At 59.3% G+C, this 57,671-nt stretch carries 51 protein-coding genes (2 of these 51 running past the window's edge); 25 read left to right on the top strand and 26 right to left on the bottom strand.

Annotated features, from left to right (window positions below; all coding sequences use genetic code 11):
• Positions 1-609 carry the 5' portion of a LysR family transcriptional regulator gene (locus I9H07_RS23720; protein ID WP_236425479.1) on the bottom strand. Its footprint begins 327 nt before the window's first position, so 609 of the gene's 936 nt are visible here — the first part of the coding sequence; the start codon lies at positions 607-609; its stop codon lies beyond the left edge, outside the window.
• 221 nt (positions 610-830) lie between these two features.
• Between I9H07_RS23720 and I9H07_RS23715 the strand changes: the two genes are divergently transcribed.
• Both I9H07_RS23715 and oadA read left to right on the top strand, forming a co-directional pair.
• Positions 831-2,246: an acetyl-CoA carboxylase biotin carboxylase subunit gene (locus I9H07_RS23715; protein WP_024672601.1), complete on the top strand. Its 1,416-nt coding sequence runs from the start codon at positions 831-833 to the stop codon at positions 2,244-2,246.
• A 99-nt stretch (positions 2,247-2,345) separates the two neighbouring features.
• Positions 2,346-4,154, top strand: coding sequence for a sodium-extruding oxaloacetate decarboxylase subunit alpha (oadA, locus tag I9H07_RS23710; RefSeq protein WP_058823661.1), 1,809 nt, complete (start codon positions 2,346-2,348; stop codon positions 4,152-4,154).
• A gap of 473 nt (positions 4,155-4,627) precedes the next feature.
• Here the strand turns inward: oadA and I9H07_RS23705 are convergent, their stop codons facing one another.
• Genes I9H07_RS23705 through I9H07_RS23695 form a run of 3 tightly spaced genes read right to left on the bottom strand, consistent with a single transcriptional unit; the run spans position 4,628 to position 6,397 of the window.
• Complete coding sequence (locus tag I9H07_RS23705; protein ID WP_058823660.1) at positions 4,628-5,299, bottom strand: GNAT family N-acetyltransferase; 672 nt, start codon at positions 5,297-5,299, stop codon at positions 4,628-4,630.
• A 15-nt stretch (positions 5,300-5,314) separates the two neighbouring features.
• Complete coding sequence (locus I9H07_RS23700) at positions 5,315-5,761, bottom strand: GNAT family N-acetyltransferase (RefSeq protein WP_236425676.1); 447 nt, start codon at positions 5,759-5,761, stop codon at positions 5,315-5,317.
• Between the two features lie 12 nt (positions 5,762-5,773).
• Complete coding sequence (locus I9H07_RS23695; protein WP_236425677.1) at positions 5,774-6,397, bottom strand: FMN-binding negative transcriptional regulator; 624 nt, start codon at positions 6,395-6,397, stop codon at positions 5,774-5,776.
• A 90-nt stretch (positions 6,398-6,487) separates the two neighbouring features.
• Between I9H07_RS23695 and I9H07_RS23690 the strand changes: the two genes are divergently transcribed.
• From I9H07_RS23690 to I9H07_RS23680, 3 genes are all read left to right on the top strand, one after another.
• The gene (locus I9H07_RS23690) at positions 6,488-8,050 is read left to right on the top strand and encodes a PLP-dependent aminotransferase family protein (RefSeq protein ID WP_236425678.1); all 1,563 of its coding nucleotides are present in this window, start codon (positions 6,488-6,490) and stop codon (positions 8,048-8,050) included.
• 52 nt (positions 8,051-8,102) lie between these two features.
• On the top strand, positions 8,103-9,314 hold the full coding sequence (locus I9H07_RS23685) for a YeeE/YedE family protein (RefSeq protein ID WP_024671924.1): 1,212 nt from the start codon (positions 8,103-8,105) through the stop codon (positions 9,312-9,314).
• A 120-nt stretch (positions 9,315-9,434) separates the two neighbouring features.
• Positions 9,435-10,322, top strand: coding sequence for a bestrophin family protein (locus I9H07_RS23680; protein ID WP_058392092.1), 888 nt, complete (start codon positions 9,435-9,437; stop codon positions 10,320-10,322).
• A 60-nt stretch (positions 10,323-10,382) separates the two neighbouring features.
• Here I9H07_RS23680 and I9H07_RS23675 read toward each other — a convergent pair whose 3' ends face one another.
• The 3 genes from I9H07_RS23675 to aspA all read right to left on the bottom strand — a co-directional run bounded on the left by I9H07_RS23675 (position 10,383) and on the right by aspA (position 14,570).
• Entirely contained in the window at positions 10,383-11,387 is a 1,005-nt protein-coding gene (locus I9H07_RS23675) for an asparaginase (protein ID WP_024671922.1), read from the bottom strand.
• A 24-nt stretch (positions 11,388-11,411) separates the two neighbouring features.
• Positions 11,412-12,863: an alanine/glycine:cation symporter family protein gene (locus tag I9H07_RS23670; RefSeq protein ID WP_024671921.1), complete on the bottom strand. Its 1,452-nt coding sequence runs from the start codon at positions 12,861-12,863 to the stop codon at positions 11,412-11,414.
• A 282-nt stretch (positions 12,864-13,145) separates the two neighbouring features.
• Positions 13,146-14,570, bottom strand: coding sequence for an aspartate ammonia-lyase (gene aspA, locus I9H07_RS23665; RefSeq protein WP_024671920.1), 1,425 nt, complete (start codon positions 14,568-14,570; stop codon positions 13,146-13,148).
• 295 nt (positions 14,571-14,865) lie between these two features.
• Between aspA and I9H07_RS23660 the strand changes: the two genes are divergently transcribed.
• Complete coding sequence (locus I9H07_RS23660) at positions 14,866-15,777, top strand: LysR substrate-binding domain-containing protein (protein ID WP_024671919.1); 912 nt, start codon at positions 14,866-14,868, stop codon at positions 15,775-15,777.
• Positions 15,778-15,812: 35 nt separating this feature from the next.
• Here the strand turns inward: I9H07_RS23660 and I9H07_RS23655 are convergent, their stop codons facing one another.
• Both I9H07_RS23655 and I9H07_RS23650 read right to left on the bottom strand, forming a co-directional pair.
• On the bottom strand, positions 15,813-16,445 hold the full coding sequence (locus I9H07_RS23655; protein ID WP_024671918.1) for a hypothetical protein: 633 nt from the start codon (positions 16,443-16,445) through the stop codon (positions 15,813-15,815).
• Between the two features lie 151 nt (positions 16,446-16,596).
• Positions 16,597-17,229: a reprolysin-like metallopeptidase gene (locus I9H07_RS23650; protein ID WP_024671917.1), complete on the bottom strand. Its 633-nt coding sequence runs from the start codon at positions 17,227-17,229 to the stop codon at positions 16,597-16,599.
• A 402-nt stretch (positions 17,230-17,631) separates the two neighbouring features.
• On the opposite strand from I9H07_RS23650, the gene purE reads away from it, so the two are divergent.
• The 4 genes from purE (at position 17,632) to I9H07_RS23630 (ending at position 20,470) form a co-directional block, all read left to right on the top strand.
• The gene (gene purE, locus I9H07_RS23645; RefSeq protein ID WP_003340324.1) at positions 17,632-18,123 is read left to right on the top strand and encodes a 5-(carboxyamino)imidazole ribonucleotide mutase; all 492 of its coding nucleotides are present in this window, start codon (positions 17,632-17,634) and stop codon (positions 18,121-18,123) included.
• 9 nt (positions 18,124-18,132) lie between these two features.
• A complete protein-coding gene (locus tag I9H07_RS23640; RefSeq protein WP_058392094.1) occupies positions 18,133-19,215 on the top strand; it encodes a 5-(carboxyamino)imidazole ribonucleotide synthase in 1,083 nt (360 codons plus the stop codon).
• A gap of 392 nt (positions 19,216-19,607) precedes the next feature.
• The gene (locus I9H07_RS23635) at positions 19,608-19,853 is read left to right on the top strand and encodes a GlsB/YeaQ/YmgE family stress response membrane protein (RefSeq protein ID WP_007252259.1); all 246 of its coding nucleotides are present in this window, start codon (positions 19,608-19,610) and stop codon (positions 19,851-19,853) included.
• A gap of 83 nt (positions 19,854-19,936) precedes the next feature.
• Positions 19,937-20,470 carry a DUF3299 domain-containing protein gene (locus tag I9H07_RS23630; protein WP_024644654.1) on the top strand — a complete coding sequence of 178 codons (534 nt, stop codon included), beginning with the start codon at positions 19,937-19,939 and terminating at the stop codon, positions 20,468-20,470.
• A gap of 25 nt (positions 20,471-20,495) precedes the next feature.
• On the opposite strand, the gene I9H07_RS23625 is transcribed toward I9H07_RS23630, so the two are convergent.
• Positions 20,496-21,407, bottom strand: coding sequence for a D-hexose-6-phosphate mutarotase (locus I9H07_RS23625; protein WP_024675869.1), 912 nt, complete (start codon positions 21,405-21,407; stop codon positions 20,496-20,498).
• A 91-nt stretch (positions 21,408-21,498) separates the two neighbouring features.
• Complete coding sequence (locus I9H07_RS23620; RefSeq protein WP_003378389.1) at positions 21,499-21,900, bottom strand: acyl-CoA thioesterase; 402 nt, start codon at positions 21,898-21,900, stop codon at positions 21,499-21,501.
• Positions 21,901-22,330: 430 nt separating this feature from the next.
• On the opposite strand from I9H07_RS23620, the gene I9H07_RS23615 reads away from it, so the two are divergent.
• The 9 genes from I9H07_RS23615 to I9H07_RS23575 all read left to right on the top strand — a co-directional run bounded on the left by I9H07_RS23615 (position 22,331) and on the right by I9H07_RS23575 (position 37,616).
• Positions 22,331-23,620, top strand: coding sequence for an MFS transporter (locus I9H07_RS23615; RefSeq protein ID WP_058392095.1), 1,290 nt, complete (start codon positions 22,331-22,333; stop codon positions 23,618-23,620).
• Positions 23,621-23,786: 166 nt separating this feature from the next.
• Complete coding sequence (locus I9H07_RS23610) at positions 23,787-24,785, top strand: phosphate ABC transporter substrate-binding protein PstS family protein (protein WP_024675871.1); 999 nt, start codon at positions 23,787-23,789, stop codon at positions 24,783-24,785.
• Positions 24,786-24,916: 131 nt separating this feature from the next.
• A complete protein-coding gene (locus I9H07_RS23605) occupies positions 24,917-27,202 on the top strand; it encodes an ABC transporter permease subunit (protein WP_024675872.1) in 2,286 nt (761 codons plus the stop codon).
• 69 nt (positions 27,203-27,271) lie between these two features.
• Complete coding sequence (pstA, locus tag I9H07_RS23600) at positions 27,272-28,888, top strand: phosphate ABC transporter permease PstA (protein WP_200866822.1); 1,617 nt, start codon at positions 27,272-27,274, stop codon at positions 28,886-28,888.
• Between the two features lie 66 nt (positions 28,889-28,954).
• Entirely contained in the window at positions 28,955-29,788 is an 834-nt protein-coding gene (pstB, locus tag I9H07_RS23595; RefSeq protein ID WP_024675874.1) for a phosphate ABC transporter ATP-binding protein PstB, read from the top strand.
• 71 nt (positions 29,789-29,859) lie between these two features.
• Entirely contained in the window at positions 29,860-30,621 is a 762-nt protein-coding gene (phoU, locus tag I9H07_RS23590) for a phosphate signaling complex protein PhoU (protein WP_024644661.1), read from the top strand.
• A gap of 204 nt (positions 30,622-30,825) precedes the next feature.
• A complete protein-coding gene (locus tag I9H07_RS23585; protein ID WP_024675875.1) occupies positions 30,826-31,716 on the top strand; it encodes a response regulator in 891 nt (296 codons plus the stop codon).
• 214 nt (positions 31,717-31,930) lie between these two features.
• A complete protein-coding gene (locus tag I9H07_RS23580) occupies positions 31,931-36,559 on the top strand; it encodes a deaminase domain-containing protein (RefSeq protein ID WP_236461368.1) in 4,629 nt (1,542 codons plus the stop codon).
• Between the two features lie 154 nt (positions 36,560-36,713).
• Complete coding sequence (locus tag I9H07_RS23575) at positions 36,714-37,616, top strand: peptidoglycan DD-metalloendopeptidase family protein (protein ID WP_024675877.1); 903 nt, start codon at positions 36,714-36,716, stop codon at positions 37,614-37,616.
• A gap of 389 nt (positions 37,617-38,005) precedes the next feature.
• Here the strand turns inward: I9H07_RS23575 and I9H07_RS23570 are convergent, their stop codons facing one another.
• The 5 genes from I9H07_RS23570 to I9H07_RS23550 all read right to left on the bottom strand — a co-directional run bounded on the left by I9H07_RS23570 (position 38,006) and on the right by I9H07_RS23550 (position 43,124).
• Positions 38,006-39,346 (bottom strand): hemolysin family protein, encoded by a 1,341-nt coding sequence (locus I9H07_RS23570; protein WP_024675726.1) that lies wholly within the window; start codon positions 39,344-39,346, stop codon positions 38,006-38,008.
• A 99-nt stretch (positions 39,347-39,445) separates the two neighbouring features.
• Positions 39,446-40,768, bottom strand: coding sequence for a phosphate regulon sensor histidine kinase PhoR (gene phoR, locus I9H07_RS23565; RefSeq protein WP_024675725.1), 1,323 nt, complete (start codon positions 40,766-40,768; stop codon positions 39,446-39,448).
• Positions 40,769-40,828: 60 nt separating this feature from the next.
• Positions 40,829-41,518, bottom strand: coding sequence for a phosphate regulon transcriptional regulator PhoB (gene phoB, locus I9H07_RS23560; protein WP_004881608.1), 690 nt, complete (start codon positions 41,516-41,518; stop codon positions 40,829-40,831).
• Positions 41,519-41,661: 143 nt separating this feature from the next.
• The gene (ubiA, locus tag I9H07_RS23555) at positions 41,662-42,552 is read right to left on the bottom strand and encodes a 4-hydroxybenzoate octaprenyltransferase (RefSeq protein WP_058392097.1); all 891 of its coding nucleotides are present in this window, start codon (positions 42,550-42,552) and stop codon (positions 41,662-41,664) included.
• Positions 42,552-43,124, bottom strand: coding sequence for a chorismate--pyruvate lyase family protein (locus I9H07_RS23550; RefSeq protein WP_024675723.1), 573 nt, complete (start codon positions 43,122-43,124; stop codon positions 42,552-42,554). Before I9H07_RS23550 ends, ubiA begins: the two co-directional genes overlap by 1 nt.
• 186 nt (positions 43,125-43,310) lie before the next feature.
• Here I9H07_RS23550 and I9H07_RS23545 point away from each other — a divergent pair, with 186 nt between their 5' ends.
• The 4 genes from I9H07_RS23545 to I9H07_RS23530 all read left to right on the top strand — a co-directional run bounded on the left by I9H07_RS23545 (position 43,311) and on the right by I9H07_RS23530 (position 45,698).
• Complete coding sequence (locus I9H07_RS23545) at positions 43,311-43,478, top strand: rubredoxin (protein WP_024675722.1); 168 nt, start codon at positions 43,311-43,313, stop codon at positions 43,476-43,478.
• 35 nt (positions 43,479-43,513) lie between these two features.
• On the top strand, positions 43,514-44,662 hold the full coding sequence (locus I9H07_RS23540; protein ID WP_236425066.1) for an NAD(P)/FAD-dependent oxidoreductase: 1,149 nt from the start codon (positions 43,514-43,516) through the stop codon (positions 44,660-44,662).
• 188 nt (positions 44,663-44,850) lie between these two features.
• On the top strand, positions 44,851-45,126 hold the full coding sequence (locus I9H07_RS23535) for an HU family DNA-binding protein (RefSeq protein WP_024675720.1): 276 nt from the start codon (positions 44,851-44,853) through the stop codon (positions 45,124-45,126).
• A gap of 194 nt (positions 45,127-45,320) precedes the next feature.
• On the top strand, positions 45,321-45,698 hold the full coding sequence (locus tag I9H07_RS23530) for an SCP2 sterol-binding domain-containing protein (protein ID WP_236425766.1): 378 nt from the start codon (positions 45,321-45,323) through the stop codon (positions 45,696-45,698).
• On the opposite strand, the gene I9H07_RS23525 is transcribed toward I9H07_RS23530, so the two are convergent.
• The 10 genes from I9H07_RS23525 to I9H07_RS23480 form a co-directional block, all read right to left on the bottom strand.
• Positions 45,699-47,660, bottom strand: a complete 1,962-nt coding sequence (locus I9H07_RS23525) for a DUF4105 domain-containing protein (protein WP_236425767.1) — start codon at positions 47,658-47,660, stop codon at positions 45,699-45,701. It abuts the gene before it with no gap.
• Positions 47,657-47,977, bottom strand: a complete 321-nt coding sequence (locus tag I9H07_RS23520) for a DUF2388 domain-containing protein (protein WP_024675717.1) — start codon at positions 47,975-47,977, stop codon at positions 47,657-47,659. The genes I9H07_RS23525 and I9H07_RS23520 overlap by 4 nt, the downstream gene beginning before the upstream one ends.
• Positions 47,978-48,015: 38 nt before the next feature.
• On the bottom strand, positions 48,016-48,321 hold the full coding sequence (locus I9H07_RS23515) for a DUF2388 domain-containing protein (RefSeq protein ID WP_024675716.1): 306 nt from the start codon (positions 48,319-48,321) through the stop codon (positions 48,016-48,018).
• 87 nt (positions 48,322-48,408) lie between these two features.
• Complete coding sequence (locus I9H07_RS23510) at positions 48,409-48,726, bottom strand: DUF2388 domain-containing protein (RefSeq protein WP_024675715.1); 318 nt, start codon at positions 48,724-48,726, stop codon at positions 48,409-48,411.
• Positions 48,727-49,039: 313 nt separating this feature from the next.
• The gene (locus tag I9H07_RS23505) at positions 49,040-49,255 is read right to left on the bottom strand and encodes a DUF1127 domain-containing protein (RefSeq protein WP_024675714.1); all 216 of its coding nucleotides are present in this window, start codon (positions 49,253-49,255) and stop codon (positions 49,040-49,042) included.
• 320 nt (positions 49,256-49,575) lie between these two features.
• On the bottom strand, positions 49,576-51,069 hold the full coding sequence (locus tag I9H07_RS23500; RefSeq protein WP_024675713.1) for an acetyl-CoA hydrolase/transferase family protein: 1,494 nt from the start codon (positions 51,067-51,069) through the stop codon (positions 49,576-49,578).
• 181 nt (positions 51,070-51,250) lie between these two features.
• The gene (locus I9H07_RS23495) at positions 51,251-52,705 is read right to left on the bottom strand and encodes an NAD(P)(+) transhydrogenase (Re/Si-specific) subunit beta (RefSeq protein ID WP_236425635.1); all 1,455 of its coding nucleotides are present in this window, start codon (positions 52,703-52,705) and stop codon (positions 51,251-51,253) included.
• Positions 52,702-53,025 carry an NAD(P) transhydrogenase subunit alpha gene (locus I9H07_RS23490; RefSeq protein ID WP_024675711.1) on the bottom strand — a complete coding sequence of 108 codons (324 nt, stop codon included), beginning with the start codon at positions 53,023-53,025 and terminating at the stop codon, positions 52,702-52,704. The genes I9H07_RS23495 and I9H07_RS23490 overlap by 4 nt, the downstream gene beginning before the upstream one ends.
• An 11-nt stretch (positions 53,026-53,036) precedes the next feature.
• Positions 53,037-54,158, bottom strand: a complete 1,122-nt coding sequence (locus I9H07_RS23485) for a Re/Si-specific NAD(P)(+) transhydrogenase subunit alpha (RefSeq protein ID WP_024675710.1) — start codon at positions 54,156-54,158, stop codon at positions 53,037-53,039.
• A gap of 404 nt (positions 54,159-54,562) precedes the next feature.
• Entirely contained in the window at positions 54,563-55,486 is a 924-nt protein-coding gene (locus I9H07_RS23480; RefSeq protein ID WP_058825104.1) for a LysR family transcriptional regulator, read from the bottom strand.
• Positions 55,487-55,639: 153 nt separating this feature from the next.
• Here I9H07_RS23480 and I9H07_RS23475 point away from each other — a divergent pair, with 153 nt between their 5' ends.
• Entirely contained in the window at positions 55,640-56,821 is a 1,182-nt protein-coding gene (locus I9H07_RS23475; RefSeq protein ID WP_236425634.1) for an acyl-CoA dehydrogenase, read from the top strand.
• A 12-nt stretch (positions 56,822-56,833) separates the two neighbouring features.
• A protein-coding gene (locus I9H07_RS23470) for a CaiB/BaiF CoA transferase family protein (RefSeq protein WP_236425633.1) crosses the window boundary here: on the top strand, positions 56,834-57,671 show its 5' portion. Its footprint extends 383 nt past the window's final position; only the first 838 of its 1,221 coding nucleotides appear in the window; its start codon is at positions 56,834-56,836; the stop codon falls past the right edge of the window.

Raw genomic sequence — 57,671 nt, 5'->3', positions numbered from 1 at the left:
CAGACGTGTGCCTGACCCCGGCTCGCGCGTCAGCAGCGGCCACGGCTCGAGGTCTTTCAGGCTCAACTTTTCGCGGCTGCTCAGCGGGTGATCCGCTGGCGCTACGGCGACAATCGGGTTGTTGAGGAACGGCAGAAACTCCAGGCCCATGTGTTGCGGCACGGCCGACATGATCACCAGATCGTCGCGGTTATCCGACAGTCGTTTGATGACCTGCGCACGATTGACCACCATCAAGCTCAGGCTGACTTCCGGGTATTGGCGTTTGAACGCGGCAAACAGGTGCGGGATGAAGTATTTGCAGCTCGACTCGACCGCCAGTTTCAATTGCCCTTGCAGCGAACCCTGCATGTCTGAGAGCTGCATATCCAGGCTCTCCAGACGGCCGAAAATATCCCGGCTGGCGGATTGCAGCGCTGCAGCCGCCTCGGTCAGGTACAGCTTTTTCCCGACGTACTCGAACAGTGGCTGGCCGATCAGCTCTTCCAACTGACGTATCTGCAAGCTGACCGCGGGCTGGGTCAGAGACATTTCTTCTGCAGCGCGGCTGTATGAGCGCAGGTCACACACCTCGTTGAATATGCGCAGCTGACGCAATGTCATGCGCATCAATGACTTACGCATATCTGAAGCCTCTTTCCGGTTGGCTGATCAACAACTATAAGGTTTTACTTATGCATCACCCAACTTTTACTCATTTTTGTTAATCCTCGATCCGGCATAGGGTGTGCCTGCGACACTGAGTCACATGCCGGGTCGTAAAAAAGCGCGAATGCAGCGCTTACCTGGATGTGCTGACCGGTTGGGTCTTTAGGGGCGAGGAATCACCAGTGATAACAAAAATTCTGATCGCCAACCGTGGAGAGATCGCCGTCCGCATTGTGCGTGCCTGTGCAGAAATGGGCATTCGCTCGGTAGCGATCTTTTCCGACGCAGACCGTCACGCTTTACACGTCAAACGTGCCGACGAGGCCTACAGCATTGGCGCCGAACCGCTGGCGGGTTACCTGAACCCGCGCAAGCTGGTGAATCTGGCGGTGGAAACCGGTTGCGATGCGCTGCATCCCGGTTACGGGTTTCTTTCGGAAAACGCTGAATTGGCTGATATCTGCGCCGAACGTGGTATCAAATTCATCGGCCCGTCGGCAGAAGTGATTCGCCGCATGGGCGACAAGACCGAGGCGCGGCGCAGTATGATCAAGGCCGGCGTGCCGGTGACGCCGGGCACTGAAGGCAATGTGGCGGATATCGATGAGGCGCTGCTTGAAGGCGAGCGCATTGGCTATCCGGTCATGCTCAAGGCCACTTCCGGTGGCGGTGGGCGTGGTATTCGGCGTTGCAACAGTCGTGAAGAGCTGGAGCAGGCCTTTCCCCGGGTCATTTCCGAGGCGACCAAGGCTTTTGGCTCGGCGGAAGTCTTTCTCGAAAAGTGCATCGTCAATCCCAAGCACATCGAAGCGCAGATTCTCGGTGACAGCTTTGGCAATGTGGTGCACCTGTTCGAGCGCGACTGTTCGATCCAGCGCCGCAACCAGAAGCTGATCGAGATCGCGCCCAGCCCGCAACTGACGCCCGAGCAGCGCGCTTACATCGGCGATCTGTCGGTGCGTGCCGCCAAAGCCGTCGGTTACGAGAACGCCGGCACCGTGGAGTTTCTGCTCGCCGAGGGCGAGGTGTACTTCATGGAAATGAACACGCGGGTGCAGGTCGAGCACACCATCACTGAAGAAATCACCGGCATCGACATTGTTCGTGAGCAGATCCGTATCGCGTCTGGCCTGCCGTTGTCGGTCAAGCAGGAGGACATCATCCATCGTGGTTTTGCCCTGCAATTCCGCATCAACGCGGAAGACCCGAAGAACAATTTTCTGCCCAGTTTCGGCAAGATCACCCGTTATTACGCACCCGGCGGACCGGGCGTGCGCACCGACACGGCGATCTACACCGGCTACACGATTCCGCCGTACTACGACTCGATGTGTCTGAAGCTGATCGTCTGGGCGCTGAGCTGGGAAGAGGCGATGGATCGCGGCCTGCGTGCGCTGGATGACATGCGTCTGCAAGGGGTGAAGACCACTGCGGCCTATTACCAGGAAATCCTGCGCAATCCGGAATTCCGTAGCGGCGAGTTCAATACCAGTTTTGTCGAGAGCCATCCCGAGCTGACCAATTACTCGATCAAGCGCAAACCCGAAGAGCTGGCCCTGGCCATCGCTGCCGCCATCGCCGCCCATGCAGGCTTATGAATGAGTCAGCTGCAAGTTGTCAGCAAGCTTCAAGCAAGAGCGACTCGGCTTTTACTTGCGGCTTGTAGCTTGAAACTTGCAGCTTGAAAGGAGCTACCAATGACCAAGAAGATCTTTGTAACCGACACCATCCTGCGTGACGCTCATCAATCGTTGCTGGCGACCCGCATGCGCACTGAAGACATGCTGCCGATCTGCGACAAGCTCGACAAGGTGGGCTACTGGTCGCTGGAAATGTGGGGCGGCGCGACCTTCGACGCGTGCGTGCGGTTTCTCAAGGAAGACCCTTGGGAACGTCTGCGCCAGCTGCGTGCGGCGTTGCCCAATACCCGTTTGCAGATGCTGCTGCGCGGTCAGAACCTGCTGGGCTATCGGCATTACAGCGACGATGTGGTCAAGGCGTTCGTGGCCAAGGCGGCGGTCAACGGCATCGACGTGTTCCGGATTTTCGATGCCATGAACGATGTGCGTAACCTGCGCGTTGCCATCGAAGCGGTGAAGGCGGCAGGCAAGCATGCGCAGGGCACCATCGCGTACACCACCAGCCCGGTTCACACCATTGAAGCGTTCGTTGCGCAGGCGCGGCAGATGGAGGCCATGGGTTGCGACTCGGTGGCGATCAAGGACATGGCCGGTCTGCTGACGCCGTATGCCACCGGCGAGCTGGTCAAGGCGCTGAAAGCCGAGCAGTCGTTGCCGGTGTTCATACACTCCCACGACACGGCGGGTCTGGCTGCGATGTGTCAGCTCAAGGCGATTGAAAGCGGCGCGGACCATATCGACACGGCGATTTCCAGCTTCGCCTGGGGTACCAGCCACCCGGGCACCGAGTCGATGGTTGCGGCGCTCAAGGGCAGTGAATTCGATACCGGTCTGGATCTGGAACTGTTGCAGGAAATCGGTCTGTATTTCTACGCGGTGCGTAAGAAATATCACCAGTTCGAAAGCGAATTTACTGCGGTTGACACCCGCGTGCAGGTCAATCAGGTGCCTGGCGGGATGATCTCCAACCTCGCCAACCAGCTCAAGGAACAGGGTGCGCTCAATCGCATGAGCGAAGTGCTGGCGGAAATCCCTCGCGTCCGCAAAGACCTCGGTTATCCACCGCTGGTGACGCCGACCTCGCAGATCGTCGGCACCCAGGCGTTCTTCAACGTGCTGGCGGGCGAGCGTTACAAGACCATCACCAACGAGGTGAAGCTTTATCTGCAGGGCGGCTATGGCAAGGCGCCGGGGCAGGTCGATGAAAAGCTGCGTCGTCAGGCGATTGGCAACGAGGAGCTGATTGATGTGCGTCCTGCCGACCTGCTGCGGCCGGAGATGACCAAGCTGCGTGCCGACATCGGTGCATTGGCCAGATCCGAAGAAGACGTGCTGACCTTCGCCATGTTCCCGGACATTGGCCGCAAGTTTCTTGAAGAGCGCGCCGCCGGTACGCTCACGCCGGAGGTGTTGCTGCCGATCCCTGAAGCCGGAAGCGTGGCCAGGGCGGGCGGCGAGGGTGTGCCGACCGAGTTTGTCATTGATGTGCACGGCGAGACCTACCGCGTAGACATCACCGGTGTGGGCGTCAAGGCCGAGGGCAAGCGCCATTTCTACCTGACCATCGATGGCATGCCGGAAGAAGTGGTGTTCGAACCGCTCAATGAGTTTGTCAGCGGCGGTGCCAGCAAACGCAAGCAGGCCAGCGCACCGGGCCACGTCAGCACCGCCATGCCGGGCAACATCGTCGATGTACTGGTCAAGGAAGGCGATGCGGTCAAGGCCGGTCAGGCCGTGCTGATCACCGAAGCGATGAAAATGGAAACCGAAGTCCAGGCATCCATTGCCGGGAAGGTCGTGGCCATTCATGTCGCCAAGGGCGACCGCGTCAATCCGGGCGAGATACTGGTCGAAATCGAAGGCTGACTGGACGCTTCAGATCATTCAACCGTTTACCTCAGGGAAGCACTCGTGGCTTCCCTTTTTTTATTCTGCAGGCGTGCAAGAATGCGGTTCTCGACGATCTGCGTCGCAAAGAGGACGCGGAGCGTCCGGAACGGCATGCCGACGCGGAGCGTCGCACGATAGTTGAGATAGTTGAGATTATCGTTCCCTACGCTCCAGCGTGGGAATGCAGTTCTCGACGCTCTGCGTCGCAAGGAGGACGCGGAGCGTCCGGAACGGCATGCCGACGCGGAGCGTCGCACGATAGTTGAGGTAGTTGAGGTAGTTGAGGTTATCGTTCCCTACGCTCCAGCGTGGGAAAGCAGTTCTCGACGCTCTGCGTCGCAAAGAGGACGCGGAGCGTCCGGAACGGCATGCCGACGCGGAGCGTCGCACGATAGTTGAGATTGCTGCTCCTCACGCTCCAGCGGTGTATGCGCCGGGTGAGACGCGAATCACTGGCGGAACGTTTCAAGCCCTTTGATCTGCTGCCCGTCCGCAAAGTTATCCACAGCCAGCCAGCGTTCAAACGCCTTTTGCAGCTCAGGCCATTCACTGTCGAGCATCGAATACCACGCCGTGTCTCGGCTATGGCCTTTGACCACCATGTGCTGGCGGAAGGTGCCTTCGTAGCTGAAACCGAATCGTTCGGCAGCGCGCTTCGAGCGGGCGTTGTTGGCGTTGCATTTCCACTCCAGGCGTCGATAACCCAGCGCAAAGGCTTCCCGGGCCAGCAGGTAAATGGCTTCCGTACCTTTAGGCGTGCGTTGCATGGCAGCGCTGAAGGTCACGTGGCCAATTTCTATCCGGCCATGGGCTGCAACGATCGACATCAGGCTGATGACGCCCTCGGCTTTATCACTCTGCTGATCGACGACCACGTAAAACCATGGATCGGAGGCCGCCTGATGCCCGGTCAGCCAGGCATCAAACGCGCTGCGCTCGCTAAAAGGGCCGTAAGGCAGGTAATCCCAGAGCTTCGGATCTGCGTTCGGTCCCTGAAGCACGGCCCACAAATCTTCGGCGTGACGGGCAGCATCAAGCTTTTCAAGGCGAATGAAGCGGCCTGTGAGGGTTCGGGTGGTGGGCAATGCGGCGGCTTGCCAGTCCAGCAAGGTGTCGGACATGAATCACTTCCTGTTTCAGAGCGCTTTACGAAATTGGATGAGGCCTGGTCGCTCGGCAATCCGCTCGTACAACTGGATCGCCGTAGCGTTGGTTTCATGCGTCAGCCAGTGCACCTTGTCGCAGCCATCGGCCCTGGCTGTGGCGTAGACAAACTCGATCAACTGCCTGCCAATGCCGGTTCCGCGCTGTTCGGGGGCGACGATCAGGTCTTGCAGGTAACAGGCATTGTGGATGCTCCAGTTGGAGCGATGATAGATGAAGTTCACCATGCCGACCGCCTTGCCATTCAGCCAGGCCAGCGCCGAGTGGGTCGGCTCGCCCGGGTCGAGAAAGCGTTGCCAGGTGACCTCGCTCACACCTTCGGGCAGCTCGGTTTTGTAGAAACCAAGGTAGGTCTGCCATAGCGGCAGCCAGGCTTGATAATCGTCGGCAGTGACAGGGCGGATGTCGGCATGGGTCATGAAGCTCTCCATTTAGCTCATCAAGCGAGCGATTCGCTGGTCGTTTGAATCCTCGCTGGCAGCGAGGCTATCGCGCACACCGGCGATGTCCTGAGCATCGCGGTTCTGGCTGAGTTTGCGTTTGCCTTGCAGGCGCTGCACGGGCAGGGCGAAGCCGACAATCGCGCCCAGCATTTTGGCGATGTAGTCCGCCGGTGCATCGTTGATGGACCACGGCTGCGCACGCCCGGCCTCGTGCTTGTCAGTCAGCTCGCCCACCAGCAGGTGCAATCGTTCAAGGTCAGCAAAGCACTCCGCCTTGCCGTAAGCATGCACGGTCAGGTAATTCCAGGTGGGCACGACTTTGCCATGCGCTGCCTTGCTCGGGTAGTAAGCGGGGCTCACGTAAGCGTCGTCGCCGGGAAAAATCACCATGGCTTCGGCGCCGGCCTCCAACTGCTGCACCTGCGGATTGGCCTTGGCCAAGTGGCCGTACAAGGTGCCAAACGCGCCCTGATCGCGGCGCAACAGCAATGGCAGGTGGCTTGCCTGCAAGCCGTTTTCACCGTGGGTGACCAGAATTGCCAGGCGTGTCTGATCGATGTGCTCGTGCAGGCGCGTAGTGTCGTTGTCCTTGAATGCGGAAGGCGTGTACATAACGATTGTCCTGGATGGGTGACGAAATCCTAAGCAGTCCATTGGTCTGTTGTAAGATCCATTTCTGACAGATTTCATAGGACCAATGTGATGTCCACTGACCTCTCTGCGTTTCCGTCCACGCTCACGGGTATTGAACTGGACGCGCGTCAAGGGCTGAGCAAACAGCTTTATCAGATTCTGCGGCAGCAGATTCTCGATGGACGTCTGGGCGGTGGGGTCCGGTTGCCGGCCAGTCGCGATCTGGCGTGTTCCTTGGCGATATCCCGTAACAGTGTGCTGCGGGCATATGATCAGTTGTACGCCGAAGGCTTCGTCGAGGGACGCATTGGCGATGGCACTTATGTCGTGCAGCTTTCCGAAACCGGCGCTGCGCCTCAATCCACACCTCGCAAAAAACTATCCACCAAGTTACCCACAGCTTTGCACACAGGGTTATGCACAGGTTTGTCCACAGCTACGGCAGAAATACCCTTAAATCCGGGCAGTAAAGTTATCCACAGTGCTGCGCTGCAACTCATCGAGCAGCACCATTTGCAGGCACCCCCGAGTGACGCTCCCAAGGCCTTTCGGGTGGGCGTTCCAGCCTTTGATCTCTTTCCCTTCGCCTTGTGGGGCAAGCTGTACGCGGCATTTTGGCGCAAGCCCGACCTTGGCCAGCTGGGCTACGGCTGTGCAGCGGGGGAGTGGCGCTTGCGCGAGTTGATCGCGGTCTACCTTCGCTCCTCACGAGGCCTGCACTGTACGGCTGAGCAAATTGTGATCACCAATGGCGCGCAGCATGCAATAAGCCTTTGTGCACAGTTGCTGTTGACGCCAGGAGAAGGTGTTGCGATCGAGAATCCCGGCTATCGTGCCGCCGGTCATGCGTTCGCGATGGCGGGTGGCCGATTGCGGGGGATTGCGGTGGACGATGAGGGGATGCGCTGTGTCGATCTGGAGCAGGCCGACTGCACACTCGCTTACGTCACACCTTCGCATCAGTACCCTACCGGGGCGGTGATGAGCCTGGCGCGGCGCCTGGAATTGCTGGCCTGGGCGAGAACGAATCAAGGCTGGATAATCGAAGACGATTACGACGGCGAGTACCGCTATAGCGGCTCGCCGCTGGCACCGCTGGCGGCACTCGATCAGGACGGTCGGGTGATTTACATCGGTACGTTCGGCAAGATTGCCTTCCCGGCATTGCGCCTCGGGTATCTGGTGCTCCCCGCAGGCCTGATTCAGCCGTTCAGCCAACGCAAGGCGGTCGATATCCGTCATACGGAAATCGGTGTGCAGGCGGTCATGGCGCAGTTCATCGCGCTGGGGCATTTTCAGCGACATATCAGGCGCATGCGGCGTGCAGCCCAGAGTCGACGCAACGCACTGTTCGCTGGCTGGCCTAAAGATATTGCGGGGTGTGCGGCCATGCCCAAGGGCGTCGCCGGGCTGCATCTGGTGGTCAGGGTCGACAGTCTGGCGCGTGAGCGAGTGCTGATCGAGCAGGCCAGAAGCGTCGGCGTCGAAATGAACGCCCTGAGTGACTACTGGTTGCCTGATTCCAGTGAGCCTGTGGATAACCGAGCCGGGCTGGTGCTGGGTTTTGCCGCCGTACCAGAGTCTGCGATTGCAGATGCGCTGAACAGGCTGCGCGAAGCCTGGTCGGAGTAGTCGCCTGGCGCGCGTATAATCGTCGTTTTTGCTACCTGTCTTCGAGATACCTATGAACAACTCTCTGTCTGTAACACCCGGACGCAAGTTCGGCGCGCCGCTGGCTGCGCTGTTTCTGCTGTTGATGGGCGCGCAGTTTCTGCTGCTCAGCGTCGGCACTCGTCAGGTGCTGTTGTGGATCGTCGGCGCGGCGCTGGGCGTGACGCTGTACCACGCCGCGTTCGGCTTCACATCCGCATGGCGCGTGTTCATCCGTGAACGGCGCGGCGCGGGTCTACGGGCGCAAATGGTTATGCTGGCGGTGGCGGTCGTGCTGTTCTTCCCGGCACTGGGAGCGGGCACGCTGTTTGGTCAGCCGGTTACCGGGCTGGTCGCACCGGTCGGCGTTTCGGTAGTCGTGGGTGCGTTTATTTTCGGCATCGGCATGCAACTGGGCGGTGGCTGTGCATCGGGTACGTTGTTCACCGCTGGTGGCGGTAACGCACGGATGCTGGTCACGCTGCTGTTCTTCATCCTCGGTTCACTGATCGCCACGCACCATGTGGACTGGTGGTTCGCCCTGCCTGCGTTTGCGCCTGTTTCAGTGGTCAAGACCTTCGGCGTGCTGCCTGCGCTGATCGTGAACCTGGTTGTGTTTGCCTTGATCGCGTGGGTTACCGTGACGCTGGAAAAGCGCCGTCATGGTCAGCTTGAAGCGCCGGTGACCACCGAGCATCGTGGCCTGCGCCGGGTGCTGCGCGGGCCGTGGGTTCTGGTCTGGGGCGCGGTGGCGCTGGCGGTGTTGAATTACGCAACGCTGGCGCTGGCTGGCCGCCCGTGGGGCATCACCTCGGCGTTTGCCTTGTGGGGCGCCAAGGCGGCAAGCGGTTTGGGAGTCGACGTCGGCAGTTGGGTGTTCTGGCAAAGCGCCGCGAATGCCAAAGCTTTGGCGGCGCCGGTGTGGCAAGACATCACCAGCGTGATGGACATCGGCATCATGCTCGGTGCCTTGCTGGCAGCCGGGCTGGCCGGGCGCTTTGCGCCAAGTCTGGATATCCCTACGCGTTCGCTGGTGGCGGCGGTGATCGGCGGTCTGCTGTTGGGCTACGGCTCGCGTCTGGCCTACGGCTGCAACATCGGCGCGTACTTCAGCGGGATCGCTTCCGGCAGTCTGCACGGCTGGCTGTGGCTGGTCGCTGCCTATGCCGGTAACGTGGTGGGTGTCAGGTTACGCCCCATATTCTTTACCGGTGAGCGCCCGCAAGTCGGGTTGACTGCCTGCTGAATACGTTGAAAACCCCGAGATAAAGCGGGCCGTTTGCGAACCATCTGCTGGATTGGCATTCAAAGCCCATGCAGTAGCGGTCCGAATGCGCGCTCGCTTATTTCTCGATGGGGTAGTCCTTTGCAGCAAACGATCATTTCTAAATTCCGCTTTCTCGGCAAGACGATTGGTTACGTGGGTTGGTCGCTCTTCTGGCTGCTGATCTGGGACGTGATCGTCACCGTCGATTTCATGCTGTTTCTTGATCGCAAGATCAACCTGCCATCATTACCCCTGACCCTGCTCGGTTCTGCGTTGGTGGTGCTGACCAGCTTTCGTAATTCCAGCGCCTACAACCGCTGGTGGGAAGCGCGGACGCTGTGGGGCGCGATGGTCAACAGTTCGCGCAGCTTTGCTCGTCAGGTCCTGACACTGGTCGAGGATGATGACGGTATCAACCCGGTCAAGGCGACTTTGTTGCGTCGTCACGTGGCCTACGTGAAATGTCTGTCTGCGCATTTGAAGGGTGATGAATGCGGCGACGATATTCAGAGGCTGATTCCTCGTGAGGAATTTGAGCGCCGCCACGATACCAACAATTTTCCTAACGACCTGCTCAATACGTCGGCTGCGCTGTTGGCCAAGGAATACCAGGCGGGACGTCTGGACAGCATCCGGCTTGCGCGTCTGGAGTCGACCATGGTGGACATCTCCAATTGCCAGGGCGGCATGGAACGGATCGCCAACACGCCTTTGCCTTATCCGTATGTAGCCTTCCCGAGGTTGTTCATCACGCTGTTCTGTCTGATCGTGCCGATCGGTCTGGTGGAAACGCTTGGCTGGTTCACGCCACTGGCCTCGACGGTGGTGGGCTTCATGCTGTTGGCTATCGAAAAGATCGGCACCGACCTGCAAAGCCCGTTTCGTGCCAGTGAGCATGTGATTCAGATGAATGCGTTGTGCCAAAACATCGAGCGCAATCTGGATTCGATGCTCAGGGGCGCACAGGAAGAAAGCAAGGCTTCGTAAGGAGGGTGAGGCGTTGCGCGTGTGCGGGACGCCTCGGATAAAGCAGAGAAATACCGCGGCTTAACGCAACTCGCCACACAGGTCCAGCTCGACCAGCCGCCGGACTTCTTCAGTCGTCAGACCGGCACCCAGCAGCGCATGCAATTTACCGAGCGCTGCTTCGCGGGTCATGCCACCACCGGACAGCACGCCTGCACTGCGCAGACGGCTTCCCGCTTCGTAGACATCCAGCTCGACGCCACCTTCATGGCATTGAGTGATCGCGACCACACAAATACCGCGCGCTCTGGCGTTTTCCAGGCTGGCGATAAATTGCGGGTCGTCACTCGGGCCGGTGCCGCTGCCGAAGCACTCCAGCACCAGCCCCTGAATACCGCTGTCGATCAGACCATCGAGCTGAGCCGCCCCGATACCTGGAAACAATGGCAATACAGCGACCTCTGCCAGGCTTTTAGGCTGACGGTAATTCAGCGCATCGGGCAGCGACACGGCCGCATGCCCCCCACGCGAACGTTGCAGTGGCGCAAATGGTTGGCGTCCGAAGCTGCGGATTTTCGCGCAGCGCACGGGCGTCATCAGTTGGCCGTGGAAATACAGCTGAACCCCTGACGCCAGACCGGAGCCCAGCGCGAGCAGCGCCCCGTTGACGTTTTCCCAGGCATCACTGTCTTGCACGCCAGCGGGCAACATCGAACCGGTGAACACCACCGGAGCGCTGAACCCCAGCAACTGGAAACACATGGCGGCAGCGCTATAGGCGAGGGTGTCGGTGCCATGCAGCACCAGCACCGCGTCGCAGCCATCGACATCCACCGCTTCGATCACGGCGTCACGCAGGCGCAGCCAGTAGGCAGGCGTCATGTTGGCGCTGTCGATCAATGGCGACATCTCGCGAAAGCGCCACTCGGGCACTACCAGTTCCGGATGCCCGGCCAGTTGCCCGGCCATGCGCGCCTCGAAACCCGAGGCAGGCGCCAGGCCGTTGGCACTGGCTTGCATGCCGATGGTGCCGCCGGTGTAAAGAACCATCACTCGTCGAGCGGTTTGATGTGAGTCCTGAGTCATGGCTCTTCTCCGGCGTTGCGTTGGTTATCGTGCTTCTGGCGCAGTCTTGGCTGCCATCTCGGCATCCTGTGTCGACTGGCGCTCCGGATTGGCAGGCCAGGCGTTGCGGTCCAGGTCCAGATCAGGGAACTGGCTGGAGTCGAACACGGGCGTCTTGATACCTGCCCTACGCTGCGCATCGTAGTCGTTCAGAATGCGCTTGACGACTTTGAACAGCATCGCCAGGGCGATCAGGTTGACGAACGCCAGCATGGTCATGGTGATGTCGGCGAACGCCAATACATCTTTCAGGTCGACGACAGCACCCCACATGATCAGCACCAGCACCGCGATACGGTAGATGATGATGGTCTTGATCTTCTCGCCAAACAGGAACCGCAGGCTGTTTTCGCCCAGGTAGTAGTTGTAGAGAATCGAGGTGAAGACGAACAGTGCCAAGGCGACGCTGATGAAGACCCGGCCCCAGTCACCGACCACAGCCGCCAGCGAGTTCTGCGCCAGCACGATACCGTTGCCGTCGTAACCGATGTCGTAGATACCGGACAGCAGGATCAGCAAGGCGGTGCAAGTGCAGATGACGAAGGTATCGAGGAACACGCTGAACGCCTGAACCACGCCTTGCGCGACCGGGTGTTCCACATGGGCCACGGCAGCCACGTTGGGCGCGCTGCCCAGACCGGCTTCGTTGGCGAAGACGCCACGCTTGACGCCCATCACGATGGCACTGCCGATCAGGCCGCCAAACACCGGATCAAGGCCGAAGGCGCTGCGCACGATGGTCATCAGCATGCCCGGCACGTGGTCGATCTGCAGCACGATGACGTAAATGGTGACCGCGATGTAGATCAGGGTCTTGACCGGCACCAGCAGGTCGGAAATCGCCGCGATGCGCTTGATGCCGCCGACAAAAGCCAGACCCAGCAACACCACCAGGCAGATGCCGGTGGTCTTGGTGTCGATGTTGAATGCGCTTTTCAGCGAGTCGGTCACGGCGTGGGACTGCAGGCCGTTGAAGGCGAAGCCGAACGTCACCAGCAGCAGGACGGCCATGACCATACCCAGCCAGCGTTTACCCAGACCGTGCTGGATGTAATACGCCGGACCGCCGCGGAACTGGCCTTCGGAGTCCTTGCGTTTGTAGAGCTGCGCAAGCGAGCACTCGATGAAGCTGCTGGACATGCCGACCAGTGCAGTGACCCACATCCAGAACACGGCACCCGGACCGCCGAGCGTCACGGCAATGCCGACGCCTGCGATGTTGCCTGCACCGACGCGGCCCGCAAGGCTGAGCATCAGGGCCTGGAATGAACTCAGCTGACCGGCGCTGCTGCGCAGACTGTCGCGAAAAACCGAGAACATGTGGAAAAAGTGTCGAAACTGAACGAAACGCGAGCGGATCGTGAAGTAACTGCCCAGGCCAACGATAAGTACGATCAGTACCTTACCGGAGAGAAAGTCGTTAATCATTTCCAGCATTTTTGTTATTCCTCGCTACTTTTGAGGGGGCGCACTATACCGGTGCAAAGTTTTTACGTCTGTAGTCGCTTTCTTGTACGGCTGATTCTTCATTCGCGACAATGAATGAATACTCCCTTGGATGGCTCCTCGGAAGTGGGCTGCCGCAGGCTCTGGGTCAAGCATCTGAGCCCTTTGCAGCGGGCAAAAAAAAGGGTCTGGAGAATCACTCCCAGACCCTCAAAAAATTGAGGGGTGTCTAGGCCCTCAATCTGGTGAGCGTGTTGCGCAGGTCATTCCCGGTCAGGCCTTCAAGGGGGCCAGACGTGGAGCGATCATGTTTTCCGGACGCAGGATGTCGTCGAGCATGGCGTCGTCGAGCAGACCTTCTTCGCGGACCAGTTCCAGTACGCCGCGGCCGGTTTCCAGCGCGATGCGGGCGATACGGGTGGAGTTTTCATAGCCGATATACGGGTTCAGTGCGGTGACCAGACCGATCGAATGCTCGACCAGTTCGCGGCAGCGCTGTTCGTTGGCAGTGATGCCGACGATGCAGTGCTCACGCAGCATGTCCATCGCGCGTTGCAGCAGGCGGATCGAGTCGAAAATCTTGTAGGCGATCAGCGGTTCCATCACGTTGAGCTGCAGCTGACCACCTTCGGCCGCCATGGTCAGTGACAGGTCGTTGCCGATGATTTCAAAGGCCACTTGATTGACGGCTTCCGGGATCACTGGGTTGACCTTGCCGGGCATGATCGAGCTGCCTGGCTGGCGCGCCGGCAGGTTGATTTCGTTGATGCCGGTGCGCGGGCCGCTGGACAGCAGGCGCAGGTCGTTGCAGATCTTCGACAGCTTGACTGCGGTGCGCTTGAGCATGCCCGAGAACAGCACGAACGCGCCCATGTCGGAGGTCGCTTCAATCAGGTCGGCGGCCGGAACCAGCGGCTGGCCGCTGATCAGTGCCAGACGGTCGACGGCAAGCTTCTGATAACCAGGGTCGGCGTTGATACCGGTGCCGATGGCAGTGCCGCCCAGGTTCACTTCGGTCAACAGCTCGGGTGCCAGGCTGCGCAGGCGATTGAGGTCTTCTGTCAGGGTCGTGGCGAAGGCGCGGAATTCCTGACCCAGGGTCATCGGAACAGCGTCCTGCAATTGGGTACGGCCCATTTTCAACACGTGGTTGAATTCTTCACCCTTGGCCGCGAAGGCCTGGATCAGGCTGGACAGGCTGGCGAGCAGGGCGTCATGGCCCAGCAGCAGTCCCAGACGAATGGCGGTCGGATAGGCGTCGTTGGTCGACTGCGCCATGTTTACGTCGTTGTTCGGGTGCAGGTGCTTGTAATCGCCTTTTTCGAAGCCCATGGCTTCCAGTGCGATGTTGGCGATGACTTCGTTGGCGTTCATGTTGGTCGACGTACCCGCGCCGCCCTGAATCATGTCGACCACGAACTGATCGTGGAAATCGCCGCGAATCAGTCGGGCACAGGCCTCGCTGATAGCCGCATGCTTGGCCTCATTGAGGTGACCGAGTTGGTGGTTTGCATCAGCGGCCGCCTGCTTGACCATGGCCAGGGCCACAACCAGTTTCGGGTAGTGCGAAAGAGGCACGCCGGACAGGTGAAAATTGTTCACCGCTCGCAGGGTTTGAATGCCGTAATACGCGTTGGCAGGTACTTCGAGAACACCAAGCAGGTCTTTTTCGATGCGCGATGATGCAGACGAGGACATGATAAAAAAGGTCTCAAAAGAGGCACGGACAATGCCGGAACGCCACGAATAGTGGTCTTGCCGGATAAAATTGACCAATGCTGTTAAACGCTGGCCTATGCAATAACGGCATAATGCGGGTGTGACCCGGATCGGGATCGGTTCGTAAAGAGAGCAGGTTGTCGCACCCGGTCTGCGCTTGTCTGCCGGTGAGCGGGGTCGGATCATGTATCTGCATAGCGTTGCCGGTCGTCCCAACGGGACCGTTTGAAACCGATGCCTTGCGAGGCTGCCATCCTTTGTCCGGGAGGACCTGATGAATCTGGAAAGCAAATGGCTGGAGGATTTCAGCGCCCTGGCTGCCACTCGCAGCTTTTCCCAGGCGGCCGAGCGCCGTTTCGTGACTCAACCGGCGTTCAGTCGGCGCATCCGCAGCCTGGAAGCGGCGTTGGGGCTGACCCTGGTCAATCGCTCGCGCACGCCGATTGAACTGACGGCGGCCGGGCAGTTGTTTCTGGTCACTGCGCGCACGGTGGTTGAGCAACTGGGTGAGGTGGTGCGCCATCTGCATCATCTGGAAGGCGGTCAGGGCGAAGTCATGCAGGTGGCTGCGGCGCATTCGCTGGCGCTCGGTTTCTTTCCGCGCTGGATTGCCCAGTTGCGCAACGAGGGGCTGAATATCGCGACCCGTCTGGTCGCCACCAACGTCGGCGACGCGGTGCATGCGCTGCGCGAGGGCGGTTGCGATCTGATGCTGGCGTTCTACGATCCTGATGCTGCGTTGCAGATGGATGCCGAGATTTTTCCTTCGCTGCACCTGGGGCACACCGAAATGTTGCCGGTCTGCGCTGCCGGTGCCGACGGTCAGCCGTTGTTCGATATGGAAGGCGAGGCCAGTGTGCCGTTGCTTGCCTACAGCGCAGGCGCCTTTCTCGGGCGTTCGGTGAATTTACTGCTGCGTCAGCGCAATCTGCGCTTCACCACGGTTTATGAAACAGCGATGGCCGACAGCCTGAAAAGCATGGCGCTCGAAGGATTGGGTATCGCCTGGGTGCCGCATCTGAGTGTGCGCGCCGAACTGGCGCGCGGAGAACTGGTGGTGTGTGGCGGGCCGCAATGGCACGTTCCGCTGGAGATTCGCCTGTACCGCTGCGCACTGGTGCGCAAGGCCAATGTGCGTCTGCTGTGGCGCAAGCTTGAGAGTGCTGCGCCACCGGAGTCATCTTAAAGCGGGCCGCCCGTCGCGAGTGGCCCGCGCTTCACTCAGGGGAACTCGCTCAGGTTTGCGGCGATTTTCTGCTTGTTTTTATCGCTGAAGAAGTAACAGTTGGCTCGTATGGATTTGCGTGTGTCGACCAGATTGGTTTCGCACCACCAGGCCTTTTGGTAGATGACCTCTGCCAGTTCGTGAGTGCCCCCGAGCATATGACCCAGCTCATGTGCAGGTGCTGTAAACGTTTCCAGCGATGCGATGCCAGTATATCCACCGAGCGTGGCAAAGCCGAGTGTGCTCGAATTCATCTTGTCCTGGGTGACCAGCAGGTACTTGGTCGTGCCGTTAAGCGGCAGGTTCTTTTCATTCAAATACTGATCGAGCTTGTTCTTCCAGGTGATGTAGGTCTGGTCCAGATTTTCGCCTTTGTACTGAGCATTGGTCACACCAGGAATGTTGCGTACGAACTGCAGATGGACGCGCCGATCCGTGAAGCTTTCCAGGTCCTTTATGAGCCAGGAAAAGTACTCTTCGGCAAGGCGTGCGTCGCCGGTTTCCTTTACATCGTCATGAATGAACAGAAAGAAAAACAGCGGGCGCTTCGAGGTGCCATCCGCCAGGGCGGCCTGACACAGCGTGAAGGTAGCGATTAACAGCAGTGATCTTGCGATTGTCTTGAACATGTTTTTACTCGTCCGTGAGTAGTGAATAGGGTTTATGGCCCGACACAGGTCATGCCTCTAATTGATAGCAATCGCGGCGCCGGAAGGCTTGGAATTGCGGGGTATCGCAACCGGGTGTGCGCGCCGAACGGGCGTGCAGCGAGCCGCTTTCTCAATTGACGGCAGGTGTGCCGTCAACGTAGTTACGTATCAGCGCCTTGTTGGCTTCGCTGAAGTAATAGCAAGGGATGATCGCGGTCGTGAAGTCTCCCCACATCGTCGTCTGACATGGGAAACCGGTTGCCGCTTCATGCGTGGCGCCAAACAAGTGGCCGACTTCGTGTGCTAGCGTGTGGTATCTCTTCAGCGACGCAATGGCGACGTTGTAGTTCGTTGCCGTAACCCCGTGTCTCATCAGGCTGATTTTATTGGATGTCAGGAACACGTACTTATGCCGTTTCGACGGGAGCGGCAGGTTTTTCGCGTCTGCATATTTTTCGCTGATGAGAGACAGGCTGGTTAACAGCTCGGTCTTTTCCAGCCCTCGATAGTCGAAATCGGTCGTGCCGGGTTCGTTGGTGATCAGGGTCACGGTGAGTCTGCGTCCGGTGATCTCAGTCAACTGCTTGACCAGCGGGCTCAAGTAACTCTCGTTCAGATCGTTGCGTTCCTGCTGGGTAAGCTGGTCATGCATGACCAGAAACAATCCCAGATTGGGTCCGCTTGCCGTTGCAAATGGAAGGTAAAAAAAGACCGCCAGAGACAGCCATGTTTTCAATGTGTTTTTCGCTAGTGCGTTTTTCATAGGTACGTTCTCATCCTTGAGCGTTATGTTCGGGTGGCGACTTCACGGTCGCAGCACCAGTCAAGCAGATACCGATCAGCGCTAACAGACGCACTTTGCGCTTCAAGTAGCAGGTTCAGTGCCTTTGTGGTGTAGGGCGTATCGGTTGAGTGGGAGGAATCCGGTCGCTGTCTCCGCGAGCTCTGATGGGCTCTCGCCGTCACCTGCATTGCTGGCGCAGGGATCGTGTCGCGCCGCTGACAGAAGGTGATCGCAGGTGCTTTAAACATGCAACTTTGCGGTATACTGCGCGGCCTTTGGCCGGCTAAGCCGGTCATTATTCGTACAACAAGCCACGCCGGTCCTCCCGCGTGGCTTGTTGTTTTAAGACGCGCCTGCGGGCGCCCGATGAGAGGCACGACGATGAGCGCACTGGTTGGCGTGATCATGGGCTCCAAGTCCGATTGGTCCACCCTTAGCCACACCGCCGATATGCTGGAAAAGCTCGGCATCCCTTTTGAAGTCAAAGTGGTGTCAGCCCACCGCACGCCGGACCTGCTGTTCCAGTACGCCGACGAAGCAGAAGGCCGAGGCATTGAAGTGATCATCGCCGGTGCCGGTGGTGCTGCTCACTTGCCGGGCATGTGCGCCGCCAAGACTCACCTGCCGGTGTTGGGCGTACCGGTGCAGTCTTCGATGCTGTCGGGCGTCGACTCGCTGTTGTCGATCGTGCAGATGCCGGCCGGTATTCCGGTGGCGACCCTGGCTATCGGCAAAGCGGGCGCGATCAACGCAGCGCTGCTTTCAGCAAGCATCCTCGGCGCCAAGCACCCGCAATTCCACGCAGCGCTGAAGAAATTCCGCACTGAGCAGACAGACAGCGTCCTGGACAATCCAGACCCACGCCACGCCTGAGGTTTTTCCATGAAGATCGGTGTAATCGGTGGCGGCCAGCTCGGCCGCATGTTGGCATTGGCAGGTACGCCACTGGGCATGAACTTCGCCTTTCTCGATCCTGCGCCGGATGCCTGTGCGGCCGCGTTGGGTGAGCATCTGCGTGCCGATTACGGTGATCTCGATCATTTGCGCCAACTGGCGGATGAAGTCGATCTGGTGACGTTCGAGTTCGAAAGCGTGCCGGCTGAAACCGTGGCGTTCCTGTCGCAGTTCGTGCCTGTTTACCCGAGTGCCGAAGCATTGCGCATCGCACGTGATCGCTGGTTCGAAAAGAGCATGTTCAAGGACCTGGGCATTCCGACTCCGGCGTTCGCCGACATCCAGTCGCAAGCCGACCTGGATGCCGCTGTGGCCAGCATCGGTCTGCCCGCCGTCCTGAAAACCCGCACGCTGGGTTATGACGGCAAGGGCCAGAAGGTTCTGCGTTCGGCGGCCGATGTGATCGGTACGTTTGCAGAGCTGGGCAGTGTGCCTTGCCTGCTGGAAGGCTTTGTACCGTTCAGCGGGGAAGTCTCGCTGATCGCTGTGCGTGCGCGTGATGGTGAAACCCGCTTTTACCCGCTGGTCCACAACACGCATGACAGCGGCATTCTGCGGTTGTCCATTGCCAGCACCGATCACCCGTTGCAGGCGCTGGCTGAAGACTATGCCGGTCGCGTCCTCAAGCAGCTGGATTACGTAGGTGTGCTGGCGTTCGAGTTCTTTGAGGTCGACGGTGGCCTGAAAGCCAACGAGATCGCGCCACGTGTGCACAACTCCGGTCACTGGACCACGGAAGGCGCCGAGTGCAGCCAGTTCGAAAATCACCTGCGCGCCGTGGCAGGCCTGCCTCTGGGCTCGACGGCCAAGGTCGGCGAAAGCGCCATGCTCAACTTCATTGGTGAGGTGCCGGCAGTGGACAAGGTCACCGCTGTCGAGGATTGCCACCTGCACCACTACGGCAAGGCATTCAAGGCCGGCCGTAAAGTGGGCCACGCAACCGTTCGCAGCGCCGACCGCGCCACACTGGATCGCCAGGTAAAGTTGGTAGAGGCGCTGATCAAGGGCTGATCAGGCCCGCGGCTATCGTGCCGATGCTCCGCGTCCTTTTCTCGTTCCCACGCTCCGCGTGGTAATGCATTTCGTGACGCTCTGCGTCACATTGCAGCCATGGCGCGTCACCCAAGGCATGCCAACGCGGAGCATTGGCACGATAGTCAGTTGGACTTGTGTATAACCACGAGCGCAGAGCGTGCGGAACGAATGCTTCTGCGTTGAAGCGCCGTTCGAGACGCCTGGCCCTCAGCTCCGGATCGGTCCAGCCCCGTCATTCATGAAGAATTCTCCACCTCGCTTCAAACTCGCCACTTCGCCGGAACCATTCCCTGCTACTGTTCTCAGATAGCAGTAAGTCGGGGCTGCTATTGGCTCAGGCATGTTCACTTAATACAGAGGGAAATGGCATGGGTATCATTGGAACCATCTTTATCGGCCTGATCGTTGGTCTGCTGGCTCGCTTCCTGAAGCCGGGCGACGACAGCATGGGCTGGATCATGACCATCGTGCTGGGTATCGCCGGTTCGCTTGCAGCCACTTATGGCGGTCAGGCTCTGGGTATCTATCAGGCAGGCGAAGGTGCCGGTTTCCTCGGCGCGCTGGTAGGTGCAGTTATCCTGCTGGTCATCTACGGCATGATCAAAAAGAAATAACGCTTATGCGTCAGCCCTCTGTTTTACAGTGCGCAGAGGGCTAGAATGCGCGGCAACTTTTCTCCCCTTTGCCGAGCTCTATCATGCGTCGCTTCCTGTTGATGACTCTTCTGCTGGTGTCCGGGCTTGCACACGCCCAGTTGCCGGAAACCGACTGGCTTGAGCTGATGCCCAAGTCCGATCAAAAAGCCCTCGAAGCCATGCCCGAGATTGATCACAATTCTCCGGAAGCCATGGGTACGTTCGACAGCAAGGGCGGGTTGAAGCAGAGCAAGGGTCTGCCTGCGGTCATGTATTCGACCAAGACCGTCCCGGCCATGAATGGCAAGACCATTCGCCTCGGTGGTTACCCCGTCCCCCTCGAAACCGACGCCAAAGGCCATAGCACGCTGTTCTTTCTCGTGCCTTATCCCGGCGCGTGCATCCACGTTCCGCCTCCGCCGCCCAATCAACTGGTGCTGGTGCGCTACCCCAAAGGGCTGAAACTGGATGATATCTACACACCGCTGTGGGTCGAAGGTACCCTGAAGATCGAGAAGGTCAACAATGACCTGGCCGATGCGGCGTATGCAATGGATGCGTCAAAGGTCCGCGTGGTGGTTGAGTCGGACCTTTGATGGCATGGCTCTGATCAATGGCTGATCAGAGCGCTTCACTCCAGACACTCACCCCCAGCACATGCATCTGGTCCGGCGCCAGCGTGACCACGTCGTCCAGCACGTTGGCGGTTTCGACGCAGACCATGCGCTGCCAGCCGTCGGCGGCCATGTCGGTGAATTTGCCGGTTTTTTCGATCCACGGGTTCCAGAGGATGGCTGATGCCGAGCCGGTGCTGCGGATGTGGATGCGTCGTTGCCACTCGGGGTCGACGATGCTGAGTACCCCAGGCGTGTCCTTGTAGATACGGTCGGTTTCGCCGGTGAAGGTGAGGTCGCCCGCTTGTTCGCGCTGTTCCCAGTTTTCCAGGGTTTCGATGTAGGTCAGGCCGTCGAGCCCTTCGACACTGACCTGGCGCACATCGCTGACGGCGAAGTAGGTATGCAGCGCCTGGCTGAAGGTCACCGGTTCGGTGCCGCAGTTGTAGCTGACCAGACTCACATTCAGTGCATGGTCGAGGCGGATGCTCAGCTTCAGGGCAACGTTGTGTGGCCAGCCGGGCAAATGGCCTTCGGCCTGCGGCAGAACGAACTCCACCAGCAGCGCATCGCCATCTTCACCGATACCCAGCAGCTCCCAGTCCAGCGCCCGGACTTCGCCGTGAGCCTTGGCCGGTTCACTGCTCTGGCGCATGGCCTGCACGCTTTCGGGGTTGCGCTCAAGATTGCCAAACCATGGCCAGCAGATCGGGATGCCGGCACGGATCGGTTTGCCTTTCTTGAATACGGCTTCTTCGTTAAGCCAGACCAGCGGCGGCTGCCCGGCCACTTGATAGCTGAGGATGTGTGCGCCTTGCTGGGCGACCAGCAACTCTGCCTCACCGTGGCGGATACGCCAGCAATTCAGCTCGTCGTACTGGACGGATTCGACGGTGGGTTCAACCGGGGATGTTGGCATGCAAAGTTCTCACTCAAGGACCGTGACGAAAATAGACCGCTTCACGCTCGTTGAGTTTACCCGTGCAGCCAATCCATGGCCGAGCGACAATTTACCGTCGCGCGGGAACCGAGCGTGTCCGGCCGCTGGAATCGATGGCGACGAAGACGAATGCCGCTTCTGTCACCTTGCGCCATTCACTGGTTACCGGGTCATCGCTCCACACTTCGACCATCATCTTGATCGAGGTACGGCCGACTTCCAGTGTGCGGGTATAAAAGGAAAGCTGCTCGCCGACTGCGACCGGCACCAGAAACGCCATGCGATCAATCGCAACGGTCGCCACACGGCCGCCCGCCACTTTACTGGCCATTGCTGTACCGGCCAGGTCCATCTGGGACACCAGCCAGCCACCGAAGATATCGCCGAAGCCATTGGTTTCGCGGGGAAGGGCGGTGATTTGCAGTGCAAGGTCGCCTTGCGGAGTTGGATCTTCTTGTTCGAGCTCGATCATGCCTAGGGTGCCTCTGACCCATGACTCTCATTATTGTGTGTCGCGGTTAACAGGTGCCATTCAAAACCATGAGCATGAACATTACGTGTTCAGCTCTGAAAAGGGCCCAAGGGAAACTCTGCGAAACCCGCTGACTCAGACGTTTTCGCACAGCTTCCCACAGCTGCTGACGACCCGGGAGTATATCGGGCGTTGACCCATAGAACGACCGTCAGGTTCTCATTTCGCGTCAGTGCAGTTCTTGCCATGTGTTTTTTGAAACAATTTGCTATCTTGCTGGACCCTTACAGGTAACAAGACTGCCTGTACACGCAATTTTGGTGCCTATCTGCACAATTGCCCCGGACATTCGCTTCTGCACGCCACCCCGCAGCAGCCAGCGTTGCTGTCGCTCGCCCTTATCGAAGAACAAGCAAAGAGAAGCCTTGTCATGTCATCTGTTCCTTCAAGTTCCACGCAGCCAGCGCGGCCTTTGACCCGCAGCGATTATAAAACCCTGTCGCTGTCTGCCCTGGGTGGCGCACTCGAGTTTTACGACTTCATCATTTTCGTGTTCTTTGCGGCGGTGGTCGGCAAGCTGTTTTTCCCGGTCGACATGCCCGACTGGCTGCGCATGATGCAGACCTTCGGCATTTTTGCCGCCGGTTATCTGGCGAGGCCGTTGGGCGGCATTATCATGGCGCACTTCGGCGATCTGCTGGGGCGCAAGAAGATGTTCACGCTGAGCATTTTCATGATGGCCGTGCCGACCCTGATCATGGGTTTGCTGCCGACCTACGCACAGATCGGCATGTGGGCCCCCATCCTGCTGCTGTTGATGCGGGTGATTCAGGGCGCAGCCATCGGCGGTGAAGTGCCGGGCGCCTGGGTGTTCGTGTCCGAGCATGTGCCTGCACGTCGGGTCGGTTACGCATGCGGCACGCTGACGGCTGGTCTGACCGCGGGCATTTTGCTGGGCTCGCTGGTCGCCACGGCGATCAACAGCATTTATACCCCGGTTGAAGTGTCGGACTACGCATGGCGGATTCCTTTCCTGCTGGGCGGTGTGTTCGGCCTGATGTCGGTGTACTTGCGTCGTATGCTGCACGAGACCCCGGTGTTTGCCGAGTTGCAGCTACGCAAGGCGCTGGCCGAAGAAGTGCCGCTCAAGGCGGTATTGCGTGATCATCGTGGTGCCGTTGCACTGTCGATGCTGATGACCTGGCTGCTGTCGGCGGGCATCATCGTCGTGATTCTGATGACACCGACCATCCTGCAAACCATCTATGGTTTTCCGGCAGCCACGGCACTGAAAGCCAACAGCCTGGCGATTGTGTTCCTGAGTATTGGTTGCATCGCTGCCGGCGCGCTGGCGGATCGTTTCGGTGCAGGCTGGGTGTTTCTGCTGGGCAGCACTGGCCTGCTGGTCAGTTCGTGGACGTTCTATCACATCCTCGGCAGTAATCCCGAGGTGCTGTTCCCGCTGTATGCGCTGACCGGCCTGTTCGTCGGCACCATCGGCGCGGTTCCGTATGTGATGGTCAAGGCCTTCCCGCCGGTGGTGCGCTTTTCCGGGTTGTCGTTTTCCTACAACCTCGCCTATGCCATTTTCGGCGGTCTGACGCCGATGGTCGTGACGTTCATGCTCAAGAGCAGCCCGATGGGGCCGGCGTGGTACGTCGCGATTCTGTGTGGCCTGGGCATGGCAATCGGTGTGTTCCTGCTGGCACAGAAGCGTTGATCGACAAGGCCTGAAAGCGCGTCACGTATCGACACACTAAAAGGCTGTCACCCCGCTCCGGGGCGATGGCCTTTTCATCTTATTGTCATAATCAATTCATAGAGTGGTCACAAGCCTGACCGAGATGGCTCGTGGACACCTACATACCCTGCCGGGAGCGCAAGGAATGACCTTCAAGAGTTTGCTGACTGCACTGACGTTGGTTGCCGCCGGAGTTGCGGCAGCCAATACGCTCGCTGCCGTCGACCCTGCCATCAAGGCCTATACCAAGACCGCCGGTGTGTCGGGCAATCTCTCCAGTGTCGGTTCCGATACCCTGGCCAATCTCATGACGCTGTGGGCCGAGGCCTACAAGAAAGAATACCCGAGCGTGAACATTCAGATTCAGGCGGCCGGGTCGTCTACCGCACCGCCGGCATTAACCGAAGGCACTGCCAATCTGGGGCCGATGAGCCGCAAAATGAAAGACGGCGAGTTGTCCGCTTTCGAGCAGAAGCACGGCTACAAACCGACCGCCATTCCGGTGGCTGTCGATGCGCTGGCGGTCTTCGTTCACAAGGACAACCCCATCAAGGGGCTGACCCTGCAACAAGTCGACGCGATCTTCTCCGCGACCCGGCTGTGCGGTGCCAGGGCTGATGCGAAAACCTGGGGTGATGTGGGCGTGACCGGCGATCTGGCGGGTAAGCCGATTCAACTGTTCGGCCGTAATTCGGTGTCGGGCACTTACGGTTATTTCAAGGAAGAAGCACTGTGCAAAGGCGACTTCAAAGCCAACGTCAACGAACAGCCCGGCTCGGCTTCGGTGGTCAGCGCCATCAGTAATTCGCTCAACAGCATTGGCTACTCGGGTATTGGCTACAAGACTTCAAACGTACGAACTGTCCCACTGGCGAAGAAAGAGGGCGGCGAATTTGTCGAAGACAGCGAAGCCAACACCCTGAATGGCACGTATCCGCTGGCGCGTTACCTGTATGTCTACGTGAACAAGGCACCCAATCAGGCGCTGGCGCCACTGGAGGCAGAGTTCGTGAAGCTGGTGTTGTCCAGACAAGGCCAGGAAGTGGTCATGAAAGATGGTTACATTCCGCTGCCCGCTCGCGTTGTGGAAAAAACCCTGACAGATCTTGGCTTGCAGAGCACCAGCGGTGTAGCGGCCAGATAGCCAGGCGAGGCTCAATGGACTGGCCTTTACACAGTTTGAACAGTCCGCCGCCGGTTTTCATGGGCAGCGGGCTTCTTTGCGTCATTTCTTTGTAATGTTTTTGTCATACAAGGCGGTTACGGTGTTTGCGCATGAATGAATGGGTCAAACCTTCGATGAATCAGAGTTCGCCTCCAGAGCGTATCGACTTCAATACGCCTGCGATGGTGCGCAAGCGTCGTGTTCGTGCGTTCAAGGATCGGCTGACTCACTGGTACGTCGCGGTGGGCGGCCTTGCCGTGCTGGCCGCCATCACGCTGATCTTCTTCTACCTCGCCTACGTCGTCGCGCCGCTGTTCAAGGGCGCAAGCCTTACCGCCGAGCCAGAGCTGAGTGCCGCTTGGATGCAGGGTGCCGGCAAGCCGCTGATGATTACCATTGAAGAACAGAACCTGATCGGGATGCGTATTTCCGACAAGGGCGAAGTGATCTTCTTCAACATCAAGGACGGCGCAGAGCTGCAGCGTATCGCCCTGCCACTCCCGCCGGGCGTGTCAGTTGCCTCTATCGGCAAGGACCAGCCGGGTGCGCCGCTGATTGCACTGGGGCTGTCCAACGGTCAGGTGCTGGTCTTCAGGCACTCTTACCTGACGACCTACCCGAATGATCAGAAAACCATCACCCCGAGTGTCGCCTGGCCGTTCGGCGAAACGCCGCTGGTGCTGGATGAGGGCGGTCGAGCGGTCGAGCATGTGACCGTCAGCTCGGACGGCGAGAGCCTGAAGCTGGCAGGCTCCACGGGCACCCAGTTGCATGTTGTCTCGGTTGAACAGAAAGAAAACCTGATGACCGGCGAGATGACTCGCGAGCAGACCCGCATCGAGCTGCCGCAGACGTCCGCTGCGGTCAAGGCGATCTACATTGATCCACGCCAGCAGTGGCTGTACGTGATCAATGGCCGGGCGCAGGCTGACGTGTTCAGTCTGCGGGATCGCGCCCTCAATGGTCGTTACAAACTGCTGGAAGATGGCAACGCCGAGATCACTGCCAGCGCTCAATTGGTCGGTGGCATTTCGCTGATTATCGGCAACTCCAGGGGCGGCCTGGCGCAGTGGTTCATGGCCCGGGACACCGACGGCGAACAGCGCTTCATGCACATTCGTGATTTCAAAATGGGCAGTGCGCCTATCGATCAGATCAAGGCCGAACAGCGTCGCAAGGGCTTCATCGCGCTGGACACTGCGGGCCGGCTGGGCGTATTCCACAGCACTGCGCACCGAATGTTGCTGGTCGAAAAGGTCGCCGACGGCCCCGGCATTCTGGCGCTGTCACCGCGTGCCAATCAGCTTCTGATCGAAAGTGGCGGCAAGCTGCTGCCGCTGGCGCTGGACAACCCGCACCCGGAAGTGTCCTGGAGCTCGTTGTGGGGCAAGGTCTGGTACGAGAACTACGACGAACCCAAGTACATCTGGCAGTCCACGGCGTCCAACTCCGATTTCGAGCCCAAGCTGAGTCTTGCGCCGTTGACCTACGGCACCTTGAAAGCGGCGTTCTACGCCATGCTGCTGGCCGCGCCGCTGGCTGTTGCTGCGGCGATCTATACCGCCTATTTCATGGCTCCGGGGATGCGTCGCAAGGTCAAGCCGGTGATCGAGTTGATGGAAGCGATGCCCACGGTGATTCTCGGCTTCTTTGCCGGGCTGTTTCTGGCGCCGTATCTGGAAGCTCATCTACCCGGTATTTTCAGCCTGTTGCTGCTGACGCCGATCGGTATTCTGCTGGCAGGGTTCTTCTGGACTCGCTTGCCTGATGCGATTCGCCTGCGGGTGCCGGACGGCTGGGAGGGCGCGATTCTGATCCCGGTCGTGCTGTTGGTGGGCTGGTTCTCGCTGAGCATGAGCCCACACCTGGAGAGCTGGTTCTTCGGCGGCAACATGAGCATGTGGATTCGTGAAGAGCTGGGCATCACTTACGATCAACGTAACGCGCTGGTGGTCGGCATTGCGATGGGCTTTGCGGTCATCCCGAACATTTATTCGATTGCCGAAGACGCCGTGTTCAGCGTGCCGCGCAGCCTGACCCTCGGTTCTCTGGCGCTGGGCGCAACGCCGTGGCAAACCCTGACGCGGGTGGTGATCCTGACCGCCAGCCCGGGCATTTTCTCGGCGTTGATGATCGGGATGGGCCGGGCGGTGGGCGAAACCATGATTGTGCTGATGGCCACCGGCAACACGCCGATCATGGACATGAACCTGTTCGAAGGCATGCGCACGCTGGCGGCGAACGTCGCCGTGGAGATGCCGGAGTCGGAAGTCGGCGGCAGTCACTATCGGGTACTGTTCCTGGCGGCCCTGGTGCTGCTGATGTTCACCTTCGTGATGAACACCTTCGCCGAGCTGATTCGTCAGCGTCTGCGCAAACAATACTCGTCGCTTTAAGGAAGCTGGAAGGCCGTGAAACGGAACTCGTTCAAAAGCTGGCTGAAAAGCGGCGCGCCAGGCGTCTGGATGAGTGCGGGCGCCGTATCCATCGCGGTAATCATGACCATCGGGCTGCTGGCGGTCATCGCCGTGCGCGGTCTTGGGCACTTCTGGCCTGCCGATCTGGTGTCCGCACAGTACGCGGTGCCCAATCAGCAGGCCCATATGCTGATCGGCGAACGGGTCGAGCAGGAGCAAGTGCCTCGTGCGCGTCTTAAAGGCGCAGGCTTCCCGGTGCCTGATCAAGGCCCTGAGTTCATGACCCGCGAGCTGTACAAGGTCGGCAACCGTGAGCTCAACCCCAGCGACTTCACCTGGGTGATCGGCGAGTGGCTGACCGGGCAAAGCAAACCCGCTGATTTGATGACGCTGGAGCGTCGTGAGTGGGGCAACTTCTACGGCTATCTGGTCAATGTGAAAGAAAATGGCAGGGTCGTGGCCGAAGGCGAAGCGGCCTGGGCAACCCTGCAAGCGCGTATCAAGCGCGTCGAAATGCTGGCTGACGACTTGTACAACCTGGAAAAGAAAGACATCGGCGCCATCAACCACGGCATCGAACGTCTGCGTTTACAGGCCCGCAAGCTGGAGCTGGCCGGCAGGCTCGATGCCGCTGCGCAAGCGGACATGGCGGCAGAGCGTGCCGAGCTGGACGCGCGCTACAAGGTCATCGAAGAGCGTCTTGGCGCGCTGCATCAGGCCTTTGATCGCGACAGCCTGACGGCGCGTGACGCTGAAGGCAAAGAGATCGAAATCAGTCTGGGCAAGGTGGTGCACGCTTATCAGCCCAATGCGATGAGCACCTTCACCAAGCTGGGTTTCTACTTTCAGAAGCTGTGGGAGTTTCTCAGCGACGATCCACGTGAAGCCAACACCGAAGGCGGCATCTTCCCGGCGATTTTCGGTACGGTGATGATGACCCTGATCATGGCGGTGATCGTGACGCCGTTTGGCGTGCTGGCGGCGGTTTACCTGCGTGAGTATGCCCGTCAGGGACCGGTTACCCGGTTGATTCGCATCGCCGTGAACAACCTGGCCGGCGTACCGGCGATTGTGTACGGGGTGTTCGGCCTCGGGTTTTTCGTTTACGTGCTGGGCGGCTCGGTGGATCGTCTGTTCTTCCCCGAAGCGCTGCCAGCGCCGACCTTTGGTACGCCGGGCTTGCTCTGGGCATCGCTGACACTGGCGCTGCTCGCGGTTCCGGTGGTGATTGTGGCGACGGAAGAAGGGCTGGCGCGCATTCCGCTGACCCTGCGCGAAGGCTCGCTGGCGCTGGGGGCCACCAAGGCCGAGACGTTGTGGAAGATCGTGCTGCCGATGGCCAGCCCGGCGATGATGACCGGCCTGATTCTGGCGGTGGCCCGTGCAGCCGGTGAAGTTGCACCGTTGATGCTGGTCGGCGTAGTCAAGCTGGCGCCGTCTCTGCCGCTGGATGGCAACTATCCTTACCTGCATCTGGATCAGAAGATCATGCACCTGGGGTTTCATATTTACGACGTGGGCTTCCAGAGCCCCAATGTCGAAGCAGCGCGTCCGCTGGTATACGCCACCGCGTTGCTGCTGGTGCTGGTGATCGCTTTGCTCAACCTGTCGGCGGTCACCATCCGTAATCACCTGCGGGAAAAGTACAAGGCGCTCGACAATTGATTCCGGATTTGCGTTTGAACAAGCAGGGCGGCCCCCTGAAACGAATGGTTCGCACAGGAGCAATCCATGCAGCACGATAGCCCGACACACGGCATGAGGATGTCGGCCCTGAGGCGCCACAAACATGGTCTGGATCTGGCCGACGAGACCGTGGCTATCGAAGTGCCAGGCCTTAATCTGTTTTATGGCGAGAAGCAGGCGCTGTTCGATATCGCCCTGAATATCCCGCAGCAGAAGGTCACCTCGTTCATCGGCCCGTCCGGGTGCGGCAAGTCGACCTTGCTGCGCTGCTTCAACCGGATGAACGAACTGGTCGACGGCTGCCGCATCGACGGCGCGATCAACCTGTACGGGCACAACATCTATACCAAGGGCGAAGAAGTCGCTGAGTTGCGCCGCCGCGTCGGCATGGTGTTCCAGAAACCGAATCCGTTCCCCAAGACGATCTACGAAAACGTGGTCTACGGGCTGCGTATCCAGGGGATCAACAAAAAGCGCGTGCTCGACGAAGCGGTCGAGTGGGCTTTAAAGGCCGCAGCGCTGTGGGATGAGGTCAAGGACCGGCTGCATGAGTCGGCTTTGGGCTTGTCCGGCGGTCAGCAGCAGCGGCTGGTCATTGCCCGAACCATCGCCGTGGAGCCGGAAGTACTGCTGCTCGATGAGCCTTGTTCGGCACTCGACCCGATTTCGACCCTGAAAGTCGAAGAACTGATCTACGAACTGAAATCCAAATACACCATTGTGATCGTTACGCACAACATGCAGCAGGCGGCTCGGGTGTCGGATTACACCGCGTTTATGTACATGGGCAAGCTTGTCGAGTTTGGTGACACAGACACCTTGTTCACCAACCCGGCAAAAAAACAGACTGAAGACTACATCACCGGTCGTTACGGCTAGGACGTGCTTCGTCAGACCTGAACCACCGCTGCGTTTTCGCAATTAAACCGGACGTTCCAAGGACACCCAGCATGATCCACAAAGACAGCCATACGCATCACATCTCCCAACAGTTCAACGCTGAACTCGAAGACGTTCGCAGCCATTTGCTCGAAATGGGTGGCCTGGTCGAGAAACAGGTCAACGATTCGGTCACGGCACTGATCGAGGCCGACTCCGGCCTGGCACAGCGCGTTCGCGAAGTCGACGACCGCATCAACCAGATGGAGCGCAACATCGACGAGGAATGCCTGCGCATTCTGGCTCGTCGTCAGCCTGCGGCGTCCGATCTGCGTCTGATCATCAGCATTTCCAAGTCGGTGATCGATCTGGAGCGCATCGGTGATGAGGCCACCAAGATTGCCCGTCGTGCGATTCAGCTCTGTGAAGAGGGCGAGGCGCCACGCGGTTACGTCGAAGTGCGCCACATCGGCGATCAGGTGCGCAACATGGTGCGTGATGCGCTGGACTCGTTCGCCCGTTTCGACGCCGATCTGGCCTTGTCGGTTGCGCAGTACGACAAGATTATCGACCGCGAATACAAGACCGCCCTGCGCGAGCTGGCGACCTACATGATGGAAGATCCACGCTCGATCTCCCGTGTGCTGAACGTGATCTGGGTGCTGCGCTCGCTGGAGCGCATAGGTGATCACGCCCGCAACATTTCCGAGCTGGTGATCTATCTGGTGCGTGGTACCGACGTGCGGCACATGGGTCTCAAGCGCATGAAAGAAGAAGTGCAGGGTATCTCGAGCGAAACCGCTAATGTTCCGCGTGACGCTGACGATAAGTAAGATTGCCTGCGAGAAAAACGCCCGGCATGCGCTGGGCGTTTTTCATTGTGCAGCGCAGTATTTTTCATCGCCTGCGGATTAAATGTCGCGGCGTAGTCAATCAATATGGCTGTTGGCTACTAGTCAACGCTATGCTTGCCGAAACAAAGGGCGTGTTGGCATACCGCAGTTCGCCTACAGGTGAACACGTCCGCAGGAGCGTCGATGAGTAAAGTCAGTGTATTGGTGGTGGATGACGCGACTTTCATTCGCGACTTGGTCAAGAAAGGGCTGCGTAATTATTTTCCCGGGATCCATACCGAGGATGCAGTCAACGGCCGCAAGGCTCAGGTCCTGTTGAACAAAGAAGAGTTCGATCTGATCCTGTGCGACTGGGAAATGCCCGAGATGTCCGGCCTTGAGCTGCTGGCATGGTGCCGTGAGCAAGATAACTACCTGAAGACCGTTCCGTTCATCATGGTGACCAGCCGTGGTGACAAGGAAAACGTCGTGCAGGCCATTCAGGCTGGCGTGACCGATTTCGTCGGCAAGCCGTTCACCAACGAGCAGCTGTTGACCAAGGTCAAGAAAGCTCTGGCCAAGGTCGGCAAGCTTGATGCGGTCATGTCTACAGCGCCGGCACGCATGAATTCGCCGCTCAATGACTCACTGAGCGCATTGACGGGGGGCAAGGCCGAGGTGGTGCGTTCCGCTTCTTCTGCGGCACCTGCCAGTATCCCCAAGGCTGCGCCTGCTGCGGTCAAATCAGCAGCGCCTGCCGGCCGGGGACAAGGTCAGTTGCGCTTGCCCGGTGGCACGCAGTCTTGCGTGATCAAGGCACTGACCCTCAAGGAAGCGACGCTGGTGGTACGCCACAGCGAGCATGTGCCGCAAGTACTCGAAAGCGCGGTGCTGGACCTTGAGCAGGGCGAAAGCAACGAAGTTGCACGCCTGAACGGCTACCTGCACTCGGTGGCCGCGTTCGAACAGAAGCCCGACAGTGAATGGCTGCAGGTGTCGTTCCGTTTCGTCGACCAGGATGCGCAGAAACTCGACTACCTCTCGCGCCTGATCGCCCGCGGTACGGCGCAGAAGCACTTTATTCCCGGCGCCTGATGCCCACGTCTGTCGCTGCTTGCGCTTCAACGGCGCAGGAGCGATGTGCGCAACCCCGGATTTCATCGTCCCGCTCGACGTCAGTGCAGCCTACGGCCTGCGATGACGTTTCCTGCGCCATGCATGCGTTTCTGTGTATTTCGCGGTGAAGCGTTTCTCTATTTAGTTTTTCCAGTCGCATGGATTCATGCAAACAACTACTGGAAAACTTTCAATGACTTCAACCACGCTTCAATCAAACCCTGTCCCCACGGCCGTCGTGACCAAACGCTCCGGTCTGGGACTGTTCTGCCAGGCGCTGGTAGGGCTTACACCGAGCGCCGAATACCGGGATAAAGCGCTGCTGAGTTCACTCGACCAGCAATTGGCACTGCCTGATGTGCAGGCGTCACTTGCCCGCCAGCTGGTGGCCATACCCAAAGACGAATGGGCCGGCTCTCAGTTCCAGACGGACCCCTCGGTGGCCATGGCGCTCCCGACCCGAGACGAGTATCTGCGACGGATGGCGGCCTATGTCGTTAATCCACGCAATGAGGGCTGGCTGGACGCCGCCATTCAGGACGCAACCGGCGCACCGGGCATGCGCGCACTGTCGCTGGCGATCAGCCTAGGCTCCGAACATTCAAGACTGTCATTCGACTCCTTGCTGGCTCTCGCTGCGGTATTGCTCATGCCTGTGCTGGGTTCGAGCATGGAGCTGGATGAGTCGCTGCCTGACTTCAGGCAACTGGATGTAAAGGCTCCTCGTCTGCATGACTGGAGCACTGTGCGGAATGCCGATTACCTGTTTCGGCAATCAGGCATCGAAATGCTCTGCTCACCGAGTGAGAAGGGCACGGTATTGCGCTTTACAGCCCGTGAGACATGGCGCGCCCTGATCCAGACCGCACAGTTCAAGTCCGTTTTCGCACCTTTGCTCAGTTACATGGATTGGTACGGAGGACGTCCTGGCGAACAAGCCTCACCGCGTATGACCCAGGCCATCGTCGGACGCATCATCGTTGACCATTATGTCGGGGCCGTGCAATTCAACGGCGAGCCTCTTGAAACATCCCTGCGCCGCGGCTGGGTCAGCGAACAGAGTCACCTGCAACTTCGTGACAAGGTTCGTTCGCTGATCAGTGATCACTATCCTCAAGCCTCACCCAGCACCATCGACATGCTGCATTACCTGTTTTTGCGCGAAACGATGCCTGAGTTGCTGGTTGAAGGCGTGCCGGATCATCTTCAGTACGGACGCTCGCTGCAAAGTATCGCGTTCATCCATGGCGTGGCGCTGGTTGAGGCAATGACCCCCGGCCTGTCGCAGATCACCCATTACGATGACTTGACCAAGGTCAGCTCGGCGCTTGCCCAATCGAGCGATGCTGACATCCACGCTTTGTGGGCCAGAACACTGGTCGCTCCGGCGCTGCGTTATGCGCGTGCACATGGGGCTATTCAGTCGACGGTCGATGATGACCACCACGCGGCCAGCAGCGAGCAGATCAGCCAGGCATTGGCGTATCTGAAAGCTCAGCAAGACCAGCATGCCCAGGAGCTGCACAGCTTGCTGGCGATAAAGCCCCCGGACCGAAAAGACCTGGCGCAAAAGATGCTGAAGACGGCGAACGTTCCTCACGAGCTCTGGGACCAGGGCGTGAAGACCGAGCACTGGCCAATCTTGCAGGATCACGGCTTCACCGTAGCGTCGTCGTACTCTCTTGATCGCCTGGCCGCGGTTGGTCAGCCTGAGGCATCGGTGGTGGAACTGGTGATGATGGGCGAGTTGTACATTGAAGGGCAGCCCACGGTTGCACAAGCCTACGCCACTGCGTTCGATGCCTATCAACAGGCACTGGTTAGCGCCGAGGCCAGAATCATCAAGCGTCAGTTGTCCGAAATGCAGACGGGCGATCAGGAGACTTTGCTCACGTCCACCTGTGAACTGAGTCGGGTGCGATTCGGTTCGCAAGAAGGCACCCAGGGACTGTTTATCCGGTGTCAGCCCGGCAACCATCTCAATGACTTTCATGGACATTCGGTACGAGAGCGCTTTTTCGAGCTGATTCCGGCAGCTGGCATCGCTGGCGAGGCTCGTCAGAAATTTACCTACGAGGTCGACGGCGTCACCTGGTCACGTCCCATTTCGATCATTGAAGCGTTCAACCGCAAGGCTGCCCATGAGCAGCGAATCGAGAAAGCCAGAGTCACCCCGTTGTTGCCAATGGACAGTGATGCTTATCTGACAGGGACTGTGTCGCGCTCCTCGCAGGTTTATCATCAACCGCAGGAAGGCACTTTGATTCCGTCTGCCGAACTTGTCTATCTGGATGGAGAGAGCATGCAGACCGGCCTGGAAGCATTGGCCAACAAGGCCGCAGGGCACTTGCTCGCCAGCTTTCTGGAGCAGAACAAGGCCGCGCACACGCATGACACCGAGTGGGAAGAAATCTGGGCGAAGGAGCGCAAGTATGCGGATATCGCTGCGCGCCTGATCATTCCGTTTTACGGGTGCATCAAGGACCTGTCTGACGGTGATTACTCAGGCGGGGTTATAGCCAACTGCGTCATAGATGCAGCGTTTGCGCTCATTCCCTTGGGGCAGTTCGCCGGCTCGACCGCGCGAATCATTCTGCGCGCTGGCGAACTGAGTGTTGAATCAGTGGCCAGGCTGACCAGCGGTGCGGTCACCACGTTGATCAAAGGGCTGGCAGAACAGAGTGCGGTGTTCGCGGTACGTGATCTGGGCAAACTCGGTTTGAAAATGAGTGCGCTTGGCTGGATCAAACTGTTCGAAGAACTGCCATCGCTTAGCGAAATATTTGCTACGCGCTCGGTGCTCGACAGCAGCGTCGGTCTGGACAAAGGTGTGTATCGAATCGTCGAGGGCGCTGAACATCCGCAGAGTATCAAAGGGCTTGCTGCCAGGGTCGATGGCCGGCCTGGTGTTGTTACACGCGATGTCGGCACCTTGGAACAGCCTGATTTCAGGCTGCTGGACCCGCATTCGGACCGTGTATTCGGGAAAAGGCTGACGGCCCTGGCGCTTGGGCAGGGAGCAGAGTTCTCCGCATTCGCTGCCGGAGAATATATTGGCGTTAATGGCTATCCGCCGGTTGCGCCGCTGACCTCGCTTGAAGACGGGATACATGAGCTGCGTATCGCTGACAGTTGCCGCGTGCAGGCCATTGAAAGGGAGGAGGGCGTATTCGATATTCTGATCGATGACGAAATCTATCATCTGGACGCCAATTCACCTGATGCGGCCTTGCGCAAGCTGAAGGCAGAAAAGCTTTCTCCGCGTTCTGCACTGCTGCAGGAAACGGAAAACATCTGCCGGGTTCAACGTGACCTTATATCCGTGCCCTGCGCCTTGGGCGTGAAGCTGGTTACGCCATCTCCCGAGCCGTTTATCGAGCAAGCCGGCGTCCCGAACCACGTGGGCAGGTATCCCAGCCAGGCGATGGCTGCCCGTGAATTCGGGCTCGCACGATTGACTTCGGCAGGCGCCTCTATCGAGGTATTTGTTGATGATGGCAAGTTCTGCAAGTGGGTAGAGTCATTGGAGGGCTCGTCTTCCGGGGCTGGTGGAGGAGGCGTTACGCCACTCTCCGATACCGAACTGCTCCGTTTCGCCCTGCCGGAGGTGCCAAATTACCTGCCGGAGTTCAGGGGCGTGCTCGCTGCAGATGCCGAACTGGGGTTGCCCGGAAATTTTCCTTTGAATGACGCGCGAAAGATTTACGAGCATGCTCCTGTCGTTTATCTGGAGGGGATTGCTGCTGGCGTTGAAGATGCCCGAGGCCTGCGCGGTATCCGGATGAATGTCGAGGATATTGACTGGATTTTCGTCGAGGCGGACACCGGGATTTTTTACAAGGCGCCTATCCCGGCGGATGGCTCTCGGGGCCTGATATTTTCTCGTGTCACCAACGCAGCCGAAATCAATGAATACGTCAGGCTCTCCGAGCAGTACCGGGTGTTTAGCGAGCGTCCGGGCGCAGTGGCCGACCAGCAGAATATTGCACGGCTGCTGTTTGATTTGTTGAGCGAAGAAGAAAGGGCTGCGTGGGGCGTCAGGTGGAACGCGGAACTCACGACGTATGACGAGTATGTGAACTGGTGCCGCACCCAGGAGCGAAAAAACGAGCTTTCGGATTATGCCGCGAACATCCTGGCGGGCGAGTCCCGGCAGAGGGCATTTGTGGAGCTGGCCAAGAGCAGTATTCCTGATTTTCTTCGTGTCACTGATCGGACCGCAGAGGAGAAAGCTGGCATCGTCGAGATTCTGAATAATCTGCTGCCGGTTCAGGAAAGTTCTCTGCCTGCACCCTCCAAAGCCTGGAGCGCATTGACGGTCGAAAAAATAGGTACCTCGAATGCTGCGAGGTCGATTGGCAGGCAGATTAACGGGGCGAATCTTTCTTACATTGAAGTCGTGACCGAAGAGGAGCAGCGAATTGTCTATTACGCGCTTTCCGCCGGGGAGAGGGCGAGAGATGTCAAATTACGTATTGATGTTGTCGGTGAGGCCGAGCAGATGATCAATGGCGTGATTTATCGCGACGCGCGGGCACTCATGAGCGACGTACCGCCCGATCCCGGGTTTACCAGCCTTCCGGTGATCAGGGACGCCAATACAGTCAGGGTCAGGGAGTTTGGCCGCTATCATGACTCCGAACGACTGATCGCGACCGTCATAAAGCGCGATATGCAGGGCCGCTCGTTACGATCGATGAATGTTTTCACCTTGATGGACACCTGTCGCTCCTGTGGAGGCGTGGTATTGCCCAGATTGAAGCTCGACTTCCCTGGCGCATCGTTCTCGGTCACTTTTTTGAGGAACTACGGCGCGTCCTGAGCCCTGTCGTTTTTGCGCGGTGTGCAGGCCACACCGCGCAGCCTGACGATGTTTTCCTGACGCATTATCCGTGTCCGGTTGATACTGTCTGGTGCTCTTCAGGGCGTAACGCTGCTAGGCTTGGCATCCTGTGCCCATGATCCGATTGCCCCCGATGCTTGAACGCCTGCTCATCCTGTTCGCCCTGACGTTGACTGCTCAGTCAGCCGGGGCGGTCACGATCTACAAATTCACCGATGCCGACGGCGTGGTGTCCTTTTCGGACCGACCAACGGCCGGTGCATCGGTGATGGTATTCAGGGACCGGATGGTCGAGCGTATCGACCAGCAAGTGCATTTGAGTGTCCGGCGGGATCGGGGCGTGCACAGCCTGTATGTACGCAACGACCTGTACGCGCCGGTCGAAGTCGAGGTCAGGCTTTCCAGTGTGACCAACGTGCTGGGTGTTGCGGGTTCATCCACGACGCTGCGCCGCACGATCCCGGCGCGCAGTAACCAGCGGGTCGTGGTCCTGAGCCCCAAGGTGGTGAGCAAACCGATGAATTACGCGTCGATGCTGACCTCTACGCTGGGCGATCCGAAAGGCTCGGTGCAGGCTTATAAATACCCGTTACCGTGGATTGGTGGTCCGTTTCGTCTGACCCAGGGTCCGAATGGCAAATACAGCCATTTTGGTATCAAGGGACGTTACGCAATGGACATTGCCATGCCCGAAGGCACACCGATCATAGCGGCGCGCGGCGGCACGGTAGTAAAAGTCGAAAACAGCCAGTCGGGCCGGGGCTCTAACGCATCAGGCAACTTTGTGCGGATTCTGCATGAAGACGGCACGATGGGCGTTTACCTGCACCTGATGCAGGGCTCGGTGAGCGTCAGGGAAGGCCAGCGCGTCAGCGTCGGTACCGCGCTGGCACGCTCGGGCAATACCGGCAACAGCACCGGCCCGCACCTGCACTTTGTCGTGCAGCGCAACAATGGCAGTGAACTGGTCTCCATCCCCTACGAATTCGCCACACCGGTGCAGAGCCTGCCCAACTTCGCGGTGGGCGGGAATTAGCACGGCTGACTATCGCGCCAATATTCCACGTTGGCATGCCGTTCTGGACGCTCCGCGTCCGGTGTTGAGTGTGCGGCGCAGCATGGATTTGTGACGCGTAGCGTCACCCACGGCATACCCACGCTGGAGCGTGAGGAACGATAGGCGTCCTAAAGAACACCTATCGTGCCCATGCTCTGCGTGGGCATGCCATTCTGGACGCTCCGCGTCCGGTGTTGAGTGTGCGGCGCAGCATGGATTTGTGACGCGGAGCGTCACCCAAGGCATACCCACGCTGGAGCGTGAGGAACGATAGGCGTTCGGGAGAACACCTATCGTGCCCATGCTCTGCGTGGGCATGCCGTTCTGGACGCTCTGCGTCCGGTGTTGAGCAGGCAGCGCTGGTCTGATCAATCCAGCTTCAGCACCTTGGCCAGGACGATTTTCGGGCCTTTCATCTTTTTGATGATGATGCGCAGGCCTTCGACTTCCATCTGCTCTTCTTCTTCCGGCACGCGCTTGAGGGTGTCGTAGATCAGGCCGGCCAGTGTTTCGGCTTCGATGTGGTCCAGGTCGATGCCCAGCAGGCGTTCGATCTTGAACAGCGGCGTGTCGCCACGGACCAGCAGCTTGCCCGGCTGATACGCCAGAATGCCGCGTTCTACCTTGCGGTGTTCGTCCTGGATATCGCCCACCAGCACTTCAAGCACGTCTTCCATGGTCAGGTAGCCGACGATCTTGCCGTCCGCTTCTTCGACCACAGCAAAGTGCGCGCCGCCCTTGCGGAACTGTTCCAGTAACTGCGACAGCGGCATGTGCCGCGACACGCGCTCCAGTGGACGGGTCAGTTCAGCCAGGTTGAACGATTCGGGAATGTGGTCCAGCGCCGCCAGCTCCAGCAGCAGGTCCTTGATGTGCAGCAGGCCGACAAACTCGCCACGTTCGGCGTCATACAGCGGATAACGGCTGAATTTGTGACGGCGGAACAGGGCGAGGATTTCCTTGAGCGGCGCGTTGAAGTCCAGTGACACCATGTCTTCACGGGAGTTGGCCCAGTCGACCACCTCCAGCTCGCCCATTTCGACAGCAGACGCCAGCACGCGCATGCCCTGATCGCTCGGGTCCTGACCACGGCTGGAGTGCAGGATCAGTTTCAGTTCGTCGCGACTGTAGCTGTGCTCATGGTGCGGTCCGGGTTCACCCTGACCCGCAATCCGCAGAATGGCGTTGGCGCTGGCGTTGAGCAGGTAGATCGCCGGGTACATCAGCCAATAGAAGAAGTACAACGGCGCGGCCGTCCACAGCGACAGCAGTTCCGGCTTGCGGATCGCCCAGGATTTGGGGGCCAGCTCGCCGATAACAATGTGCAGGTAGGAAATGATGAAGAAGGCGGTAAAGAACGACACGCCCTTGATCAGTTCCGGCGTGTCTACGCCCAGTGCCGCGAGCAGTGGCTCCAGCAAATGCGCAAAGGCGGGCTCACCGACCCAGCCCAGACCGAGCGAGGCGAGGGTGATACCCAGCTGACAGGCCGACAGGTAAGCATCCAGCTGCCCGTGCACCTTGCGCAGGATATGCCCGCGCCAGCCGTTCTTCTCGGCAATGGCTTCGACCTTGGTCGAGCGCAGTTTGACCATGGCGAACTCTGCCGCAACGAAAAAACCGTTGAGCAGGACCAGGAACAGAGCAAAAAGAATCATGCCGAAATCGGCGAAGAGTGAAGACAGGTTAAAGCTTGGGGAAGGGTCCATGATGGGGTTTTGCAGGGTCCGTATTGACAGAAAAGGGGGCTATTTCGCGCCAGAAAGACGCCATGAACCCGGCAATGTAACGGCTGAAAGCGCGATTGCCTAGTAGTCTGAATCTTCGCTCTCGGGTTTGGACAATTGGCCGCTGGCGAAGTGGCATGTAAATACGCTGCCTTTACCCGGAACACTGTTGATCTCCAGGTTGCCGTGGTGGCGCAGTAACACGTGTTTGACGATTGCCAGACCCAGCCCTGTGCCGCCGGTATTCGACGCACGGCTGGTGTCGACCCGGTAGAAGCGTTCGGTCAGGCGCGGCAGATGTTTGATCTCGATGCCGATCCCGGTGTCCTGCACGCTCAGATGCGCGCCGCGCTCGTCGGCCCACCAGCGAATGCGGATGACGCCTTCGGCCGGCGTGTATTTGACCGCATTGAAGATCAGGTTGGAAAACGCGCTGCGCAACTCGCTTTCACTGCCCTTGAGGCGCATGGCGCTTTCCAGGCTGATGTGAATCTGTTGATTCTTGCTGCCCGACAGGGCGTTGGCGTCGGCAGTGATGGTCTTGAGCAGGGTGGTGACCTCAACCGGATTATTGTCCGACGGATAGTCCGTAGCTTCGAGCTTGGCGAGCAGCAGCAGGTCGTTGAGCAGCGTCTGCATGCGCCCGCCTTGCTGATGCATCTGTTGCAACGCACGCACCCAGCGCGGGTTCACTTCTTCCACGTTGTCGAGGAGTGTTTCCAGATAGCCGAAGATCACCGTCAGCGGCGTGCGCAGCTCATGGGAGACGTTGGCGACGAAGTCCTTGCGCATCTGCTCCAGCTGATGGATCCGCGTCACGTCGCGCACCAGCATCAGGTGCTCGTTGTTGCCGTAGCGAGTGATCAGCAGTTGAATGCGCAGACGGTCGTTGGTCGGCGAGGGAATTTCCAGCGGTTCGCTGTAATCGCCCTGCGCAAAGTATTCCTTGAAGCGTGGATGGCGCACCAGATTGGTGACGGGCTGGCCGCTGTCCTGCGGGGTCTTGAGGCCCAGCAAGGTTTCGGCTGCGCGGTTCCACCACTCCAGGTTGCCTTCGCTGTCGAGCATGATGACCGCATCGCGCAGCGCCGCAGTGGACTCCTGAACCCGGTCGATGACAGCTTGCAGGCGGCCGCGAACACGTTGGTCACGGCGTTGCAGGTGGTAGATGCTGTCGAAAACTTCGCCCCACAGGCCGTAGCCGTCCGGCGGCGGTTCGTCGGCTTTGTGGCTGCTCAGCCATTCATGCAGACGCAACAATTGCTTGAGGGTCCAGGCCAGATACAGGCCCAGCCCGGCGGCCAGGCTCCAGCCATATTGCCCACTGACCAGGCCGACCAACAGGCAGCCAGTGATCAGTAGCAACATGTGGCGTATCAGGGTGCCGTGCCAATTTTGATTCAATTAAGGGTAAATCCTTGTCTGCTCCGCACTGCTTGCTGCCCTGCGCCGGCGAATCGGTTATCAGCTCTTGGTGGAAAAGCGATAGCCGGTGCCGCGCACGGTTTGTACCAGATTTTCATAAGCGTCACCCAAGGCCTTGCGCAGGCGACGGATGTGAACGTCGACGGTGCGTTCCTCGACATAGACGTTGCCGCCCCAGACCTGATCGAGCAACTGGCCGCGGGTGTAGGCGCGTTCCTGATGGGTCATGAAGAATTGCAGCAGGCGGTATTCGGTCGGGCCCATTTCAGCCGGTTTGCCGTCGATGGTCACGCGGTGGCTGATCGGATCAAGCAGCAGGCCGCCGACTTCGATAGGCGCTTCGCCATCCGTCGGCCCGGCGCGGCGCAGTACAGCCTTGAGGCGGGCGACCAGTTCACGCGGTGAGAACGGCTTGGTGATGTAGTCGTCAGCGCCTACTTCCAGGCCCTGGATCTTGTTGTCTTCTTCGCCCTTGGCCGTGAGCATGATGATCGGGATGTCGCCGGTCAGCTCATCGCGCTTGAGGCGGCGCGCCAGTTCGATGCCGGACGTGCCGGGCAGCATCCAGTCAAGCAGGATCAGGTCCGGCTTGCGGTCGACGATGATCGCGTGAGCCTGCTGAGAGTTTTCGGCTTCAATACAGTCATAGCCGGCCATTTCCAACGCAACGGCGATCATTTCGCGAATAGGCGCTTCGTCGTCAACGATCAGAATGCTCCTGCCAACCATGCTTGAACCTCTTGTCATTTAACTGTCTTGGGGCGCATTAGATAACGGAATTATTGCAGTCGTGTGACAGGTCTACAGGAGGCTAGCACGCTGGCGGTGTGCGGCGGCCGGGATGTGCTTTTATTTAGGGGCGGCGGCTGCGCTCAACGCAGCGCGTAATCGGCCACGATGCCGAGGAATATCGCCAGCCCGGCCCAATGGTTGTGCAGAAAGGCCTTGAAGCAGGCGTCCCGTCCGCGCTGGCGTGTGCTCCAGAATTCCCAGGCGAAGCAGCCTGCTGCTGCCAGCAACCCCAGATAGAAGCACGTACCCAGTTCGAAACGTGCGCCGGCCAGTAACAGACAGCCCAGCGCCAGACCTTGCAAGGTCAGGATGATCACGCGGTCGGCATCACCGAACAGTACGGCGGTGGATTTCACGCCTATCCTCAGGTCATCGTCGCGATCCACCATGGCGTAGTAAGTGTCATAACCCACTGTCCAGAGCAGATTGGCGATGTACAGCAGCCAGGCGGCGGCAGGCAGTTCGCCGGTTTCGGCGGTGAACGCCATCGGCATGCCCCACGAGAATGCCGCGCCCAGCACCACTTGCGGGTAATAGGTGTAGCGCTTCATGAACGGGTAACTGGCGGCCAGCGCCAGGCCGCCGAACGACAGCCAGACGGTGGTCGGGTTGGTGAACAGCACCAGCACAAAACTCAGGCCGACCAGCACCGCGAACAGCGCCAGTGCTTCACGCGAACTGATTTTGCCGCTGACCAGCGGGCGTTGCTCGGTACGTTTGACGTGGCCGTCTACCTTGCGGTCGGCGAAGTCATTGATCACGCAGCCTGACGCACGCATCAGAAACACGCCGACCACGAAAATGAACACGGTTTTCAGCGAAGGCGCGCCTTTGCCGGCAATCCACACCGCCCACAGGGTTGGCCACAGCAGCAGATAAATGCCGATGGGCTTGTCGATGCGTGTGAGCTGAATGAAATCCCAGGCACGCGGGCTCAGGCGATTGAGTGATTTGAGCAGTGACAGGTACATCAGGCGCGGTCCTTGTTATGCAGCACGTTGCACAAAGCGGGTAGAAAGACTTCGGCGACCAGCACGCTCAGCGCGCCACGGCTGAATCGCGAGCGGCGTGCCCACAATGTCGTGGGCCGTTGTGAAGCCGCTGCCGCAGTGGGCAACCCGTCTTCAGGGTAACGACACACCTCAAGCGTGCCACGCGCGAATGCGGGGTCGCTGAACAGCAATTCGCCCAGCGAGCGAGTGCCCAACCGGTCCATATTCAAACCGCCGTCCTGCAAGGCTCCACGGGCAGCTACACTGCGCGCGAACACCCAGTTGCAGCCATTGCCACGCAGATACACTTCGCGGACCCAGCCTTCGCTGTCCGGGGGCAGGTCGAGCGCCCCGCATTCGTCGCGGCGCAAGGGCTGCCAGCCTTCGAACAGCGGAAACACGCTGAAGCCGCCGTCAGACAGACGGTCCAGCCTGCGGGTAAGCGAGTCCTGATTGAACAGCCAGTCGAGAATCACAGGCTCGGGCGGGTCGCTCAGTTGCTCGCGTTGCAGCCAGACCGGGCTAATGAATACGGGGGGATGCTGGGTCACGGTCATTCAGTTTCGACAGCCAACGAGGCCGCGAGCTTAGCATGATTGCTGGCGCTGACCGACGGTCGCCAGAGCTTCTGGTTATAGAATCAGACTTGCATCCGGGCCTGTCGATCAGTACAACGCCCCTTCAGGCGGCAATCGACCGCTGAACTCTATTTAGCCTGACCATCGAGAGAACCGAACATGAAGAAGTGGCAATGCATCGTCTGCGGCCTGATCTACAACGAAGCCGACGGCTGGCCGGATGACGGGATCGCCCCCGGTACACCTTGGCAGGACGTCCCTGAAGACTGGCTGTGCCCGGACTGCGGCGTCGGCAAGATGGACTTCGAAATGATCGAAATCGCCTGATTTCTCAGGTCAACAACCATGAGCTGGAAATAACAATGAGTGCACCTGTCGTCATTATCGGTACTGGCCTGGCGGGCTATAACCTCGCTCGGGAGTTTCGCAAGCTGGACAGCGAGACCCCGCTGCTACTGATCACGGCCGACGATGGCCGCTCCTACTCCAAGCCGATGTTGTCGACCGGCTTTGGCAAGAACAAGGACGCCGATGCCCTGAGCATGGCCGAGCCAGGTGCAATGGCTGACCAGCTCAAGGCAGAAGTACGCACCCATACGCGGATCAGCGGCATCGACCCGGGCCACAAGCGTCTGTGGATTGGCGAAGAAGCTGTCCACTACCGCGATCTGGTGCTGGCCTGGGGCGCCGAGACTGTCCGTGTGCCGGTCGAGGGTGACGCCAGCGATGCCGTCTTCCCGATCAACGACCTTCAGGACTACGCGCGTTTCCGGGCAGCAGCGGCGGGCAAACGACGGGTGCTGATTCTGGGGGCCGGGCTGATCGGCTGCGAGTTCGCCAACGACCTGATTCTGGGCGGTTACGAAGTGGATCTGGTCGCGCCGTGCGAGCAGGTCATGCCTACCCTGTTGCCGGAGGCCGCTGCGGTGGCGGTAAGGGCCGGGCTCGAAAGCATCGGTGCACGTTTCCATCTGGGCCCCGTGCTGACCCGCTTGCAGCGTGGTGATGAGGGGCTGCACGCGCAGCTGTCCGACGGACAGATCATTGCCTGCGACCTGGTGGTATCAGCCATAGGCCTGCGCCCACGGATAGATCTGGCTGCCGCAGCGGGCTTGCAGACCGGCCGTGGCATTCTCGTCGACCGCCAGTTGCAAACCTCGCACGCCAACATCTATGCGTTGGGCGACTGTGCCGAGGTCGATGGCCTGAACCTGTTGTACGTCATGCCGTTGATGAGTTGTGCCCGCGCTCTGGCCCAGACCCTGGCGGGAACACCGACTGCCGTGAAATACGGCCCCATGCCGATCACCGTGAAAACACCGGCGTGCCCGCTGGTGGTTTCTCCGCCGCCGCGTGGAACCGACGGGCACTGGAGCGTCGAGGGCCAGGGCGCTGATATCAAGGCGCTGTGCCACGACGCAGAAGGCAGTCTGCTGGGCTATGCGCTGACAGGATCTGCCGTTATGGAGAAACTCGCACTGAACAAAGTGTTACCTGCGTTATTGACATAATTTCGAAGCATTTTGTCGGATAGTCGCTATATTTCTGCCAATAAAGCGTGTTCGCGGACTGGCGCGGGTAGCGTCGGCATGCCATCCTCGAACTCGTCTGCCGCAACGTAGAGCCGTCGCGGCGCCTTGTTGCCGTTTGTCACAAGCGGCGCGGGACATAAAAACAAAAACCGTAAAAGAGGCTTCATATGCGTAAACCAGAAGTTGTTGCCGCCATTGCTGAAAAGGCGGATCTCACCCAGGAAAAATCCACTCGCGTCCTCAATGCCATCCTTGAACACATTACTGACGCACTGAGCCGCAAGGACAGTGTCACGCTGGTAGGTTTCGGGACTTTTCTGCAACGCCATCGCGGCGCACGTACTGGCAAAAACCCACAGACCGGTGAGCCGGTAAAAATCAAGGCAAGCAACACGGTTGCCTTCAAACCGGGGAAAGCTCTGAAAGACAGCGTTAACCCTTGATACCCGTTGCGCGCCTCGGCGGGAGGCGAGCAACCAGGCACGGGCACTCCATAGAAGAGTGCCCGTTTTGTTTTCTGGGGTGTATGGGGTCGATCTCCTTCGAAACCGGCCTTGTCCTACAGGTTTTGTGCTGACAACCCGCTACACTGCCACGCCGATCCCATAAGCGGATCGAGATCGCCTAGAGGCTGTGTATGAAATTTCGTTTTCTTCTATGGATGCTGGGCTTGCTGATGGCACGCGCCAGTCGTAAAAACCCTGCGTTCCAGCAACAGTTGGCTGGCAAGAACCTGACGTTCCAGTTGCAGACCGCCGATGGCAAGATTGCGCGCCATTTTGTGGTTCAGGACGAGCGTATTCGCAGTGCTAGCGGTCTGGTGGCAGAGCCTGCTTTCGCCATCTTGTTTCGTGATGCCGCGTTTGGATTTGCCACGCTGCAAGCCAGGAACAAGCAGTTGGCGTTCATGAAGGGCATTCAGGACAAAGACATCCAGATCAAGGGCAACCCGGCCCTGGTGATCTGGTTTCAGGGCCTTACCAAGTACCTCAAGCCGAGAAAGAAAGCCGCCTGATCAAGGCAGTTCCAGCCCGCCTGCTGCCTTGTGCAGGGCGCGGAGATGGCCGCCCATCTGTTTGAGATTGGCTTCATTCGCAGCAATTTCTCGGGCGCGAGCTGGCTCCAGCAGGGCACGAACCTCTTTGTCGAGGTCGCCCGTCAGACGCTTGAGCTGCTTCTGACGCTGGCTGCTTTCTGCCTCAAGCCGTTGCCACTCATTGGCCTGCGGCAAGCCATAACCGCCACTGCCCAACAGCTCGGCGGGACGACTGAGGAACCCGCTGCTGGCGAGGATCTCCTGCAGCGTCGTGGTGGCCTTGGACACCTTGCCGTCTTTCAACTCCCGCGCGCCAAGATAGCTCTGTTTCACTTCGTCCTGGGCCAGCAGCAGTTGCCGACGCAGGCTGGCCTGCTCCAGCAGCAGAATCGCAGCGCTGGTGCGCAGGTCCGCCTTGCCAAACCACTGACTGCGCTCACTGGCCGGCAGGGCCATCCACTCTTCCACGGTGTTCTGTTTGATCGGCAGGTGCTTTTTCAGCACTTCGAACATGGCCTGATAGCGATCACGGTAAGAGTCGAACCGGTAGCCCAGGCGTAGCGCTTCCTTGGGATCGTCCAGCACGCTGGTGTCCGCCAGACCCCGGCCCTTCAGGACCTCAAGCAGGCCGTTCGGCAAGATGCTGTCCAGACCGATCAGCTTGGGGTTATGGGTGCCGCTGCGCAGCAGTTTGAGGTTTTCCACGGCGCAGTTGTTGGAGAGGAAGTAATAGTTGCCGTCGTAGCTCCAGTGCATCTCGGCAGCATGCTGAACCAGCCCTTCGATTTCCGGGCGTGACAGCTTGATCGGCACAGAGGCCAGGCTACGCAGTTCGGTCTTGGTGTATTCGTCGATGACTTGAGCCAGCGGCAGCACGAACAGTCGTGACGGGTAAGCGCCCATCAGTCCGTCCCAGCTGGAGAGCTGAACATCACCGACGAACGCCCGGTACGACAGGACCAGATGCTGATCCAGATCGAGGCGGCAATCCGGGCCTCGCGGGCGACCGGGTTTGCAGATGACCAGACGCAGCATGCTGTGGCCCCAACGGCTGGCCCAGTTCTGATTCGCTTCGGCCAGCAGGTAGTCGACCGCATAGACCCGCTCCGGGTCCAGCTTGCCCAGCGGCTCGCGGCCGAAATCGCTGCCCGCATTCAGGTAAGGATAATACGTCGGGCATTCAGCGCGTGCGGCGGGTGCCCAGCCGAAACGCGCCTTGTAATAGGCATACAGCGCAGGACGCCGGCAGGCATAGGCCGGGTCGAGCAGGAAATACTCCATGTTGACGGCCACGAACTCCAGTGGGCTGGTGGTTTCGTAGATGTCCGGGCTACGCGCGACCTGGCCGTTGTGTTCTTCGCGCTCGCCACGACGCCCGACGTATTGCTGCCAGCCCGCGAGGTCCAGCAGGCGCGGGTCATCGCTCAGGGTAAAGCGTCGCTCGGTCTGACCGCGGCAATCATCGGGCAGGCCGACTTTGCCCAGCGAGCTGTTGCGCGACGAGCAGCGGAAGAGGGTGGTGCGCTCGGCTGCCGACCACAGACGGGCGCGGTCATACACATGGGTCAGCTCATGCAGAACGGTGGCCAGCAGTTCGCGGCGCACGGTGCCGTGCGGGCGGCCTGTCTCGGCGGTGGCTGCCGAGCCATCCGTCAGGGAGGCGAGCAAGTGGCTGTTGAGATACAGCTGATACGGACCGGCAGCCTGCCCGTAGGCATTTTGCGGCATGTCACTGGACCAGCTCACTTCAACCTTGCGGTCCAGTGCCTCGACAAAGCTCGGCGGTAGCGCGTGCATGGCTTCGTCGAGCAGCGCCTGGCTGGCGTGTTGTTGAGCGTCGTCGAGGCCGTCAGTGTGCAGTTCCAGCTTCAGGCTGGCAAAGGCATGCGTCCCGACCAGCGACAGCGCGCCAGCAAGCAGCCAGGCGCGAAGTCGCCTCACAATGCGAGGATTGCTTCAGCCAGGGTCTGATCGCTGGCACCGCGTGCTTCCGGCAAGCGGGTGCGCAGTGTGTCGAAGGCCGCATCGAGCTGGGCTCCGTGGATATCGCCACCGCTGGCGACGTAGCTGGCGGCATCGTCCTTGGCCTGAATCACGACCTTGGAGTCACGAATCGAGGTGGTGGTGTCCGAAGTGAAGTCGATAGTACGGCCGAACGCGCGAACGATGATGTTGCTCGTGGCCACAACGGTCTGGGCCTGGGCAAGGTCGGCCAGCAACAGCAGGCCGAGGGAAGCAGCAATCAGCGGGGTACGCATTTAGTGACGTCTCCAGTACGCAAAAAGGGGAAAAGTGGCTATTGGACGAGGATTGCCTGCGCCAGTTCAAGGTCGCTGGCATGAAGTTTTACATCTGCCTGACGCAAGGCGTGCAAGGCTGATTCGAGCCGTGCGCCGCGCAAGTGTCCGTCGCTGGCAATGAAGGCCGCAGCGTCGTCCTTGGCCGCCATGATCAGCTTGTTGTCGAAAGGTCCTGTGGTGACCTGACTGGTCGCGTAGCCGGTCTTGACCAGGCCTTGCGTGCTCGTATCGAACGCCTGGGCCTGACCGATGAGCATCAGGCTGGCAAAGGGTGCGATAAACAGAAGGTGCAATAAACGCATGGCTTTCACAAACCGGCAAAACAGGCGTCAAGGCTAGCGCAATGCTCTGGCCAGAGCTACCCCGGCGCCTTGCCGGGGCGCAACGTGTCAGATGGCCAGGATGGCCTGAGCCAGTTGACCGTCGGTGGCTTGCAGTTCCGGCAGTTGCTGACGGATGTGCTGCAAGGCACCTTCCAGGCGAGCGCTACGGATATCGCCGGAGCTGGCGACAAAGCTGGCCGCATCGTCGCGTGCCGCCAGGACGATTTTGTCGTCCTTCAGGGACGAAGACACATTCGACGTGGCACGGGTCGAAGCGTTGACGGCATCGACCACGGCATCAGTGGTCACAATAAAGCTGGAGGCATGGGCACCTGCTGCAGCGGTCAACAGGAAGGCAGCGCCAAGGGTACGGAGCAGAGACATGATTGAGTTCCATCGTGGACAAAGGGGCACAGGCTGCTTGCGAAGCCAAAGGGCTGATGTAGAGCGCTAGACTATCCCACCGGCAGAGCGCTGTCATGATGACTGAGCGGAGGGAGAGCAAAATGGTTACCGGCAATGAGTAACTGTGCTGCTAGATTTTGTAATTTATATAACTGTACTGCTTTGGCAGGATTTAGCAAAAACCTCACCCTGAAACGACAAGACCCGTCTCTGTTGCCAGAGACGGGTCTTGTATGAAGCAATTCGGGTTGCTGGCGGGAAGCCCTTGGGCTTGGGACCAGCGAGCGCTAAATCAGCGCCAGAACGGCTTGCTCAGCTCTTCGTAACGCTGGGATTCGCTGATACCGGCGTCAGCCAGCAGGCGTGCATCCAGACGGGCCAGTTGATGGCGGCTGGACAGGCGACGCTGCCAGAGCATCAGGTTGGCGAATACGCGCAGAGGCAAAGAGGCTTTTGCGGTGTTGACGGTGCTTTCGCTGAACAGATCGGAACTGAGTGTACGTTCCATGGTGTGACTTCCTTCCGCTTGTGGCGGGATTAGTGAGTTGCTTGACTGGTGCCCATTCTCCTCGCTCGTGTACAGCTTCCATAGGCACAGTTCATCTGTATTGTGCGGGTTCAGTTAACTGTGATTGGGCACTGTTTTGTTCATAAATGGGGCAACTGTACCGGTCAGCACTTTTGTGGTGCATTTTGTGCTCTATTGTGGTGTTTTTCGTGTTTTAAGGCAGTTTTATGACCGGTACAGAAGTACAGTTTTTTGAAATGCTCATCAGCTCAGGCGGGAAGTGAATTCGAAAAGGTAGTATTCACTTCCAACTGTCCTGTTCAGTCCACCAGCATTCGTCCGGTTTCTTCCAGGTTGATGTGCCAACTCAGTGCTTCGCGAAGGATGTGCGGCGTGTGTCCGCCGATCACGCAGGCGGCATTGAAATAAGCGTTCAGGGCGTCGCGGTAGTCCGGATGCACGCAGTTGTCGATGATCACCCGCGCGCGTTCGCGGGGTGCCAGGCCACGTAAATCAGCCAGGCCCTGTTCGGTGACCAGAATGTCGACGTCATGCTCGGTGTGGTCGACATGGCTGACCATGGGCACAACGCTGGAAATCGCGCCGCCCTTGGCAATCGACTTGGTGACGAAGATCGCCAGATGCGCGTTGCGTGAGAAATCCCCGGAGCCCCCGATGCCGTTCATCATTCGCGTGCCGCAGACGTGGGTCGAGTTCACGTTGCCATACAGGTCGAATTCCAGCGCGGTATTGATACCGATGATCCCCAGGCGGCGGATAACCTCCGGATGATTGGAAATCTCCTGCGGGCGCAGCACCAGCCTGGACTTGTAGCGATTGAAGTCGGCAAAGACTTCCGCGTGTTTGGCCGCTGACAGGGTCATTGAGCTGCCCGATGCGAAACTCAGCTTGCCGGCATCGAACAGGTCGAACGTCGAGTCCTGCAGCACCTCGGAATACATGGTCAGGTCGCTGAACGGTGATGCCAGCAGACCGTGCATCACTGCGTTGGCGATGTTGCCGATGCCCGCTTGCAGTGGCATCAGCTTGTCGGTGAGGCGGTCTTCGCGCACTTCGTTCTTGAAGAACGCCACCAGATGATTGGCGATGGCCTGGGTGTCGGCGTCTGGCGGCGTGACGGTGGACGGTGAGTCGGGCTGATTGCTGATGACGATGCCGACGATCTTCGCCGGGTCGATCTTCACCGCATGGCTGCCGATACGTGAATCGGCTTCCAGCACCGGGATCGGCAGGCGCGTCGGGCGGTAGCTGGGAATATAGATGTCATGCAGGCCTTCCAGCTCCAGCGGCTGGGACAGGTTGATTTCCACGATGACCTGTTTGGCTAGAATCGCGAAGCTGGCCGAGTTGCCGACGGAGGTGCTGAGCACCAGATGGCCTTCTTCGGTGATCGCTACGCATTCGATCACCGCCAGGTCCACCGCCTTGATCTGTCGGTTGCGCAGCATTTCCACGGTGTCGGACAAGTGCTGGTCGATGAACATGACCGTGCCGTTGTTGATGGCCTTGCGCAACGTGCTGTCGACCTGAAAAGGCATGCGCCGCGACAGGACGCCGGACTCGGTCAGTTGCTTGTCCAGGTCATTGCCCAGGCTGGCGCCGGTCATCAGGCTGATCTTCAGGGGCGTAATTTTGGCGCGTTCGGCCAGTGCGTGGGGCACGGCCTTGGCTTCACCCGCGCGGGTGAAGCCACTCATGCCGACGGTCATGCCGTCTTCAATCATGGCGGCAGCATCGGCTGCGCTCATAACCTTGCTCATCAGGGAGGGCAGGCGGATACGGTCACGGTACATGGGTTCTGTCTCGGCGTTGGAAGCAAAGCGACAAGTCTAGAGCGTTGGACGGGCTTCGTCCTGCTACCAAGGTCGCATTTGAGGGCTCTGATTGGCGGCTCTCAGCACAAAACACTGTTGCTTGAAATGTAAAAAGCCCCGGTCGTCCAGGACGCCGGGGCTTGGCTTGAACGAGAGCAGGCTAGGCGTTTTCGACGGCCTTCACCATGTCCTCGATCACCTTTTTGGCGTCGCCGAACACCATCATGGTCTTGTCCAGATAGAACAGCTCGTTATCCAGCCCCGCGTAGCCGCTGGCCATTGAGCGCTTGTTGACGATGATGGTCTTGGCCTTGAAAGCTTCCAGGATCGGCATCCCGGCAATGGGCGACTTCGGATCGTTCTTGGCGGCCGGGTTGACGACGTCGTTGGCGCCCAGCACCAGCACCACGTCGGCCTGGCCGAATTCGGAGTTGATGTCGTCCATCTCGAACACCTGGTCGTAAGGCACTTCGGCCTCGGCCAGCAGGACGTTCATGTGCCCCGGCATGCGTCCGGCCACCGGGTGAATGGCGTACTTCACGGTGACGCCGCGATGCACCAGCTTTTCCGTCAGCTCCTTGAGCGCATGTTGCGCGCGAGCCACCGCCAGGCCGTATCCCGGCACGATGATCACCGTGTCGGCGTTGGTCAGCAGGAAGGTTGCATCGTCTGCCGAACCTGACTTCACCGGGCGTGCTTCCTTGGCACCCGCCGGGCCTGCCGAGTCGGTTGCGCCGCCGAAGCCGCCACCGATTACGTTGAAGAAGGAGCGGTTCATCGCCTTGCACATGATGTAAGACAGGATCGCACCCGACGAACCCACCAGCGAACCGGCGATGATCAGCATCGAGTTGTTCAGCGAAAATCCGATGCCGGCTGCCGCCCAGCCTGAGTAGCTGTTGAGCATCGAGACCACGACCGGCATGTCGGCACCGCCAATCGGGATGATCAGCAGCACGCCAATCACGAACGCCAGTGCCAGCATGATCGCGAAGGCGGTCAGGCTGCCGGTGAACATGAAGGTCAGGCCGAAGAACAGCGTAGCGAGGCCAAGGGCAAGGTTCAGTTTATGCTGACCGGAAAACTGTACCGGTGCGCCCTGGAACAGGCGGAATTTGTACTTGCCCGACAGCTTGCCGAAGGCGATCACCGAACCGGAGAAGGTGATTGCGCCAATGGCAGCACCGAGAAACAGTTCCAGACGATTGCCCGCCGGAATGGCGTCGCCCAGGTGGCGAACGATGCCCAGTGACTGCGGCTCGACAACGGCGGCGATGGCAATGAACACCGCTGCCAGACCGATCATGCTGTGCATGAACGCCACCAGTTCCGGCATCTTGGTCATCTCGACCCGCTTGGCCATGATCGAGCCCGCCGTACCGCCCACCAACAGGCCGACCACGATGTAGCCGATTCCTGCGCTGGTGCCTTCCGCTGTCGACAGGGCCGCCAGCTTGAACACCAGACCGATGGTGGTGATGACCGCCAGGCCCATGCCGAGCATGCCGAACAGGTTGCCGCGGCGCGAGGTGGTCGGGTGCGACAAGCCCTTGAGCGCTTGAATAAAGCAGATCGAAGCGATCAGGTACAACAGCGTGACCAGATTCATGCTCATGACTTGGGCGCCTCGTCTTTCGCCTTGGGAGCCTTCTTCCTGAACATCTCAAGCATTCGCCGAGTGACCAGAAATCCGCCAAATACATTCACTGCCGCCAGTGCCACGGCCAACGTGCCCATGGTCTTGCCTAGAGGCGTGACAGTCAGAGCCGCGGCGAGCATTGCACCGACGATGACAATCGCGGAGATGGCGTTGGTGACGGCCATCAAGGGTGTGTGCAGCGCAGGCGTGACGTTCCAGACCACGTGGTAGCCGACATAAATTGCCAGTACGAAAATGATCAGGTTGTAGACGCCGGGGGAAATAAAATCTTCCATAGGGTATGTCCTCAGCCGTTTTTGCGGACGGCGTTTCCGTCGCGGCACATCAGGCACGCGGCGACGATGTCGTCTTCGAGGTTGATCGAGAATGTGCCGTCCTTGTCGAACAGCAGCTTCATGAAATCCAGCAGGTTGCGGGCGTAGAGCGCAGACGCATCGGCGGCAACCAGTGCCGGCAGGTTGGTGTGCCCGACGAGGGTGACGCCATGCTCGACGATCACTTGATCGGCGACGGTCAGCGGGCAATTGCCGCCTTGCGCGGCGGCCAGGTCAATCACCACCGAACCGGGCTTCATCTGTGCAACGGTTTCCGCGCCGAGCAGCACCGGTGCCTTGCGGCCGGGAATGAGTGCGGTAGTGATGACGATGTCCGACAGTTTCGCGCGCTCATGCACGGCGACCGCCTGGCGTTGCATCCAGCTGGCCGGCATGGGCCTCGCGTAGCCGCCAACGCCTTCGGCACATTCGCGCTCTTCGTCGGTCTCGTAGGGCACATCAATGAATTTCGCGCCCAGCGACTCGATCTGCTCCTTCACTGCCGGACGCACATCCGAGGCTTCCACCACTGCGCCCAGCCTTTTGGCAGTGGCAATGGCCTGCAGACCGGCAACGCCTGCGCCGAGGATCAGCACCCGTGCGGCTTTGACGGTGCCGGCAGCGGTCATCAGCATGGGCATGAAGCGCGGGTAATGATGTGCGGCGAGCAGCACGGCCTTATAGCCTGCAATGTTGGCTTGCGAAGACAGCACATCAAGGCTTTGCGCACGCGATGTACGCGGTGCAGCTTCCAGGGCGAACGCGGTAATGCCACGCGCGGCCATCTTGCCGATGAGTTCGTTGTTGAACGGGTTGAGCATGCCGATGAGCACCGAGCCGCTTTTGATCAGGGCCAGTTCGTCATCGCCCGGCGCGGCGACCTTGAGGATCAGCTCACTCGCGTACGCCTCGCTCGCGCTGCCAATGGCGGCGCCTGCTGCTTCATAAGCACTGTCTGGAACGCTGGCATGAACCCCGGCTCCGCTCTGCACGGTGACTTTGTGTCCCTGGCTGATCAGCTTTTTGATGGTTTCCGGGGTAGCAGCTACCCGGGTTTCGCCCGCTTGTGTTTCGAGAGGAACACCAATGTGCACGACAAATCTCCTGCGCGATTTTTTATCGTTCGTATGTAGGCCAGGGCACTACGGCTGGTGCGTCCGGCTTGGCCAATCAGCAGACCCCTTTGCAGCGGGGGCGGGGCATTTTGCAGGCGAAGTTTGCGGGCTTCAATACATTCTGTAACGAAACTATAGATGAACTACAAGTCACACTGTGACCTATTGTCGCAGTTTTTCGATTTTGCCCTTTATCTATAGGCTTTTGGCGGTATTCCTTACGAAAAACAGGTGATAGAAAATTTTCTGCAGAAAATCTGGAAAAAGCACTGAATAGACCTAAAGTCCCTATAAATAAAGGGGTATGTCAGGTTCTTCATGATTACTCGTAAGTTTCTTCATAGCGACATAAGTTTATATCTGTAGGAGATAAAGCGCATGGACTACCTGAGGCTGGGTTCAGGTTTTTCCTGGGGCAACTGATAAGCACGGGCCTGTCCCACCAGCCAGTCACGAAACGCAGTCAGCGATGCCGATTCCACTTTGCGCTCGGGAATCATCAGGTGATAGGCCTTGCTGCCGGGCAGTGAGCGGTTGTTTGCGATCACCAGACGCTTTTCCTGCAGTTCGCGCTGGATGAGGAAGGGAGGAATAAGGGCGATGCCCATGTCGTGCATGGCCGCCTGCGCCAGCATGGAGAACAGTTCATAGCGGGGACCGGTCATGTCGCGCGCGACATCCAGAGCCTGCGCATTGAACCATTGCCGCCAGGCGTAGGGCCGGGTGGTCTGCTGCAGCAGCGGCAATTCCGCCAGCTCGCGGGCCCCCAGGCTGTCGCGACCTTCAAGAAAGGAGGGGCTGCAGACCGGCATGGAGTTTTCGCTCATCAGCCTGTGCGACTGGGTGCCGGACCAGTCGGCATCGCCAAAATAGATAGCGGCATCGAAGTCGGTGTCGGCAAACAGGAATGGGCGGGTACGGTTGGTCAGATGGACCGTGACGTCGGGGTGCTTGTGCTGGAAGTCCTTCAGGCGCGGCAGCAGCCACTGAGTGCCGAACGTCGGCACCACGGCGAGCTCGATGGCGTTGGCACCTTGCTGGCCCATGACCGACAGTGTGTCGCGCTCGACCGCGTCCAGTTGCTGGGCCACACGACGACTGTAGGAAAGCCCCGCTTCCGTGAGCTTTACGCCCCTGCGCGAACGCCGGAACAGTTCGACGCCGAGAAACTCCTCCAGTCCGCCGATTTGCCGACACACAGCGCCTTGCGTGAGGGAGAGCTCATTGGCGGCCTTGGTGAAGCTCTCGTGGCGGGCGGCTGCCTCGAAACTGACCAGTGCGGTGGTGCTGGGTATCTTGCGTCTCATGTACTTTCTTCTCACTGGTATTTTTGTTTTAGAGCGCAGTTTGGTGCTACAGAGTGAGAAATTAGCACAGCTACTTGATAAAACCTCGTTTGTCGCTGACCTGGGCCAGGGCTAGGATCGCTGCAGGATTTCATCTGAACGCGAGGAACTGGCATGAGCGGTAAGGCAAGCTTTAACTGGATTGATCCCTTGTTGCTGGATCAACAGCTCACTGAAGAAGAGCGCATGGTCCGCGACACGGCCGAGCAGTTCGCCCAGAGCAAGCTGGCCCCGCGCGTTCTGGAGGCCTTTCGTCACGAGAAAACCGACCCGGCCATCTTTCGCGAGATGGGCGAGGTGGGGCTGCTGGGGGCGACCATCCCGGAAGAGTTCGGCGGCAGTGGTCTGAATTACGTGTGTTACGGGTTGATCGCGCGTGAAGTCGAACGTATCGATTCGGGCTATCGGTCAATGATGAGTGTGCAGTCCTCGCTGGTGATGGTGCCGATCAATGAGTTCGGTACACAGGCCCAGAAAGAAAAGTACCTGCCAAAACTGGCTTCTGGCGAATGGATCGGCTGCTTCGGCCTGACCGAGCCTGACCATGGCTCTGACCCGGGCGCGATGATCACCCGTGCTCGAAGCGTCGAGGGTGGCTATCGCTTGAGCGGCAGCAAGATGTGGATCACCAACAGCCCGATTGCCGATGTGTTCGTCGTGTGGGCCAAGGATGATGCCGGAGATATCCGTGGCTTTGTATTGGAGAAGGGTTGGGCGGGGCTGAGTGCGCCGGCCATTCATGGCAAGGTCGGGCTGCGCGCTTCGATTACCGGCGAGATTGTCATGGACAATGTGTTCGTGCCGGAAGAGAACATCTTTCCGGGCGTGCGTGGTCTCAAAGGTCCGTTTACCTGCCTCAATTCGGCGCGGTACGGCATTTCCTGGGGCGCGCTGGGCGCAGCGGAGTTCTGCTGGCACACCGCGCGGCAGTACACCCTTGATCGCAAACAGTTCGGGCGCCCGCTGGCGGCCAATCAGCTGATCCAGAAAAAGCTCGCGGACATGCAGACCGAGATTACCCTGGCCCTGCAAGGTTGCTTGCGATTGGGGCGCATGAAGGATGAAGGCACGGCAGCGGTCGAGATCACTTCGATCATGAAGCGCAACTCGTGCGGCAAGTCACTGGATATCGCGCGCCTGGCCCGCGACATGCTGGGCGGCAATGGCATCTCGGACGAGTTCGGCATCGCCAGGCATCTGGTCAACCTGGAGGTTGTGAACACCTACGAAGGCACGCACGACGTGCATGCGTTGATCCTCGGGCGTGCGCAGACCGGCATTCAGGCTTTCTATTAAGGAGGGCTGAGCATGGGGGCGCTTTCGCATATCCGGGTGCTCGACCTGTCGAGAGTCCTGGCCGGGCCATGGGCCGGGCAGATCCTTGCTGACCTCGGCGCTGACGTCATCAAGGTCGAGCGCCCCGGGTGTGGCGATGACACTCGCTCGTGGGGGCCGCCGTTCCTTCAGGATGCTGCCGGGCAGAACACCACCGAGGCGGCTTATTACCTGTCTGCCAATCGCAACAAGCAGTCAGTTACCATCGACTTCACGCGTCCTGAAGGGCAGCGGCTGGTGCGCGAGCTGGCGGCGAAGTCTGACATCGTGATTGAAAACTTCAAGGTCGATGGGCTGGCGGCCTACGGACTGGATTATGAGTCGTTGAAGGCGGTCAACCCGAGGCTTATCTATTGCTCCATTACCGGCTTCGGGCAAAGCGGGCCATATGCGCGGCGTCCGGGTTACGACTTCATGATTCAGGCGCTGGGTGGTTTGATGAGCCTTACTGGTCTGCCAGAGGATGAAGAAGGCGCCGGGCCGGTGAAGGTCGGCGTCGCATTGACCGACATTATGACGGGCCTGTATTCGACAACTGCCATTCTCGCCGCTCTGGCGCATCGTGATCAAAGTAATATCGGGCAGTACATTGATATGGCGCTGCTGGACGTGCAGGTGGCCTGTCTGGCCAATCAGGCCATGAACTACCTGACTACAGGGGTCGCGCCCAGGCGTTTGGGAAATGCTCATCCCAACATCGTGCCGTATCAGGATTTCCCCACTGCTGATGGCGACCTGGTCCTTACCGTTGGCAATGACAGTCAGTTCAGGAAGTTCGCCGCTGTGGCGGGGCAGCCGCAGTGGGCGGAGG

It is taken from the genome of Pseudomonas syringae, assembly GCF_023278085.1.
Lineage (GTDB): Bacteria > Pseudomonadota > Gammaproteobacteria > Pseudomonadales > Pseudomonadaceae > Aquipseudomonas > Aquipseudomonas syringae_Q.
This window is presented reverse-complemented; position numbering and strand designations above follow the sequence as displayed.

Bases quoted from the DNA above. Each gene is read 5' to 3' on its own strand.
- oadA (WP_058823661.1), top strand. From the start codon at position 2,346: ATGACCAAGAAGATCTTTGTAACCGACACCATCCTGCGTGACGCTCAT.
- I9H07_RS23705 (WP_058823660.1), bottom strand. From the start codon at position 5,299: ATGTCCGACACCTTGCTGGACTGGCAAGCCGCCGCATTGCCCACCACC.
- I9H07_RS23700 (WP_236425676.1), bottom strand. From the start codon at position 5,761: ATGACCCATGCCGACATCCGCCCTGTCACTGCCGACGATTATCAAGCC.
- I9H07_RS23695 (WP_236425677.1), bottom strand. From the start codon at position 6,397: ATGTACACGCCTTCCGCATTCAAGGACAACGACACTACGCGCCTGCAC.
- I9H07_RS23690 (WP_236425678.1), top strand. From the start codon at position 6,488: ATGTCCACTGACCTCTCTGCGTTTCCGTCCACGCTCACGGGTATTGAA.
- I9H07_RS23685 (WP_024671924.1), top strand. From the start codon at position 8,103: ATGAACAACTCTCTGTCTGTAACACCCGGACGCAAGTTCGGCGCGCCG.
- I9H07_RS23675 (WP_024671922.1), bottom strand. From the start codon at position 11,387: ATGACTCAGGACTCACATCAAACCGCTCGACGAGTGATGGTTCTTTAC.
- I9H07_RS23670 (WP_024671921.1), bottom strand. From the start codon at position 12,863: ATGCTGGAAATGATTAACGACTTTCTCTCCGGTAAGGTACTGATCGTA.
- aspA (WP_024671920.1), bottom strand. From the start codon at position 14,570: ATGTCCTCGTCTGCATCATCGCGCATCGAAAAAGACCTGCTTGGTGTT.
- I9H07_RS23660 (WP_024671919.1), top strand. From the start codon at position 14,866: ATGAATCTGGAAAGCAAATGGCTGGAGGATTTCAGCGCCCTGGCTGCC.
- I9H07_RS23655 (WP_024671918.1), bottom strand. From the start codon at position 16,445: ATGTTCAAGACAATCGCAAGATCACTGCTGTTAATCGCTACCTTCACG.
- I9H07_RS23650 (WP_024671917.1), bottom strand. From the start codon at position 17,229: ATGAAAAACGCACTAGCGAAAAACACATTGAAAACATGGCTGTCTCTG.
- purE (WP_003340324.1), top strand. From the start codon at position 17,632: ATGAGCGCACTGGTTGGCGTGATCATGGGCTCCAAGTCCGATTGGTCC.
- I9H07_RS23640 (WP_058392094.1), top strand. From the start codon at position 18,133: ATGAAGATCGGTGTAATCGGTGGCGGCCAGCTCGGCCGCATGTTGGCA.
- I9H07_RS23635 (WP_007252259.1), top strand. From the start codon at position 19,608: ATGGGTATCATTGGAACCATCTTTATCGGCCTGATCGTTGGTCTGCTG.
- I9H07_RS23630 (WP_024644654.1), top strand. From the start codon at position 19,937: ATGCGTCGCTTCCTGTTGATGACTCTTCTGCTGGTGTCCGGGCTTGCA.
- I9H07_RS23625 (WP_024675869.1), bottom strand. From the start codon at position 21,407: ATGCCAACATCCCCGGTTGAACCCACCGTCGAATCCGTCCAGTACGAC.
- I9H07_RS23620 (WP_003378389.1), bottom strand. From the start codon at position 21,900: ATGATCGAGCTCGAACAAGAAGATCCAACTCCGCAAGGCGACCTTGCA.
- I9H07_RS23615 (WP_058392095.1), top strand. From the start codon at position 22,331: ATGTCATCTGTTCCTTCAAGTTCCACGCAGCCAGCGCGGCCTTTGACC.
- I9H07_RS23610 (WP_024675871.1), top strand. From the start codon at position 23,787: ATGACCTTCAAGAGTTTGCTGACTGCACTGACGTTGGTTGCCGCCGGA.
- I9H07_RS23605 (WP_024675872.1), top strand. From the start codon at position 24,917: ATGAATGAATGGGTCAAACCTTCGATGAATCAGAGTTCGCCTCCAGAG.
- pstA (WP_200866822.1), top strand. From the start codon at position 27,272: ATGAGTGCGGGCGCCGTATCCATCGCGGTAATCATGACCATCGGGCTG.
- pstB (WP_024675874.1), top strand. From the start codon at position 28,955: ATGCAGCACGATAGCCCGACACACGGCATGAGGATGTCGGCCCTGAGG.
- phoU (WP_024644661.1), top strand. From the start codon at position 29,860: ATGATCCACAAAGACAGCCATACGCATCACATCTCCCAACAGTTCAAC.
- I9H07_RS23585 (WP_024675875.1), top strand. From the start codon at position 30,826: ATGAGTAAAGTCAGTGTATTGGTGGTGGATGACGCGACTTTCATTCGC.
- I9H07_RS23580 (WP_236461368.1), top strand. From the start codon at position 31,931: ATGACTTCAACCACGCTTCAATCAAACCCTGTCCCCACGGCCGTCGTG.
- I9H07_RS23575 (WP_024675877.1), top strand. From the start codon at position 36,714: ATGCTTGAACGCCTGCTCATCCTGTTCGCCCTGACGTTGACTGCTCAG.
- I9H07_RS23570 (WP_024675726.1), bottom strand. From the start codon at position 39,346: ATGGACCCTTCCCCAAGCTTTAACCTGTCTTCACTCTTCGCCGATTTC.
- phoB (WP_004881608.1), bottom strand. From the start codon at position 41,518: ATGGTTGGCAGGAGCATTCTGATCGTTGACGACGAAGCGCCTATTCGC.
- ubiA (WP_058392097.1), bottom strand. From the start codon at position 42,552: ATGTACCTGTCACTGCTCAAATCACTCAATCGCCTGAGCCCGCGTGCC.
- I9H07_RS23545 (WP_024675722.1), top strand. From the start codon at position 43,311: ATGAAGAAGTGGCAATGCATCGTCTGCGGCCTGATCTACAACGAAGCC.
- I9H07_RS23540 (WP_236425066.1), top strand. From the start codon at position 43,514: ATGAGTGCACCTGTCGTCATTATCGGTACTGGCCTGGCGGGCTATAAC.
- I9H07_RS23535 (WP_024675720.1), top strand. From the start codon at position 44,851: ATGCGTAAACCAGAAGTTGTTGCCGCCATTGCTGAAAAGGCGGATCTC.
- I9H07_RS23530 (WP_236425766.1), top strand. From the start codon at position 45,321: ATGAAATTTCGTTTTCTTCTATGGATGCTGGGCTTGCTGATGGCACGC.
- I9H07_RS23520 (WP_024675717.1), bottom strand. From the start codon at position 47,977: ATGCGTACCCCGCTGATTGCTGCTTCCCTCGGCCTGCTGTTGCTGGCC.
- I9H07_RS23515 (WP_024675716.1), bottom strand. From the start codon at position 48,321: ATGCGTTTATTGCACCTTCTGTTTATCGCACCCTTTGCCAGCCTGATG.
- I9H07_RS23510 (WP_024675715.1), bottom strand. From the start codon at position 48,726: ATGTCTCTGCTCCGTACCCTTGGCGCTGCCTTCCTGTTGACCGCTGCA.
- I9H07_RS23505 (WP_024675714.1), bottom strand. From the start codon at position 49,255: ATGGAACGTACACTCAGTTCCGATCTGTTCAGCGAAAGCACCGTCAAC.
- I9H07_RS23500 (WP_024675713.1), bottom strand. From the start codon at position 51,069: ATGTACCGTGACCGTATCCGCCTGCCCTCCCTGATGAGCAAGGTTATG.
- I9H07_RS23495 (WP_236425635.1), bottom strand. From the start codon at position 52,705: ATGAGCATGAATCTGGTCACGCTGTTGTACCTGATCGCTTCGATCTGC.
- I9H07_RS23490 (WP_024675711.1), bottom strand. From the start codon at position 53,025: ATGGAAGATTTTATTTCCCCCGGCGTCTACAACCTGATCATTTTCGTA.
- I9H07_RS23480 (WP_058825104.1), bottom strand. From the start codon at position 55,486: ATGAGACGCAAGATACCCAGCACCACCGCACTGGTCAGTTTCGAGGCA.
- I9H07_RS23475 (WP_236425634.1), top strand. From the start codon at position 55,640: ATGAGCGGTAAGGCAAGCTTTAACTGGATTGATCCCTTGTTGCTGGAT.